This is a genomic window from Ruegeria sp. THAF57 (assembly GCF_903914075.1).
Lineage (GTDB): Bacteria > Pseudomonadota > Alphaproteobacteria > Rhodobacterales > Rhodobacteraceae > Ruegeria.
The window spans coordinates 279,347-335,313 of the sequence record NZ_CAIWNQ010000003.1; the positions used below are offsets into that span (position 1 = coordinate 279,347).

General features: G+C 57.6%; 52 protein-coding genes and 1 tRNA gene (2 of these 53 running past the window's edge). 26 read left to right on the top strand and 27 right to left on the bottom strand.

Annotation, left to right across the window (positions count from 1 at the left end; translation table 11 throughout):
* Nucleotides 1-61 carry the beginning of a 3-hydroxyanthranilate 3,4-dioxygenase gene (locus RUESEDTHA_RS09295; RefSeq protein WP_171125493.1) on the bottom strand. 482 nt of this gene lie to the left of the window's left edge, so the window shows 61 of its 543 coding nt (coding positions 1-61); its start codon is at nucleotides 59-61; its stop codon lies off the left edge, out of view.
* A gap of 97 nt (nucleotides 62-158) precedes the next feature.
* A complete protein-coding gene (locus tag RUESEDTHA_RS09300; protein ID WP_180886452.1) occupies nucleotides 159-1,112 on the bottom strand; it encodes a dihydrodipicolinate synthase family protein in 954 nt (317 codons plus the stop codon).
* A gap of 148 nt (nucleotides 1,113-1,260) precedes the next feature.
* Between RUESEDTHA_RS09300 and RUESEDTHA_RS09305 the strand changes: the two genes are divergently transcribed.
* The 3 genes from RUESEDTHA_RS09305 to RUESEDTHA_RS09315 all read left to right on the top strand — a co-directional run bounded on the left by RUESEDTHA_RS09305 (nucleotide 1,261) and on the right by RUESEDTHA_RS09315 (nucleotide 4,513).
* Nucleotides 1,261-2,037: an aspartate dehydrogenase gene (locus RUESEDTHA_RS09305; protein ID WP_180886454.1), complete on the top strand. Its 777-nt coding sequence runs from the start codon at nucleotides 1,261-1,263 to the stop codon at nucleotides 2,035-2,037.
* The gene (locus RUESEDTHA_RS09310) at nucleotides 2,034-2,999 is read left to right on the top strand and encodes a LysR substrate-binding domain-containing protein (RefSeq protein WP_180886456.1); all 966 of its coding nucleotides are present in this window, start codon (nucleotides 2,034-2,036) and stop codon (nucleotides 2,997-2,999) included. Before RUESEDTHA_RS09305 ends, RUESEDTHA_RS09310 begins: the two co-directional genes overlap by 4 nt.
* A gap of 83 nt (nucleotides 3,000-3,082) precedes the next feature.
* The gene (locus tag RUESEDTHA_RS09315; RefSeq protein ID WP_180886458.1) at nucleotides 3,083-4,513 is read left to right on the top strand and encodes an NAD-dependent succinate-semialdehyde dehydrogenase; all 1,431 of its coding nucleotides are present in this window, start codon (nucleotides 3,083-3,085) and stop codon (nucleotides 4,511-4,513) included.
* A gap of 115 nt (nucleotides 4,514-4,628) precedes the next feature.
* On the opposite strand, the gene RUESEDTHA_RS09320 is transcribed toward RUESEDTHA_RS09315, so the two are convergent.
* Both RUESEDTHA_RS09320 and RUESEDTHA_RS09325 read right to left on the bottom strand, forming a co-directional pair.
* Nucleotides 4,629-5,855 carry an HlyD family secretion protein gene (locus tag RUESEDTHA_RS09320; RefSeq protein ID WP_180886460.1) on the bottom strand — a complete coding sequence of 409 codons (1,227 nt, stop codon included), beginning with the start codon at nucleotides 5,853-5,855 and terminating at the stop codon, nucleotides 4,629-4,631.
* A complete protein-coding gene (locus tag RUESEDTHA_RS09325) occupies nucleotides 5,848-6,186 on the bottom strand; it encodes a hypothetical protein (protein ID WP_180886462.1) in 339 nt (112 codons plus the stop codon). The genes RUESEDTHA_RS09320 and RUESEDTHA_RS09325 overlap by 8 nt, the downstream gene beginning before the upstream one ends.
* 238 nt (nucleotides 6,187-6,424) lie before the next feature.
* Between RUESEDTHA_RS09325 and RUESEDTHA_RS09330 the strand changes: the two genes are divergently transcribed.
* Nucleotides 6,425-6,509: transfer RNA gene (locus tag RUESEDTHA_RS09330), tRNA-Leu, on the top strand.
* 9 nt (nucleotides 6,510-6,518) lie between these two features.
* Here the strand turns inward: RUESEDTHA_RS09330 and RUESEDTHA_RS09335 are convergent.
* Both RUESEDTHA_RS09335 and RUESEDTHA_RS20860 read right to left on the bottom strand, forming a co-directional pair.
* Entirely contained in the window at nucleotides 6,519-7,016 is a 498-nt protein-coding gene (locus tag RUESEDTHA_RS09335; RefSeq protein WP_255431667.1) for a hypothetical protein, read from the bottom strand.
* The gene (locus RUESEDTHA_RS20860; protein WP_255431668.1) at nucleotides 7,009-7,935 is read right to left on the bottom strand and encodes a response regulator transcription factor; all 927 of its coding nucleotides are present in this window, start codon (nucleotides 7,933-7,935) and stop codon (nucleotides 7,009-7,011) included. Before RUESEDTHA_RS20860 ends, RUESEDTHA_RS09335 begins: the two co-directional genes overlap by 8 nt.
* Nucleotides 7,936-8,359: 424 nt before the next feature.
* Here RUESEDTHA_RS20860 and RUESEDTHA_RS09345 point away from each other — a divergent pair, with 424 nt between their 5' ends.
* From RUESEDTHA_RS09345 to RUESEDTHA_RS09365, 5 genes are all read left to right on the top strand, one after another.
* A complete protein-coding gene (locus tag RUESEDTHA_RS09345; RefSeq protein WP_180886466.1) occupies nucleotides 8,360-10,801 on the top strand; it encodes a hypothetical protein in 2,442 nt (813 codons plus the stop codon).
* 141 nt (nucleotides 10,802-10,942) lie between these two features.
* Nucleotides 10,943-12,880 (top strand): type I secretion protein, encoded by a 1,938-nt coding sequence (locus tag RUESEDTHA_RS09350; protein ID WP_180886468.1) that lies wholly within the window; start codon nucleotides 10,943-10,945, stop codon nucleotides 12,878-12,880.
* Nucleotides 12,881-13,032: 152 nt separating this feature from the next.
* Entirely contained in the window at nucleotides 13,033-15,153 is a 2,121-nt protein-coding gene (locus RUESEDTHA_RS09355) for a type I secretion system permease/ATPase (RefSeq protein ID WP_370456779.1), read from the top strand.
* On the top strand, nucleotides 15,150-16,502 hold the full coding sequence (locus tag RUESEDTHA_RS09360) for an HlyD family type I secretion periplasmic adaptor subunit (protein ID WP_180886474.1): 1,353 nt from the start codon (nucleotides 15,150-15,152) through the stop codon (nucleotides 16,500-16,502). Before RUESEDTHA_RS09355 ends, RUESEDTHA_RS09360 begins: the two co-directional genes overlap by 4 nt.
* A gap of 80 nt (nucleotides 16,503-16,582) precedes the next feature.
* Nucleotides 16,583-16,960, top strand: a complete 378-nt coding sequence (locus RUESEDTHA_RS09365; protein ID WP_171121977.1) for a rhodanese-like domain-containing protein — start codon at nucleotides 16,583-16,585, stop codon at nucleotides 16,958-16,960.
* 27 nt (nucleotides 16,961-16,987) lie between these two features.
* On the opposite strand, the gene RUESEDTHA_RS09370 is transcribed toward RUESEDTHA_RS09365, so the two are convergent.
* Entirely contained in the window at nucleotides 16,988-17,788 is an 801-nt protein-coding gene (locus RUESEDTHA_RS09370; protein ID WP_370456786.1) for an alpha/beta fold hydrolase, read from the bottom strand.
* Between the two features lie 48 nt (nucleotides 17,789-17,836).
* Here RUESEDTHA_RS09370 and RUESEDTHA_RS09375 point away from each other — a divergent pair, with 48 nt between their 5' ends.
* Complete coding sequence (locus tag RUESEDTHA_RS09375) at nucleotides 17,837-18,211, top strand: hypothetical protein (RefSeq protein ID WP_180886476.1); 375 nt, start codon at nucleotides 17,837-17,839, stop codon at nucleotides 18,209-18,211.
* A 48-nt stretch (nucleotides 18,212-18,259) separates the two neighbouring features.
* On the opposite strand, the gene glyA is transcribed toward RUESEDTHA_RS09375, so the two are convergent.
* Entirely contained in the window at nucleotides 18,260-19,555 is a 1,296-nt protein-coding gene (gene glyA, locus RUESEDTHA_RS09380) for a serine hydroxymethyltransferase (RefSeq protein WP_180886478.1), read from the bottom strand.
* A gap of 167 nt (nucleotides 19,556-19,722) precedes the next feature.
* Between glyA and RUESEDTHA_RS09385 the strand changes: the two genes are divergently transcribed.
* Nucleotides 19,723-20,484 carry an NAD kinase gene (locus tag RUESEDTHA_RS09385; protein ID WP_180886480.1) on the top strand — a complete coding sequence of 254 codons (762 nt, stop codon included), beginning with the start codon at nucleotides 19,723-19,725 and terminating at the stop codon, nucleotides 20,482-20,484.
* Nucleotides 20,485-20,742: 258 nt separating this feature from the next.
* Here RUESEDTHA_RS09385 and RUESEDTHA_RS09390 read toward each other — a convergent pair whose 3' ends face one another.
* The 3 genes from RUESEDTHA_RS09390 to RUESEDTHA_RS09400 form a co-directional block, all read right to left on the bottom strand.
* On the bottom strand, nucleotides 20,743-22,182 hold the full coding sequence (locus RUESEDTHA_RS09390; protein ID WP_180886482.1) for an amidase family protein: 1,440 nt from the start codon (nucleotides 22,180-22,182) through the stop codon (nucleotides 20,743-20,745).
* Between the two features lie 94 nt (nucleotides 22,183-22,276).
* Entirely contained in the window at nucleotides 22,277-24,166 is a 1,890-nt protein-coding gene (prpE, locus tag RUESEDTHA_RS09395; protein WP_180886484.1) for a propionate-CoA ligase PrpE, read from the bottom strand.
* 255 nt (nucleotides 24,167-24,421) lie between these two features.
* A complete protein-coding gene (locus tag RUESEDTHA_RS09400) occupies nucleotides 24,422-26,695 on the bottom strand; it encodes an NADP-dependent malic enzyme (RefSeq protein WP_180886486.1) in 2,274 nt (757 codons plus the stop codon).
* Nucleotides 26,696-26,882: 187 nt separating this feature from the next.
* Between RUESEDTHA_RS09400 and RUESEDTHA_RS09405 the strand changes: the two genes are divergently transcribed.
* The 7 genes from RUESEDTHA_RS09405 (at nucleotide 26,883) to upp (ending at nucleotide 33,274) form a co-directional block, all read left to right on the top strand.
* Nucleotides 26,883-27,581 (top strand): hypothetical protein, encoded by a 699-nt coding sequence (locus RUESEDTHA_RS09405; protein WP_180886488.1) that lies wholly within the window; start codon nucleotides 26,883-26,885, stop codon nucleotides 27,579-27,581.
* The gene (locus RUESEDTHA_RS09410) at nucleotides 27,550-28,647 is read left to right on the top strand and encodes a cupin domain-containing protein (RefSeq protein ID WP_180886490.1); all 1,098 of its coding nucleotides are present in this window, start codon (nucleotides 27,550-27,552) and stop codon (nucleotides 28,645-28,647) included. Before RUESEDTHA_RS09405 ends, RUESEDTHA_RS09410 begins: the two co-directional genes overlap by 32 nt.
* A gap of 78 nt (nucleotides 28,648-28,725) precedes the next feature.
* Nucleotides 28,726-29,142, top strand: a complete 417-nt coding sequence (locus RUESEDTHA_RS09415; RefSeq protein ID WP_370456780.1) for a cytidine deaminase — start codon at nucleotides 28,726-28,728, stop codon at nucleotides 29,140-29,142.
* Between the two features lie 4 nt (nucleotides 29,143-29,146).
* Nucleotides 29,147-30,454, top strand: a complete 1,308-nt coding sequence (locus tag RUESEDTHA_RS09420) for a thymidine phosphorylase (RefSeq protein ID WP_180886494.1) — start codon at nucleotides 29,147-29,149, stop codon at nucleotides 30,452-30,454.
* Nucleotides 30,451-31,662 (top strand): phosphopentomutase, encoded by a 1,212-nt coding sequence (locus tag RUESEDTHA_RS09425; RefSeq protein ID WP_180886496.1) that lies wholly within the window; start codon nucleotides 30,451-30,453, stop codon nucleotides 31,660-31,662. The genes RUESEDTHA_RS09420 and RUESEDTHA_RS09425 overlap by 4 nt, the downstream gene beginning before the upstream one ends.
* The gene (locus tag RUESEDTHA_RS09430) at nucleotides 31,659-32,645 is read left to right on the top strand and encodes an adenosine deaminase (protein WP_180886498.1); all 987 of its coding nucleotides are present in this window, start codon (nucleotides 31,659-31,661) and stop codon (nucleotides 32,643-32,645) included. Before RUESEDTHA_RS09425 ends, RUESEDTHA_RS09430 begins: the two co-directional genes overlap by 4 nt.
* Nucleotides 32,642-33,274: a uracil phosphoribosyltransferase gene (gene upp / locus RUESEDTHA_RS09435; protein ID WP_170382313.1), complete on the top strand. Its 633-nt coding sequence runs from the start codon at nucleotides 32,642-32,644 to the stop codon at nucleotides 33,272-33,274. Before RUESEDTHA_RS09430 ends, upp begins: the two co-directional genes overlap by 4 nt.
* Before the next feature lie 5 nt (nucleotides 33,275-33,279).
* On the opposite strand, the gene RUESEDTHA_RS09440 is transcribed toward upp, so the two are convergent.
* Nucleotides 33,280-34,293 (bottom strand): hypothetical protein, encoded by a 1,014-nt coding sequence (locus tag RUESEDTHA_RS09440; RefSeq protein WP_180886500.1) that lies wholly within the window; start codon nucleotides 34,291-34,293, stop codon nucleotides 33,280-33,282.
* Between the two features lie 149 nt (nucleotides 34,294-34,442).
* Between RUESEDTHA_RS09440 and RUESEDTHA_RS09445 the strand changes: the two genes are divergently transcribed.
* Nucleotides 34,443-35,378 (top strand): DMT family transporter, encoded by a 936-nt coding sequence (locus RUESEDTHA_RS09445; protein WP_180886502.1) that lies wholly within the window; start codon nucleotides 34,443-34,445, stop codon nucleotides 35,376-35,378.
* Nucleotides 35,375-36,031 (top strand): sulfotransferase family 2 domain-containing protein, encoded by a 657-nt coding sequence (locus RUESEDTHA_RS09450; protein ID WP_180886504.1) that lies wholly within the window; start codon nucleotides 35,375-35,377, stop codon nucleotides 36,029-36,031. Before RUESEDTHA_RS09445 ends, RUESEDTHA_RS09450 begins: the two co-directional genes overlap by 4 nt.
* 114 nt (nucleotides 36,032-36,145) lie before the next feature.
* Here the strand turns inward: RUESEDTHA_RS09450 and RUESEDTHA_RS09455 are convergent, their stop codons facing one another.
* The 8 genes from RUESEDTHA_RS09455 to RUESEDTHA_RS09490 form a co-directional block, all read right to left on the bottom strand.
* Nucleotides 36,146-38,347, bottom strand: a complete 2,202-nt coding sequence (locus RUESEDTHA_RS09455) for a 3-hydroxyacyl-CoA dehydrogenase NAD-binding domain-containing protein (RefSeq protein ID WP_180886505.1) — start codon at nucleotides 38,345-38,347, stop codon at nucleotides 36,146-36,148.
* Nucleotides 38,344-38,829 (bottom strand): cupin domain-containing protein, encoded by a 486-nt coding sequence (locus RUESEDTHA_RS09460; RefSeq protein WP_180886507.1) that lies wholly within the window; start codon nucleotides 38,827-38,829, stop codon nucleotides 38,344-38,346. Before RUESEDTHA_RS09460 ends, RUESEDTHA_RS09455 begins: the two co-directional genes overlap by 4 nt.
* A complete protein-coding gene (locus RUESEDTHA_RS09465) occupies nucleotides 38,829-40,040 on the bottom strand; it encodes an acetyl-CoA C-acetyltransferase (protein ID WP_171121996.1) in 1,212 nt (403 codons plus the stop codon). Before RUESEDTHA_RS09465 ends, RUESEDTHA_RS09460 begins: the two co-directional genes overlap by 1 nt.
* Nucleotides 40,041-40,052: 12 nt before the next feature.
* A complete protein-coding gene (locus RUESEDTHA_RS09470; RefSeq protein ID WP_180886509.1) occupies nucleotides 40,053-40,691 on the bottom strand; it encodes a glutathione S-transferase family protein in 639 nt (212 codons plus the stop codon).
* A gap of 148 nt (nucleotides 40,692-40,839) precedes the next feature.
* Nucleotides 40,840-41,052: a hypothetical protein gene (locus tag RUESEDTHA_RS09475; RefSeq protein ID WP_171121998.1), complete on the bottom strand. Its 213-nt coding sequence runs from the start codon at nucleotides 41,050-41,052 to the stop codon at nucleotides 40,840-40,842.
* A gap of 54 nt (nucleotides 41,053-41,106) precedes the next feature.
* Nucleotides 41,107-42,888, bottom strand: coding sequence for an acyl-CoA dehydrogenase C-terminal domain-containing protein (locus RUESEDTHA_RS09480; protein ID WP_180886511.1), 1,782 nt, complete (start codon nucleotides 42,886-42,888; stop codon nucleotides 41,107-41,109).
* A 50-nt stretch (nucleotides 42,889-42,938) separates the two neighbouring features.
* Nucleotides 42,939-43,340, bottom strand: coding sequence for a MerR family DNA-binding transcriptional regulator (locus RUESEDTHA_RS09485; RefSeq protein WP_171125445.1), 402 nt, complete (start codon nucleotides 43,338-43,340; stop codon nucleotides 42,939-42,941).
* Between the two features lie 305 nt (nucleotides 43,341-43,645).
* Complete coding sequence (locus tag RUESEDTHA_RS09490; protein WP_180886513.1) at nucleotides 43,646-44,014, bottom strand: MerR family DNA-binding transcriptional regulator; 369 nt, start codon at nucleotides 44,012-44,014, stop codon at nucleotides 43,646-43,648.
* Nucleotides 44,015-44,127: 113 nt separating this feature from the next.
* Between RUESEDTHA_RS09490 and RUESEDTHA_RS09495 the strand changes: the two genes are divergently transcribed.
* Genes RUESEDTHA_RS09495 through RUESEDTHA_RS09505 form a run of 3 tightly spaced genes read left to right on the top strand, consistent with a single transcriptional unit; the run spans nucleotide 44,128 to nucleotide 46,387 of the window.
* Nucleotides 44,128-44,547 (top strand): PaaI family thioesterase, encoded by a 420-nt coding sequence (locus RUESEDTHA_RS09495; RefSeq protein ID WP_171122002.1) that lies wholly within the window; start codon nucleotides 44,128-44,130, stop codon nucleotides 44,545-44,547.
* On the top strand, nucleotides 44,547-45,065 hold the full coding sequence (locus RUESEDTHA_RS09500) for a PaaI family thioesterase (RefSeq protein ID WP_171125443.1): 519 nt from the start codon (nucleotides 44,547-44,549) through the stop codon (nucleotides 45,063-45,065). Before RUESEDTHA_RS09495 ends, RUESEDTHA_RS09500 begins: the two co-directional genes overlap by 1 nt.
* 5 nt (nucleotides 45,066-45,070) lie before the next feature.
* The gene (locus tag RUESEDTHA_RS09505; RefSeq protein ID WP_180886515.1) at nucleotides 45,071-46,387 is read left to right on the top strand and encodes an MATE family efflux transporter; all 1,317 of its coding nucleotides are present in this window, start codon (nucleotides 45,071-45,073) and stop codon (nucleotides 46,385-46,387) included.
* Here RUESEDTHA_RS09505 and arsC read toward each other — a convergent pair.
* Genes arsC through RUESEDTHA_RS09525 form a run of 4 tightly spaced genes read right to left on the bottom strand, consistent with a single transcriptional unit; the run spans nucleotide 46,384 to nucleotide 48,543 of the window.
* Nucleotides 46,384-46,725, bottom strand: a complete 342-nt coding sequence (arsC, locus tag RUESEDTHA_RS09510; protein WP_180886517.1) for an arsenate reductase (glutaredoxin) — start codon at nucleotides 46,723-46,725, stop codon at nucleotides 46,384-46,386. The two genes, RUESEDTHA_RS09505 and arsC, sit on opposite strands and share 4 nt — an antisense overlap.
* On the bottom strand, nucleotides 46,722-47,780 hold the full coding sequence (locus RUESEDTHA_RS09515; RefSeq protein ID WP_180886519.1) for a quinone-dependent dihydroorotate dehydrogenase: 1,059 nt from the start codon (nucleotides 47,778-47,780) through the stop codon (nucleotides 46,722-46,724). The genes arsC and RUESEDTHA_RS09515 overlap by 4 nt, the downstream gene beginning before the upstream one ends.
* Nucleotides 47,777-48,208 (bottom strand): DUF1330 domain-containing protein, encoded by a 432-nt coding sequence (locus tag RUESEDTHA_RS09520; protein ID WP_180886520.1) that lies wholly within the window; start codon nucleotides 48,206-48,208, stop codon nucleotides 47,777-47,779. Before RUESEDTHA_RS09520 ends, RUESEDTHA_RS09515 begins: the two co-directional genes overlap by 4 nt.
* Entirely contained in the window at nucleotides 48,205-48,543 is a 339-nt protein-coding gene (locus RUESEDTHA_RS09525) for a DUF952 domain-containing protein (protein WP_180886521.1), read from the bottom strand. The genes RUESEDTHA_RS09520 and RUESEDTHA_RS09525 overlap by 4 nt, the downstream gene beginning before the upstream one ends.
* Before the next feature lie 108 nt (nucleotides 48,544-48,651).
* Between RUESEDTHA_RS09525 and RUESEDTHA_RS09530 the strand changes: the two genes are divergently transcribed.
* Complete coding sequence (locus RUESEDTHA_RS09530; RefSeq protein ID WP_180886522.1) at nucleotides 48,652-50,235, top strand: bifunctional UDP-sugar hydrolase/5'-nucleotidase; 1,584 nt, start codon at nucleotides 48,652-48,654, stop codon at nucleotides 50,233-50,235.
* Between the two features lie 63 nt (nucleotides 50,236-50,298).
* On the opposite strand, the gene RUESEDTHA_RS09535 is transcribed toward RUESEDTHA_RS09530, so the two are convergent.
* Nucleotides 50,299-51,951, bottom strand: coding sequence for a sulfotransferase (locus RUESEDTHA_RS09535; protein WP_180886523.1), 1,653 nt, complete (start codon nucleotides 51,949-51,951; stop codon nucleotides 50,299-50,301).
* 54 nt (nucleotides 51,952-52,005) lie between these two features.
* On the opposite strand from RUESEDTHA_RS09535, the gene RUESEDTHA_RS09540 reads away from it, so the two are divergent.
* Both RUESEDTHA_RS09540 and mnmH read left to right on the top strand, forming a co-directional pair.
* On the top strand, nucleotides 52,006-52,671 hold the full coding sequence (locus tag RUESEDTHA_RS09540) for an SOS response-associated peptidase (RefSeq protein WP_180886876.1): 666 nt from the start codon (nucleotides 52,006-52,008) through the stop codon (nucleotides 52,669-52,671).
* A 44-nt stretch (nucleotides 52,672-52,715) separates the two neighbouring features.
* Nucleotides 52,716-53,768 (top strand): tRNA 2-selenouridine(34) synthase MnmH, encoded by a 1,053-nt coding sequence (mnmH, locus tag RUESEDTHA_RS09545; RefSeq protein WP_180886524.1) that lies wholly within the window; start codon nucleotides 52,716-52,718, stop codon nucleotides 53,766-53,768.
* Here the strand turns inward: mnmH and selD are convergent.
* Nucleotides 53,759-55,918 (bottom strand): selenide, water dikinase SelD, encoded by a 2,160-nt coding sequence (selD, locus tag RUESEDTHA_RS09550; RefSeq protein WP_180886525.1) that lies wholly within the window; start codon nucleotides 55,916-55,918, stop codon nucleotides 53,759-53,761. The genes mnmH and selD overlap by 10 nt on opposite strands.
* Nucleotides 55,919-55,922: 4 nt before the next feature.
* Nucleotides 55,923-55,967, bottom strand: the end of a protein-coding gene (locus RUESEDTHA_RS09555; protein WP_171122014.1) for a Na+/H+ antiporter subunit G. The gene runs 342 nt beyond the window's last position; 45 of the gene's 387 nt are visible here — the last part of the coding sequence; its start codon lies off the right edge, out of view; it ends in the stop codon at nucleotides 55,923-55,925.

Here is a 55,967-nt window from a genome sequence, read left to right on the forward strand (position 1 = left end):
TCAGAAGATGACGATGTTCGTCAATCCAAGCCTTGAAGTTGAACGCTCTTAGCTTTGACATTGTTTTCTCCCGTCTGGCAAAAAACTTCGGCGACATTCCTCATAACCACAAAGAAATTGTCTGCATGTAGGTATCGGATTAAGTTATACCGCTAGTTTCACAGTTTCAGTCCGCATTCGTCAAACCCCTTGCGAATAATATCTTTTTCCGCCTGGCTGAGCTCTAGCATCGGCGGGCGTACACGGCCCCCCGTTTGGCCCAGCAGGTGCTGCCAGTACTTGCCGAAAGCGGTTGGTTTATCTGCTGGTTTGGTCCGCTTGATCGCGTCCCGTACCGGGTTCAGGCTGTCGAACACGCGCCGTGCCTGATCCGCTTTCCCTGCGAAGGCCAGTCGGGTGTATTCATTCATCCGTTGGTCATTGGCGGTTTGCAACTGGTAGGGCGGTGATGAGCACAGGTACAGCTTCCAGTCCAGTTCAAGAATGTTGTCCAACCATTCATGTTCGGCAGAGGTCGAGACATGAATTTTGTCTCCGACCATATGGGTCAGCCTGACATACATGTCGCGCGGAACCGAGTATTTGATCGCAACTATATTGGGTAGATCGGCAATGCGCGCGCATTCTTCGGGTTGCATCAGATATCCGCTATCGGGGTGGCTCCACATGGCAATGCCAATATCAAGCTCATCGCAGAAGCGTTTATAGTATTGATACAGCAACTCGCCCCGGTCCTGACAGAAACTGAGCATTGGCGCATGTACGACGACATAATCGGCGCCGCAGTCCTGCGCGTGACGGCCAAGTTCAAGCGCGGTGTCCATGTTCTGATCCGAAATCGACATGATTGTTCCGGCCTTCCCTGCGCATTCTTCGACCGCGATCGACATGTTCCGTTTGCGCTCTTCCAACGTCATTGCCCAGAATTCGCCCTGCTTTCCGGCGATGAACAGCCCTTGAATCCCAAGGTCGTCGATCCAATGGCGGATATTCGACCGCAGCCCGGCCTCGTCAAGCGACAGATCCTCGTGGAACGGGTTGAGAGCGGCCGCCCAGATGCCCGTCATGTTTTCGCGCGCATAAGCTTTGGCGTCTTGTTTTGTGTATTTCATGGGGCAGGGCCTTTCACTCTGGTTCGGGTTAGAAAACCGTATTGAGTATTGGCATTCCAAGCCGAACTCGGGCAACTGGGTATCAAAATAACGAATACCTGTGGGTTTCTAATTCAGTTTTGGTCTGATCTGTCCTAGCGTTCGACACATGAAAATCGGAATGATCGGGAATGGCGCCATTGCGCAATACGTATCGTCGGGCCTTGGCGCGCGCGGGCACCACCTTGGCGCGGTTCTGATGCGACCCGATCGGGTTAGTCAGGGCGCCGGGTTGGAAATCGGCTCGGTCAACGACCTGCCATCCGGTATTGATTTGGTGATTGATTGCGCAGGTCATGAGGCGTTGGCACGTTTAGGGCCCCAAATATTGGCCCGTGGGGTCAACATGATCACGGTCTCTTTGGGCGCGCTTGCCGATCCGAAGGTATCTGAGGCTTTAGGCCTTTCCGCGAAAAAGGGGAACGCAAAGCTGCATCTGGCAAGTGGCGCAATCGGAGCGTTGGATTGTCTGGCAGCCGCGAGGGCCGGAAAATTGTCGAGGGTCACTTATGTCGGACGCAAGCCGCCGGGGGGATGGAAGGGGTCTGCCGCTGAAGAGAAGTTGGATCTGGACGGCATCGTCGATGGGGCCGTTACCCATTTCGAAGGGACCGCGCGCGCGGCGGCCTTGTCTTATCCGAAAAATGCCAATGTCGCTGCGGCTGTGGCTCTGGCTGGTCTTGGGTTTGATGACACCCGTGTTCAATTGATTGCTGACCCATCTATCACGCAAAACGTCCACGAGATCAGGGCCGAAGGTGACTTCGGCAATTTCCATTTCCAGATCAACGGCAATGCTTTGCCCGACAATCCGCGTTCGTCGGCGCTGGCGGCGATGAGCATTCTTGCCAAGCTGGATCAGATAACCCAACGGATCACGCTATGACGGGGCGGCATTCACGCATTGTCGATCGTGCGTTGACGCGCTTGAAGCTGCGTCAACTCCGTCTGCTGGTGGCGGTGGGCGCGCATGGTAATATTCAAAATGCAGCCCGCGAACTTGGGATTTCACAACCTGCTGCCACGAAAATGATTCAGGATCTCGAGCTGGATTTTGAGGTCAAGCTGTTCAACCGGACCAATCGCGGGGTAGTGCCGACCGTGTTCGGCGAAACCTTGATCCGCCACGGCAAGCTGATCTTCACGCAAGTTTCAAATGCCGCTCAGGAATTGGATGACCTGAACGAGGGCAATTCTGGACGTGTTGTCGTGGGTACCCTGCTGGCGGCGTCCACAAGCCTGTTGCCCGCCGCTATTGAAATTCTGCTGACCGACAGGCCAAACGTGGCCGTCAAGATCAGTGAAGGTACCAATGAAGTGCTGATGCCCGGGTTGTTGTCCGGTGAGATTGATATGGTGGTGGGGCGCCTGCCGTCGCATCGGCACCGTGACAAGATCCGTCAGGAAAAGCTGTTGCAGGATCATATTCTGGCAGTGGTTGGCCCTCAGCACCCATTGGCGGGCAAGCCAGATGTTTCCTTTGCACAAACTAAACCGTTTGGCTGGATTTTGCCGCCATTGGAGACCACCTTGCGCCGACAGGCTGATCATTTCTTTATCGGTCAGCAGCAATATGTCCCGCCTGTTACGGTCGAAAGCGTGTCTTACCTGGCCAATCGCGCACTGTTGCAATCGCGCAATCTGATCGGGCTTATGCCTGCTGCGGTGGTAACGCAGGATTTCTCGAACGGGCATTTGTCACAGTTGGACTGGACCGTCCCCTTTGGCCACGGGCCAATCGGAATATCCCTGCGGGCGGATGACGATCTGTCACCTGCCGGTCGTGCGTTCAAGGCAGCTTTGCATCAGGCAGCGCAGGACAATCCGGTCAGGTATTCGTCAAAATGATATCAGTATTCCCCCAATTCACTTGAAGCGATCACCCGGGATGCCTGATCTGAACGGGCAGAACAATCGGAGGCCTCTGCGTCATGTATCCAGACTTGAAGCTCTTTATCGGGGGGAAGTGGCGTAGCACCGAAGCCGATATGCCGGTCGTAAACCCCGCGACGGAAGAAGAGATCGCCCGCCTGCCACGCGCCTCTGTCAGCGATTTGGATGATGCACTGGATGCAGCGGTCAAAGGCTTTCGGGTTTGGAGCCGCACGTCACCACGAGCGCGCGCGGACACGATCCTGCGGGCTGCGGCGCTCATCCGGGACCGGCAGGAAGACATTGCGCAGTCGATAACACTGGAACATGGCAAACCGTTGGCTCAGGCTCGGTTGGAAGTCATACGCGGGGCGGAATTCTTCGAGTGGGATGCGGGCGAGGCGATGCGGACTTATGGCCGCATCATTCCAGCGGCCCCCGGCCACAAGTTCGCAGTTCATCATCAGCCGGTTGGTGTTGTCGCTGCGTTTTCACCGTGGAACTTCCCGATGAGCCAGCCTGCCCGAAAGATCGCAGGCGCGTTGGCTTCTGGGTGCTCGGTCATTCTAAAGGCTGCCGAAGAAACTCCGGCGGGGGCTTTGCATATCGTTCGTGCGTTCGAGGATGCGGGCCTTCCTGCCGGAGTGCTGAACCTTGTATTTGGAACGCCTGCCGAGATTTCAGGGCATCTTATTCCGCAGGACCCGGTGCGTCTGGTGGCTTTTACAGGATCAACAACGGTCGGACGGCATCTGACGACCTTGGCGGCACAGAACGACACGCGGGTTCTGATGGAGTTGGGTGGTCACGCCCCGGTTATTGTTTGCGAAGATACAGATGTTCACACCGCCGCCGTTTCCAGTGCCGTTCGGAAAATGCGCAACGCCGGGCAGGTCTGCACGTCGCCGACGCGCTTCTTTGCGCATGAAAGTATTTTTGAAGACTACGCCGCTGCTTTTGCAGCGCGAGCCGAGGCCACAGTTGTGGGTGATGGCCGCAAGGATGGGGTTGAAATGGGGCCGACCGCCAATGCCCGGCGTATCCCCGCACTTGCAGAATTGGTCGATGATGCGGTGGCCCAAGGTGGGACTTTGGTTACGGGGGGCGCCCGGCTTGGTAACACCGGGTATTTCTTTGAACCCACTGTTCTTATGAACGTACCCGACACCGCCCGGATCATGCAGGAGGAGCCGTTTGGTCCGGTCGCGGTGATAAACCCGGTCGCTTCGTTGGACGAAGCTATCGAGCAAGCGAACGCTGTGCCTTATGGGTTGGCCGGTTATGCATTTACAAATCGCGCTGACTATATTGATCGGCTGGTGGATGAGGTAGAGGTCGGCAACTTGTCCATCAATACGCTTGAGGCATCCATGCCCGAAACACCCTTTGGCGGCGTCAAGTCCAGCGGTTATGGCCGAGAAGGGGGTACAGAAGGATTGGAGAATTACATGACGGTCAAAAACGTCTGGCACTCGGCCCGAATTGTTTGAAGGACCGATTGATCAACACTTAGCATCCGATCGCAATGGCAGTTGCGTTGCCATCCGACCCGGCACCGGAGGTGGAACACTCTCGCCCGGGATCAGAACGGTTGCTACCTGCGCTTCAAGAAAAAACGAGTGTCTTGACGGGCAACAGTATCGCCTGTGCACGCAGGACAATGGCATTCGCTATGCCCATCCCGTCCACAATTCTGGCGAAAAAGGCGGACAGCCCCGTGATCTCCCCCTTGTCTATTTCTTTTGCGCGGCTTGTATAAGCGACGCCGATGCAGGCGCTTCCGGGGGGGATGCCTTCCAAATGCCTGGGAAAAACCGGAGCCAGAAAAGCGGTGACCGTTCCCGGACGCGCGCGATCCTGGGAATCAACCAGCGCGTCCCCCGGTCGAAACTGGCCTGCGGCTATGGTATTTTGCACCCCGTCCACAATCATGGGGACAATGGTCAGCGGTTTGGATGCGCAGGTGATTTCAACAAGCATACCGGGTTTCAGAACGCTTGCGGATATCTGTCCAAAAGCCGCGACAAAGCGGCCTTGCCCCGATATCTCGGGAACCAAAATGCCAGCGGGACGCAGGATCGGATTAACGATGTCGCCCGGTTTCAGCAAAAACTGGGTCACTGTGCCATCCACTTCGGCGAATACCGTGGACTTTGCGATTTCATTCTCGGCTTCTTGCAGGACCGCGCGCGCACTTTCCTTTTGCGCGGGTAAAACTGCGGTCTGACGCAACTTGGCGCCGTCGCGCGCAGAAATAGCGGCTACGCGTTGGCTAGTTGCGCCGGACACGGCGGTTTGCAGGCGTTCCAGCTCTTGTTCGCTGACAACGGTGTCGTTTCGTTCCGCCAGTGACAGACGCCGCTGAAGGTCGTTTTCAGCCTGACTAAGCTCAGCCTCTGCGGCTTTGACGCGGGCCTCGGCTGTGGCGACTTCTGTCGCGATCAATCCCAATGTGGCGTCAATCTCTTCAATCCGTCGCCGCGCGGTCTCTGCCGCCGCTTCCTGACGGGTGGTATCCAGCGTGAAAATCGCGTCGCCTGCCTTCACCCTTGCATTGTTGGTGACATAGACTTCGGCAACGCGGCCCCCGCGGTCAGAAAGGATGGTCACAGTACGAAAAACCGCGGTCACTTTGCGCGTTGAAGGATGGAAATAGAAAATGATGGTGATCAGCGTCACGGCCAAAATTGCACATGCAGTCAATCCCCAACGCAGTTCATACCAGACGTTGAACAGGGTGATTTCATGGCCCCACCGCTTGCCCTGCTTGTACCGGCGGTAAAGATAGTCGGGAACAATCGTGATCAGCGCTGAGAAAATTAGCTCAAGCATCAGTGTGCTCCCGCAAATCCGTCTTGGTTTCCAATGGAAGGATTTCGTGCAGGGGCACTGCTGCGATCAGGATGGCTGCAATCCAGAACGCATTGTTCAAGGTGAACAGCGAAATCAGGCCAAGCACGCCAACCAGTTGCATTTGCACCTTATGAGCACCGGCCGCCATTCGATCTGGAATAGCCTGCACCGTGAAATAGAGCGCACCAAAGCCCAGCAAGACGGCGATAAGCGAAATGCCCACAACGATCAGAAAGCCATCCGTTTCGCCTGGGGCGGTTACCCAAAACGGTAGCCGGGCCAAAGCCTCATCAGAAATAGAGCTGTTCACGGGAACCTCCGGTTTCATAATGATACTGCGCAAGGATAAACGATTGAATTCAAAAAGATCAAACCGGGGTGGTTTTCGGCTCCGATCTATGGCGCACTTCAGCGCGCGGTTGTCGCAAGTGGCGTCCTGTCCGGTTTTGGCCGCACCATTTTTGCGATCGTCAACTTAGCGACTTTTCAATCAGTTTGGTTCGCATTAAGAGTTCCGATAGTCACCGCGCCTGATGGATCGGTGACCTGCGGATGTGGCGAAACTGGTAAACGCAAGGGACTTAAAATCCCTCGCCCTAGGGCTTGCGGGTTCGATCCCCGCCATCCGCACCACTCAAACCTTCAAACTGGAAAGCCCAACTGGCTGATCAGCCGCCAGATATCGCGGTTCAACTCGGAAAGTTGATCGACAATGCCTTCGATCTCTTTCATGGCCGAGGCGTCGACTGTGTCTTCACGCCCTAGTTTGATGTCAGTCTTCCTGTCGGAAATCCTCATCAGTATGGTCTTTGGATTGCCGCTGTCCGGGTCAAAAGAATAAATGCAGTGGTTGTATTTATTCCGAATGCCCGACAGCTTGGCCAATCGCTGTGTGTGAACAAGGATTGGGTCGCGAATTTCCGCTGGACGGCCCTCCATCTTGGCAAGCCGTTCTACCAGATCAAGTCGCGCCCGTGTGGTGTTCAGCGTCAGAAAGATGATCACCGCAACATCTTTCTTGGTTTCGCTCAGGCCTGCGATCAAGTGGATCAACAGGCTTTCGGTGTTAGTCCACATATAATTCAGCCGACCCACGAGCAGGATCAGGCGATCAAATCGGGTTTCAAAGTCGTCAGTCAATGGCCATTTCATGCGCTTCGTTGGGCGCGACCTCAAAGAAGAATTGTGCAGCGGCAGTTCTGTTACTTACACCGATTTTGCCGACGACGTTGTGTATATGCAGCTTAACGGTGTGCTCGGTAATTCCCAGATTTGAGGCAATGATCTTGTTGCTTTGGCCTTTTGATACCAACTGCAGGACCTGTTTCTCCCGCGGGGTCAGCTTGGAATAGATCGGATGAGGATCTGCTGCCGCCGAAATTGCGGGATGGTCATGCTTGGGTTGGCCGTCATTGGCTGCAACGCTGTCAGCAAGAAAACAGGGCATATAAAATTCTTCATGCAACAACAGACGCAGGATAGACCTCCAAACATCTGGCGAGACGTTCATCGGCAAGTATCCAATGTCGCCATATGTATTGCGATCCCAATTTTCGAACAAAAACCGGGCCGCCTCATCTTTGCGATATGCAAATGCAACGCTGCCTGAGCCGACACAATCCTTATAGGCTTTGGGCCGCGCAACCAGATCATCAAGTGACATTTGGTCAACGATGACGACCCGACCGGAACCGGATGGCGGACAGACCGGAAGTGATTGGATGCTGTCAATCCGATGTGTGGCGACACCGAATTCATTTTGGACCTCGCGCAAGGTTTGGCGCGAATAAAACAGTTCCTTGCCAACAAAATTGATCGAGAATTCTTCGGCGATTAAATTGCCTTGGACAGCATTATCCTGAAACGGAATGCTCATTATTCCCCCCCTTATAACCCACACCGCAAAAAAGCGGCAAAACACTAAACAGAACTCGAAGAGCAGAATTAATAGAATATTAACTAGTATGATCCGCAGACTATAGCGAAAAGTACAAGTATCTTCAACAAAGCGTGATGCTTCACCGTTTGGTTCTAGTACTTTTGGGTAGGTGGCTATCACCTCTTCCCGTTTAAGTAGAGGAAAACGCTGAGTTTCCCAATCTAGGGGTTTCTTCTTGGCGTTTTGCGCCAGCAGTTTTGGCAGATCAGCCGAATCGAAATTTTAATCCAATGAAGTCAAGCAACTAAGCGTTCTAGTGCTTACGGCTAGCTATTCAGACTGCGATCCTGCTGCAACGATGTGAATGCTTCAATTGAAGAAGCTCTTGTTCCTAATGTGCCTGCGATTCGTGCATTTCAACGATTTCTTCCGCAGGGGCTCTTTCGGCTAAGCCGAGAAAGGAGGGTGGGAGACCAAGTCACTGAACGATACCGCACGAAAGCGCGTTTCGCGTTTTTCTTTGTGCGCAAGTCTTGTTTCAACCGCGCCCGTAACCGTTTTGCAGATGAATGACGGTCAGTGCGCTTAATAAGTGGAAATTGATATGCTTAAGAACCGTAATGGTAATCACGGCGCCGACGTCGAAGAAATTAATGTTGGTCCAGTTATTGCTCCGGTAGATGAAATTGATATCGACGACGTCGAAATCAGTGCTGACCAGACTGAGCAGAAAACCAAGGTTGATAGTGATCAGGATCAGGATCAACTGCAGGCCCAAGCACAGAAAACTGATGTAGAGACTGATGTAGATAACGAGAATGATCAGGATCAGGACCAACATCAGGGTCAGGGCCAAGCACAAGCTCAGAAGCAGAAGAACGGCGATAACGACAACGACAACTCGAACTCTGTCACCATCGACTTTGGCGAAGCCGAGCCGCTGGGCAGCGACGATGATCTGGTAGATGTAGACGTCTCTGGTGGGTCGAGCATTGATAAAGTCATTACTGTCGGAAATGACCTGGATTATGATCCCGGCGATGACCTGAACCTGAATATCAGTCTGGATGGCGCAGGCAATGACATGTCCGCCATCAACAAGCAGTACCTGAACCTGAGCGACGACGACACCTTGGGTGCGGCGGAAGTTAAGAATAACGGTAGCTTTGACCAAGAGGGCGACGCGCGTGGCGGTACTGCCAATGCTGACGAAGGCATCGGCTCGCAGTCAGACGGAGGAAACTCCGGAAGCGGTGGCACTGCGCACGGCGGTTATGCAGACGGGGACACCGATGGTGGCACTGCATTGGCGTTCGGTGGTCACACCGGTGACGCAGATGGCACCGGTACCGGCGGAGCCGGAGGTTCCTCGGGTGGTGCAACCAACTTCGGTCTGGGCGTTGGACATTCGAATGCAAACTCGAATGGCAGCAGCACCGCAGGTACTGGTGGCAACGCGAACAGCGACGCTGACGCAGATAACACCGGAAGCGCAGATTCTGATGGTGACAGCACTGCCGGCGAAGGCGGAAACGCTGGCTCGATCGGTCTGGGTCTGGGTCTGGGTCTGTCCAACGCTGACAATGATGGCGCGTCCCTCGGTGGAAGCAGCCTGACAGGTGCTACCGCTCTGGGTGCTGGTCTTGCCGGCAATGACTCGGACGCGAATGGCGGTAACGGCGGTGCCGGCGACGCGGATAATGACGGCGTTGCAGTAAACGCTGGCAGCAGCGACACCGACGCTAATGATGCGGCGGCTGGCAATGTCGGGCTTGGCCTGGCAGGTAGCCTTGCAGGTAGCGATGCTGATGCTGATGGTGGCAATGGTACTGGTTCCGGTGGTACCGGCGGTGTTGGTAACGGTGCAGCAGGCACCGGCGGCAACGGTAACGGTCAGAGCGGCACCGGTGGCAACGGTAACGGCGCGGCCGGCACTGGCGGTGTTGGCACCGGCGGTGTGGGCACTGGCGGAACATCCGGCCAGGTCGATGCGGCTCTTGCAGCGTTGAACCAGCAGAACGGCTTGCTTGGCCTGAACGCAGGTGAAGCAGAAGCTGACACCGGAAGCGGCGACAACAATGGCGGTAACCCCGGCACTGGTGGTGAAGGAGACGGCGGATTTGGTTCCGGCGGTGACGGCAACGGTGCACAGGGCATTGGCGGCGACGGAAGTGGCGCTCAAGGTCTTGGCGGCAACGGTGGCGGCGGCAATGGCGGCGGCGGAGACGGTACCGGTGGTACAGGTCTCGGCGGTACAGCTGGTGCTCAGTCTGGTGCTCAGGGTGTAGGCGATCAGGCCACAACCGGCCCGAACATCACGCAAACTCCGGGCGATCTGAACGGCACAGCAAGTATGCCGCAGAACACCAGCGGCGACGGTGGTGCAGGCGGTGCCAACAACACGAATGGTTCTGCCGCAGGTACCGGGACCGGTACTGCGACAGCCGACGGTGTTGGTGGCGGCGGCGGCGCGATCCAGCAGGACGCAATGTCCAGCGGGACCGGTGCCGGATCTGCGGATGCCGTGAATACCGCGGGTGCGGGTGGCGACTCTGGCCTGTGGTCGGTCGCAGATACCGACGGAAGCGCCGACAGTCTGGCAAGTGCCATCGCCGGGTATGGCGGAAACGCAATGTCCGACAATGACGCCACTTCGACCGGCGCAGGTAGCGCGACCGGTTCGGCGACCTCTGGTATTGGCGGCGGCGGTGGTGCCGGTGCCGGTAACGGCGGAACCAGCGGCGACGCGTTGGGTTCGGCAACCAATGGTGCGATCACCGGTGCAACGGTTAACGGTGGCGACGCATCGGGTGCCAACTCGGGCGCTGGTGGTAGTGGCGGTAACGCCGGGTCCTGGGGTTCCAACAATTCCGGTGACGGAATTGTCCACGGTGAATCCTACGCATCGGCGGCTGCTGTTGTAGATACGTCGGCCTTCAACCAATCGATCGTCATGGGTGCCAACGTTCTTGGCAACTCGGTCGATACGACAATGGTTGGTGGCTCGATGAACTCGACCTACACCAGCGACGACACCGACGTATAACCCGCCTCAGGGTTTGGGTCAGAGGGCGCGTTTCGTTCTCTTACCCGGTCAAGCTAACTGCCGAGGCCGCTTCTGCGGTGGCCTCGGCCCAACTTAACCCAGACCGGAATTATTGCGCCGGGACGGGGAAAGGACAATTTTATGTCGCTCGACAGTATCAGTGAAACGATTGCCCACTTTATTGGAACCTTTGAGCTTACGACTGAGCAGGCCAGACTGCGCGAACAGTACGAGGAATTTACTGCCCTCAGACGCAAGATTGAATTAGAGGATCTGGCAGAGGCCACAGCCATTAATGTACGGGCCGACCTGAAACTTGATCCGGGTAAATACGGTCCTCTTCCCTATAAATTCATGGCCCCGGATAATGATGGTCCGTTCCCCCCAGCATCTGGAGGCCCGATCCCTGAACCGGCTCTTTTCCTTGATCCGGTATCCGGTCCGGACGAGATTATCCCCGAAGGGCAACTATTTACGGCGGAATTTCAGCAGACCATCGTGGTTCCAGAACTGGTGCCTGAACTTATCGGGTCAGCCGTCACATACACATTCCAGACCCTTAACCTGAGCGACAACGACACAATCGGTCAGGGTGATTTCCGCGACGCCGAAGTTTTGATGCAAGAGGGTTACGAGGCGCTGGACGTTGCGCTTTCGCTGCATGTGATCTCATCTCCGTCTTTTGACATTGCGGATTACCAATCTGTCGAAAAACTGGAACAGTTGGCCGAACAGATGAAGGCGACCGTGACCGTTCAGGTCGACGGTGCCACAGTCCATCAATTCCACGGCGAAGAAGCGGTGGGTATCATCGTCAACGGCGAACGGGTGGAGGAACTGCCCGATTGGATGGAGCTTTTGCCACAGCATCATCAGTCCGAGGACGACGAAGAGAGCGGGCAGCCGGACCCCTATCCGAAAGAATGGGATCAGTCCGAAGATGACGTCTTTGGTGAAGGCCACACGGTGATAGCGGGCGGCAATCTGGCCATCAACGAAGTGTCCATCACGGTTGGTTGGGTCGACGCACCGATAATAGCTGTGGGCGGAGCGTCCTACGATCTGACCGTGGTCAGCCAGGTCGCCATTGTCTCAGACATCGACGAAGGAGAGCCGGGCGCGCAGAGCGAAACCAAGGTTATCCAGTCGTCCCAGATTGCAGTCGAAGCCAGCGAGGCGTCTTGGATTGAAGATAACGTAGCACCACCCGGACAGGATCCGCTTGTCGTTATCAGTTGGATAAGCGGAGACCTGTACGTCACCAATTTTGTCAAGCAAGTGATTGACGCCACCGACATTGATCACATCCAGACCGAAGTTTCGGCTTCGAACAGTATGTATGTTCTGGGTGACAACGACATGTTCAACGTCAACAACGTTGTTCAGTTGGGCAGCTTTTATGATGTGGTCATGGTTGGCGGGAATATGGTTTCCGTCGACATCGTTCAGCAAACGATCGTCTTAATTGACGACGATGTTGTAACGGGTCCCGTTCAGGATGAGGTCGAAGAGAACCTTGTCATGAACCAGGTGTCTCTGACCAGTACGGGTGAAGATACGCATGAAGACATCACTCCGAACTTGGCCAGTGTTTTGCCAATAGAGGAAGTGAACACAGACGCCCTTGAAGACGCGCTGTTGAACGATCCTGCCTTTGCCGGAATGGAGCAGCTGCGCGTTCTGAAGATTGAAGGGGACCTGATCCAGGCGAACGTAATCGAACAGATCACTTTGCTGCAGGATCAGGATGACGTTCATCTGAATGGGGGCAACGGTGCCGCAGCGTCGGTGCTGGGCGCAGGGAATGCTCTGTTGAACGCGGCCAGCGTTTCCAAGATTGGCGTCGACTCTGTCGTTATGGCGGCGGAAGGCGAGTACTCGGACGTGCTGCTACACCAGGCCAGCCTGATCGACTCACCTGATGAAGAGTTGGGCGAAGAAATCGCCAATGAAGCCATCGCGTTTTTGATGGAGGAAACAAACGGACCCGGAGAGTCAGATCTTGCACCGGGCCATAACAAACTAACACCCTCCGAGGCGGCCAGTCTGGATGACGGTATGCAGTCCATGCTAGCCTAACCCCCCTTATTAGTTACGAGTGACCCGAAAGTTTTAGTATGTCGATTTTGTTTTCGTCACGCCGAGCACCGTTTGCCAGTCCATTGGACAGTCGAAGCGGTTCGGGCCGAGTGAGACCCCTTGTTGATGAACCTGCACACAGGCCAGCAAAGATGGCCGGTTTGCGCCTGACCGAGGAGATGCGGTTAAAAACTCCTAAGACCAATCCGGCCAAGGCCGTTGAATCGCAGGCGACCCGCACCGCACGGGCATCCGCACAACCGAATAAGACCACGGAACCTCCAGAGCGCGCTGTACCTTCCCCCCGGCGCGCTCAGCCACAGCCCGATGAAGACAATCACCAAGAGGGCCGTGGTGCTGGGGTGGCCGATGCCAAAGGCCCCGATCCTGAGACCGCTAAGGATTCGACCGCACGAAAACCCCCCTCGTCGCGCTCGCACAGCGGTGAAGCCATAGGTACCACTATCGAGGCCAAGGCAAACGAGCCGCTGCCGCTGCGCAAAGAGGGCGGCGGCGACGGTAAAGGGCCACCCCAGACTTTTCACAAGCGCACCCCACCTGAAGATTTCCAGAACACCCTGCGCACGTCACTACGTGCGATATGGCGGAATCTGGCTTTTGTTCTGGTGCTGACTTGCGCAACGAATATCCTGATCCTGGCGATCCCGATCTATCTGTTCCAGATCAGTGACCGGGTGTTGACCAGCCGCTCTTTGGACACGTTGATCATGCTGACGGCGATTGTCGCCGGGGCGGTGATCTTTCAATCCGCTTTTGATGCTGTGCGTCGGTTCATGCTGATGCGCACGGCGGTCGAGGTTAACGCGCGTCTTGGGGCACCGATCCTTAGCGCGGCCGCCCATGCGTCGCTGCATGGAACCGGGCGCGAATATCAGACGTTGGGCGATTTGCAGCAGGTCAGAGGGTTTCTTGTGTCAGGAACGCTGATTTCGTTTTTGGATGTGCCGTTCGCCCCGCTTTTCATCCTGATGATTTTCCTTGTGCATCCCCAATTGGGCACAATCGTCATTGCGACGGCTTTGCTGTTGATGGTGATTGCCCTGATAAACCAGCGCATGACCGCCAAACCGTTTGCCGAGGCGAACAAGGCACAGTCGATGGCAAATCAACATCTGGATTCGATGGCGCGCAACAGTCAGATCATCAATGCGCTGGCCATGATCCCCGAGGCCGTTCGGATTTGGGGCCGCGACACGGCGCAGTCGCTGACGTGGCAAGTGCGTGCACAGGATCGCAATGTCATTTTCGCTGCAATCTCGCGCGCGGTGCGCTTGTTGACGCAGATCGCAATCCTTGGGTGGGGGGCGTTTCTTGCCCTTCAGGGTGAGATCACGGGCGGCATGGTTATCGCAGCGTCGATCATTGCCGGGCGTGCGTTCGCCCCGATTGAAGGCTCGATCGAAGGTTGGAATGCGTTTCTGTTAACCCGCGGCGCGTATGGCCGCATCAGCAATCTGCTGTCCAACTCGGCGTTGCAGTTCGAAAAACTGCGCCTGCCGCGCCCCGAAGGTCGTTTGGATGTTGAGCGTTTGCTTTACGTGCCCGGCGGGACTAAGCGGGTTGTTCTGAACGGGATCAGCTTCTCACTCAATCCGGGCGAGACCTTGGCGATCATCGGCAATTCCGGCGCTGGCAAGACGACCTTGGGCAAAACGCTGGTTGGATCCATCCTGCCAACGTCCGGGAGTGTGCGGTTGGACCTGATGGACATTCGCAATTGGGACCCGCGGCAATTTGGTGAAAGCATCGGTTACTTGCCGCAGGACGTGCAGTTGTTCCCCGGCACGATCAAGGACAATATCGGACGGATGCGCGAAGACGCGACGGACGAACAAATCCACGACGCAGCGGTTCTTGCGGATGTACACAACATGATCGCTACCCTTCCGCAAGGGTATGAGACCGTTGTCTCCGCAGATGGCTCGCCATTGTCAGGGGGCCAGAAACAACGCATCGCTTTGGCGCGGGCCTTTTTCGGCAACCCAAGGATGGTTGTTCTGGATGAGCCAAATTCAAATCTGGATGTCGCCGGAGATCAGGCGTTGGCACGGGCGATTGCCCAAGCCAAGGAAAGCAAAATTACCGTTGTGGTGATCACGCAAAAGCCAACGCTGCTGAACGCGGTCGACAAGATCATGCTGCTGACCGACGGTCGTGTGGCTCTGTTTGGGCAGCGTGAACAGGTTCTGCAGCAACTGAACGGACCACGCAATCAGCAAGGTATCGCTGGCCAGAAGGGGGATGGACAATGAACGATCTGGTCGCAATCAACAACGACCCCAAAGACCCGACCGTCTGGTATGCCGAGGTTCCGCGATCCATCAACCGATTGATTGTGGTTGGGTTCGTCATGCTGATCCTATGCTTTGGTGGATTTGGCGTCTGGTCTTTCCGCGCGCCTCTGGCCGCCGCAGTAATCGCGCAAGGCAGCTTTGTCGCGACGGGTCGCAACAAGATCGTGCAGCACCTTGAAGGCGGCATCATCGAGGACATCAAAGTTATTGAGGGTCAATCCGTGAAGGCGGGCCAAGTTCTGATGACGCTTGATCAGACCTCGGCCGAAGCCAATGAGCGCGAGTTGTTCATCCGAAAAATCCGCCTTCAGGCCATGACTGAGCGTTTGCAGGCCGAATACAATGAAAGCGACCGTCTGGAATTCTCGCAGGGGTTGCTGGCCGCCACGGATGATGTCGAGGTGATGACGATCCTCGATGGTCAACGCATCAGTTTTGACGTGTCCCGCAAGACTTTGCTGAACGATATCGCTCTTCTGGAGCGTAATATGGAAGCCCTGAAGATTCGATCCAGCGGCTTTGAGGCACAGCTTGCAAGCATGAAGCGACGCTCGGACATCCTTCAGGAAGAATATGAGACCAAGCAGTCGCTGTTCGAAAAGGGATTGGTGCGAAAGGGTGATCTGAACACGATCCGCAGGGTCCAAGCCGAGGCAGATGGCCAGCAGGCGCGTTTGGCCGCAGAAACGGCTGAAATCAATCAGATGCTGCTCAAGTATGAAGAGCAGATTACGCGCACGCGGTCTGCCTATCGCGAAGCCGCATTGGACGAGCTTGGCGTGATTGAAGGGGATCTGGAAAGCGTTCGTGAAAAGGCGCGTCAGGCGCGCAGCGTTCTGGACCGTGCGGTTGTCCGCGCCCCGGTGACGGGAACGGTTGTTCGTCTGCATTACCACACGCCCGGCGGTGTTATCGAAACGGGTGAGCCCATCGCAGAAATCCTGCCCGCAGATGCCCCGCTGATCATCGAGGCGCAAATCCCCCGGACAGAGATTGACAGCGTTATCACCGGTCAGGATGCAACGGTGCGCCTTGTTGCGCTGAACCAGCGCACGACCCCGGTGCTGAGTGGTGAGGTTTTTTATGTTTCGGCAGATGCGCTTGTCGAAGATTCCTCGGGCGCCCCGCAAGAGGTTTATCTTGCGCGGATATCACTTGAGCCGGATGAGATCGAAAGGGTGCGCGGCTTTATTCCGACGCCGGGAATGCCGGCTGAGATCATGATCCAGACCGAAGAACGCACCTTTGCGGCCTATATAGCAAAGCCTGTGACAGACAGCATGTCACGCGCTTTCCGGGAACATTGATCGCCTGCCTTGGGCGATCAACCTACACCTTCCAGTTTTTGCATGTTAGCATCCCGTGACAACCAACAGGAGGGTGCGACATGCCCGTGACCGTCAAGGAAATGATGGAGGCCGCAAACGCTGCCGTCGAGCGTATCGACATGGAAAAGGCGAAAGATGTGTTGGGCAAAGGTGGCCTTTTGCTGGATATCCGTGATGCGGCCGAGGTTCACAAAACGGGCCGGGCCAAGGGCGCACACCACATCCCTCGGGGGATGCTCGAATTTCGTGCCGATGACGCGCTTCAGTCGCACGACCCCGAGCTGAAAAAGGATCGCCCGATCGTGCTGTATTGCGCATCAGGCGGACGCGCCGCCCTTGCCGGGAAGCTGCTGAAGGATATGGGGTATGATCAGGTTTATAACCTTGGCGGGTTGAATGATTGGGTGAACGCCGGTGGCGAAACCTCTGAAAGTTAAGCGCAAAGCCGCAATTCCCGCAGCGACTTAAGCGTTGAGAAAAGCCCTGACTGCGGCTTCGAATTCGCGGGGTTTTTCAGCGTGTAGCCAATGCCCCGCACCGGGAATCTTGGCGAACCGCGCAGCGGGAAACAACGCGCGAATTCTGCCGCGATGTTCAGGAAGCACATAATCCGAACTGCCGCCGGACAGAAACAAGGCTGGTCCTGCCCAATGTGCGTTCAGGTCAGGAAAGCTCATGATCTTTGGCATCTCAGACGCCAATACATCCAGATTAAGAAGCCAGCGTTGCCCCTTGATATCCAAAGATTGTGTGAAAAAGCTCTGCAGGGCTTTTTCAACGCCTTGTTGCGCCAACTGTTGTTCCGCGTCCGAGCGTCGTTCAACCTTGGACAAGTCGACTGCGCGCATTGCTTCGATGAATTGGATTTGACTGTGCGTGTAGGTGACAGGCGCAATGTCTGCGACCACCAGTTTGCGCACACTTTCACCGTGTAAAAGGGCCAGAGTCATGGCCGCCTTGCCCCCCATGGAATGCCCGACAACATCGGCGGTGCCGCCAAAATTCGCGATCACCTCAGCAAGGTCGCGGGCCAAATCTGGATAATCATGATGGTCTGTCCACATGCTGTTCGCATGGTTGCGCATGTCTACGGCAACCACCTGCCGTTGATCGGACAGGCGCCGGGCGATGACGCCCCAGTTTCGGGCCGAGCCATATAACCCATGCGCGATAATAAGCGGTGGGTTTTCTGCGGGTTCGCCATGTACAATCGTGTTCAGCATCACCGTGTGATACCCGGCGCGAATTGAAACGACCAGCCCCATTGTCGCAGGGAAGCGGCCCAGATAAAGTGCCGCATCAGGAGAAACCGTATGCAAAAGACCGTCGATATCCAAACCCAGATCGCGCAGACCGTGCAACTGTTGCGCGACAAGTTGGGTGTCCATGGCAAGACGCTGACAGAGTCTGTCAAAAAAGCAAAGCGGCAGCTTCCCCGCCGGATTTACAAGCAGGCCATGTTGCTGGCCCAGTCTGAACAAATGGCCGCTCATCCCAAGTTGAGGCTGGTGTTGGACACGCCAAAACTGGCCAGGGCATCGGAAGAGGTGCAGAAACATTTGGGGGGCATAAATCTTGCCGACCGGCGCATGGGGTGGTTTCTGGGGATGCTGAGCAGTTTGGCCTTTAACCTGCTTGTCCTGTCTGCCCTGCTCTTGGTGTTCCTGCGGTGGCAGGGGTTTATATAAAAAACGGCGCCCTGTGGACGCCGTTTAACTGTTTGTAATCGAACAGATTTAGAGATTCGGGTAGATCGGAAAACGAGCGCAAAGCTCGGCCACTTCAGCCTTGACCTTGGCTTCGACCTCACCGTTGCCGTCTTCGCCGTTGGCGGCCAGGCCGTCGACCACTTCGATGATCCAATCCGCGATCTGACGGAACTCGCCCTCGCCAAAGCCACGGGTGGTTCCGGCAGGCGAGCCAAGGCGAATGCCCGACGTAATGGTTGGCTTTTCGGGGTCGAACGGCACGCCGTTTTTGTTGCAGGTGATGTGCGCCCGGCCCAGAGCTTTCTCAGTCGCGTTGCCCTTCACACCTTTTGGCCGCAGGTCGACCAGTACCACGTGGGTATCGGTGCCGTGGGTTACGGTATCCAGACCGCCTTTGATCAGTTGATCCGAAAGCGCCTGCGCGTTGTTGACCACGTTCTGGATGTAGGTCTTAAACTCGGGGCGCAGGGCCTCTCCGAACGCGACGGCTTTGCCTGCGATGACATGCATCAGCGGTCCGCCCTGAATGCCGGGGAAGATGGCCGAGTTCACTTTCTTGGCGATCGCCTCGTCATTGGTCAAGATCATGCCGCCGCGCGGGCCGCGCAGGGTCTTGTGGGTGGTGGTGGTCGCCACATGCGCGTGCGGGAAGGGGCTGGGATGCTCACCTGCCGCAACCAAACCGGCAAAGTGGGCCATGTCCACGTGCAGGTAAGCGCCGACCATATCGGCAATCTCACGCATACGGGCAAAGTCGATCTGACGTGGGATTGCGGAACCCCCCGCGATGATCAGCTTGGGCTGATGCTCTTTCGCTAGTGCCTCGACCTGATCGTAGTCCAGCATGTTGTCTTGCTGGCGCACACCGTACTGAACGGCGTTGAACCACTTGCCCGACTGGTTCGGGCGTGCGCCGTGGGTCAGGTGACCGCCTGCGTCCAGGCTCATACCCAGAATGGTGTCGCCGGGCTGGATCAGCGCCTGGAAAACACCTTGATTGGCTTGACTGCCCGAATTGGGTTGGACGTTGGCGAATTCACAGCCAAAAAGCTGCTTTGCGCGGTCAATGGCCAGATTTTCGGCGATGTCGACGAATTGGCAGCCGCCATAGTAACGACGCCCGGGATAGCCCTCGGCGTATTTGTTGGTCATGACCGAGCCCTGCGCTTCCATTACGGCGGCAGAGACAATGTTCTCGGATGCGATCAGTTCGATCTCGTCGCGCTGACGGCCCAGTTCGGACGTGATCGAGCCGAACAACTCGGGGTCACGGTCCGCAAGCGACTGGGTGAAAAATCCGGTATCACGAAGATTGGCGTTCATGGGGGCTCCACATTCTGGGGGTAATTCTTGCGGATTTCCTATCGGAAACCGATCTGGCGCAAAAGGCTTAAAGCGACGAATTGGCCTGCTGCGGCGTCAAGTCTGGCCTATCGGGGAAAGGTATGCTTGTTTCGGAACCAAATGTGCAAGACCGGAAACCACGACAGATGATTCAGAGAATCGCTTTTCTCGCCAGCGACGTTAAGGTGGCGCAATCCGCCCGTGACAAACTGGTCAAGCGGTATGGAAACGCCGCGCCGCGCGATGCCGACGTCGTTGTTGCGCTGGGCGGGGACGGCTTCATGCTGCACACGCTGCACAATATGCAGCATCTCGACACGCCGGTTTACGGCATGAACCGCGGAACAATCGGTTTCTTGATGAACGAGTTTCACGAAACCGATCTGCTGGATCGCCTTGCCGCCGCCGAAGAAGAGGTCATCAACCCGTTGGCCATGCGCGCAATGGACCAATCCGGCAAACTGCACGAGGCGTTGGCGATCAACGAGGTCTCGTTGTTGCGGGCCGGTCCTCAGGCCGCGCGACTGAAGATCAGCGTGGATAACCGCGTTCGCATGGATGAGTTGGTCTGCGACGGGGCGTTGCTGTCAACGCCTGCCGGGTCAACGGCGTATAATTATTCTGCTCACGGTCCGATCTTGCCCATCGGCTCGGATGTTTTGGCTTTGACGGCGATTGCGGCTTTCAGGCCCCGTCGCTGGCGTGGGGCGTTGCTGCCCAAGATTGCCAAGGTGCGATTCGATGTGCTGGATGCGGACAAGCGACCCGTTATGGCGGACGCGGATTCTGTATCTTTCCCCGATATAGACTGGGTCGAAATACGGTCCGAGCCGTCCATACAGCACCGTATTCTGTTCGACCCCGGTCACGGCCTTGAAGAGCGCCTGATCTCAGAGCAATTCACATAATCTTCCGGTCAGCCGTTTTTTTTGGCTTGTGTGAACCAGTTCACAGGAGTTGGATTAATGTTGGATTAACCTGAACTTGCCCGAAGAACACACCAAGGTGGGAGTGAGTGGCCGCCAACGGTGTTTTCGAAATGAATGCGCATTTTTCGCGCTGGCGGGGGTAGGTGGTGCTACGCTCGTTATCGGATCTCCGGGCATATTTTAGCAAGCGGACCCCGGGCACAAAAACCCGGGGTCTATTTTGTTCTGAACGCTTGTCTACGCGGATGCGCTCATCTTGTCCCAAAGTGGCAGGCACATTTGGCCGACACGCGATTCGATCGCGGCGGCCGCATCCACCGCCATGTCTTCGCGCCAGCGACGGGCCGCGATCTGTACGTTTATGGGCTGCGGCCCTTGGGGAAGATTTGCCAAAAGCGCAGGAACGCTGGCGGCAGGCAGACCGAGGAAGTTCATTGCATAGGAATAGACGGCGCAACCCAGAACCTCATGCACGCCTTCCGCACCTTCCGTGTCGCGATCAGGTTTGAAGAACGGCTGGGGCAAAAAAGGAGAAAGCACCAGCGGGTAGTTCTGCATGAAAAGCGACCATTCACGGGCATAGTGGCTGCGTTTGGCCAGCATCCCGATCAGGTCTGTTCCAGTGATCGGTGGAAATTCCTGAAAATAGACCTCAAAGATATCGCGAATGGTCTGCGACCCGGCCGCCTCGATATCGCTTTTCAAAAGGGTCAGAACTTCGCCCATCAGGGCGCGATACCCGCCGCGGCCACATTCGAATACATCTGGGGGTGCGACTTCTTCGACGTGATAACCTGCGTCAACCAGCGAGTCTCGGGCAATGTCCAGGGCCCGGTCGACTTCGGGGTGCAGCGCGTATCCGAATGTGTCCTTCGTAAACGCGACTTTGATCGGTCCTTCACCGGCAGTGCCGCGCCATGGCATCGGTACATGGAAGGGGTCATGCGGGTCAGGCGCGATCAGGCTGGGCATCGAAAGGTGCAGATCCGCCGCCGAGCGCGTGATCAGCCCCTGCACCGACATCGACTGCGCCAGCAATCCCCGTTCGGTCTTTTGGCTGGGATTCCATGCAGGAACACGCTCGAGCCCCGGTTTCACCGTCACTGCGCCATTTGCGGCAGCCGGAAAGCGCAAGCTGCCGCCGATGTCATTGCCATGAGCCAGTGCGCCAATCCCTGCCACTACAGCAGCCCCTGCGCCACCGGACGACCCACCGGGCGAAATGTGGCGGCCCCACGGATTGTTCGTCCGACCGTGGAGTTCGTTATCCGTATCCGCCCGGAATGAGAATTCGGGCGTGTTCGTGCGCCCAATGACGATGGCCCCTGCATCTTGAAGGTTGCGAACAACAGGCGCATCAGCGGGGGCGATCACATCCTTCAGCGCGACAACCCCGTTCGAGGTCGCGTGGCCTTTTTGATCTACGTTGATCTTGATCGTCACCGGGACACCATGCAGCGGCCCGGGTTCTGCGCCATTGGCCACCGCCTTGTCCAGATTACGGGCACGGGTCAGCGCCTCGTCGCTCAGGTCCTCGACCACGGCGTTCAGGTCGGGGTTCACCTGTTGCATCCGGTCAAGGGATGATTTCACGGCGTCTTCCGCGCTGATGTCCTTGTTGCGGGTCAGGGCGGTCAGATCTGTGGCGTTCAGACGCCAGATGTCGCTTGATGTCATAGGGCCTCACTGTCTTGATCAGACAGTAGAGGCCCGGTCATGGGTTGCAAGGAAAAGCCGGGGCAGGGGTGATGTGCCGTGCCCCTCAGCCCGATTACTGGGCGTAGCCGATTGATTTCAGCGCGTCCGTGATCTCATCCAGAATGGCGGGGTCGTCGATCGTTGCGGGCATCTTGTAATCCTTGCTGTCCGCGATCGACACCATCGTCCCGCGCAGGATCTTGCCCGAACGGGTCTTGGGCAGACGATCCACCACCACGGCTTGTTTGAACGCCGCGACGGGGCCGATCTTTTCGCGGACCAGTTTGACCACGTCCTGCACAACCTGACTGTGATCCCGGTCGCAACCGGCATTCAGGCACAGGAAGCCCACAGGCATCTGCCCTTTCAACTGATCGGTCACACCAATGACCGCACATTCAGCTACATCGGGGTGGGCGGCCAGAACCTCTTCCATCCCGCCGGTGGACAGGCGGTGACCAGCGACGTTGATCACGTCATCCGTGCGGGCCATGATGTAAAGGTATCCGTCCTCATCAATCATGCCCGCATCACCGGTTTCATAGTACCCGGGGAACTGGTTGAGGTATGAGCTTTTGAACCGTTCCTCTGCATTCCAAAGCGTTGGCAGAGTGCCAGGGGGCAGGGGCAACTTGACCGCGATTGCGCCAAGCTCACCGGGTTTCATCGGGTGGCCGCCTTCATCCAGAATCTGAACGTCGTAGCCCGGCATGGGCTTTGCTGGAGATCCCAGCTTGATCGCCAGTTCCTCGATGCCCAGAGGGTTGCCAGCGATGGTCCACCCCGTTTCGGTTTGCCACCAGTGGTCGATGACCGAGACTTTCAAAGCCTCCTGAGCCCATTCGATTGTGTCAGGGTCCGCACGTTCACCTGCAAGGAACAAAGCGCGCAGGCTGGAGAGGTCGTATTTCGAAATCTGCTCTCCCTTTGGGTCCTCGCGCTTGACTGCTCGGATGGCGGTCGGGGCGGTGAAGAAGCTTTTGACCTTGTGTTCAGCTATCACGCGCCAGAATGTGCCTGCATCCGGGGTGCCAACCGGCTTGCCTTCGAAGACGATGGTGGTGTTCCCGTGGATCAGCGGCGCGTAGCAGATATAGGAATGCCCCACGACCCAACCGACGTCAGAAGCTGCCCAGAACACATCGCCGGGATCGACGTCATAAATGTTCTTCATCGTCCAGTTCAGCGCGACCAGATGGCCGGCCGTCGGGCGTACGACGCCTTTGGGGGATCCGGTGGTGCCTGACGTGTACAGAATATATGCGGGATCATTGCCGTCTACTGGAACGCATTCCGCGGGTTCAACGCCGTATTGAAATCCGTGCCAGTTGAAATCGCGCCCTTCAATCAGTTGCGCGACTTCCTGTTCGCGTTGAAAAATAACGCAAAAGTCAGGTTTGTGGCTGGCCAGATCAATGGCGCCGTCCAGAAGGGGTTTGTAATGCACGACGCGCCCTGGCTCCATCCCGCATGAGGCTGCGATGATGGCCTTGGGCTTGGCGTCGTCGATCCGTACTGCCAGTTCGTTACTTGCAAACCCGCCGAAAACCACGGAATGCACGGCACCCAGACGGGCGCAGGCCAGCATTGCCTCAAGCGCCTCGGGAATCATCGGCATATAGATGATAACCCGGTCGCCCTTTTCGATTCCCTTGGCGCGCAAAGCCCCCGCAAGGTTTGCCACGCGATTGCGGAGTTCGACATAGGAAATCTCACGCTTGGTGTGGGTGATTGGGCTGTCGTAGATGATCGCGGTCTGCTCGCCCCGGCCATTTTCGACATGCCGGTCCACCGCATTCCAGCAGGTATTTACTTTGGCATCGGAAAACCACTCATAAAGAGGCGCCTTGTCGTCAAACAGAGCTTTGGTCGGTGGCTGGACCCAGTCTATCCCTTTGGCGGCTTCCATCCAGAATGCCTCTGGGTCGGATTTCCAGCTATCGTAAACGTCCTGATATGCCACGGTGGTTTCCTCCGAAAATTCCCTGTGCTGTTGTTAGGGGCGCAGCGGGCGACACACAAGCAACCGCTGTGACGGGGCGTCACTTTACCGCAAAACATTTGCAGATGAGCGCCATTTAAGTTGCAAATTTTTGCAAATTGGCCGTATTCAGCGGGCTTGCGGGCGGATACATGTCGCATTTGCAAATCTGCAAACTATTGCGTGCAAATAGCGGCAGAATCAGGCCGGGCATCTGAAAGGATGCCCGGCGCTATCCTATCCGTAATGCGCGACCGGAGTGCCCGCGATGGCCGCCATGTTCAGCAACCCGCGCGCCGTGATCGAGGGCGTCACGATATGCGCCTTGTTGCCCATCCCCATCAGGATCGGGCCAACCTCAAGCCCATCGGCCTTCATCTTAAGGATATTGCGGACCCCGCTGGCCGCGTCAGCATGGGCAAAAATCAGAACGTTAGCTGCCCCCTGAAGGCGCGAGTTCGGGAAAATCCGCGAACGCAGTTCAGGGTCCAGTGCCAAGTCCAGGTTCATCTCGCCTTCGTAGGTGAAGTCACGCGGTTTCGAGTCAAGCATCTCCAGCGCGGCGCGCAGGCGTTTGCCGGACCCTTCCGCCTGATTACCGAACTGTGACTGCGAACAGAACGCGATCTTGGGTTCCAGACCGAACCGACGCACATGGCGGGCTGCGCCAATTGTCGTTTCGGCCAGCTCTTCGGGTGTTGGCAACTGTCGTACATGCGTATCGGCGATGAACAGGGGGCCGTCCTCGAGGATCATCAGCGAAAGCGCCCCATGAGGCCGCAGGTCGCCGTCATCCAGAACCTGCTGCACATAATTCAGGTGCCAGCGATATTCGCCGAACGTACCACAGATCATGCTGTCAGCCTCGCCGCGTTGTACCATGATGGCGGCAATCGCGGTGTTGTTCGTCCGCATGATCGCCTTGGCAAGGTCTGGCGTTACGCCCCGGCGCTGCATGATGTTATGGTACGAGTTCCAGTAGTCATAGTAACGAGGATCGTTTTCCGGGTTCACAATCTGGAAGTCCTCGCCGGGACGCACGGTCAGGCCCAGACGCTCACATCGTGCGTCGATCACATCGGGACGTCCGATCAGGATCGGGGTCTCTGTGGTTTCCTCAAGGATAGCTTGGGCTGCGCGCAGGACGCGCTCATCCTCGCCCTCGGCAAACACGATGCGGCGGGACGCAGCGGCAGCGGCCTCGAAGACGGGGCGCATGATGAGGGCGGATTTGAAGACGGTCTGGTTCAGCCGCTCTTTATATGCCTCGATGTCTGTGATGGGGCGTTTGGCGACCCCGCTTTCCATTGCAGCCTTGGCCACTGACGAGGACACAACACCCACCAACCGGGGGTCAAACGGCTTGGGAATCAGATAATCGGAGCCAAAGGTTAGCTGTTCCCCCTTATATGCAGCGGCTGCTTCGGCGCTGGTTGTGGCGCGGGCCATATCTGCAATCCCGTCTACACAAGCGATCTGCATTTCATCGTTGATCTCGGTCGCCCCTACGTCCAGAGCGCCGCGGAAGATGAACGGAAAGCACAGGACGTTATTGACCTGATTGGGGAAATCGCTGCGACCGGTGGCAATGATTGCGTCGGGGACAACCTCGCGCGCTACATCAGGCAGAATCTCGGGCGTTGGGTTGGCCAGTGCGAAAATGATTGGACGGCTGGCCATTCTTGCCACCATTTCAGGTTTCAGCACGTTTGGTCCGCTGAGACCCAGAAACAGGTCCGCCTCGCCGATTACGTCATCCAACGTCCGCAGGTCGGATTTCTGCGCGAACTGGTCCTTGTGTGGGTTCATATCTTCGGCGCGGCCTTCGTAGACCAGACCGTGAATGTCGCACAGCCAGATATTCTCGCGCTTGACGCCCAGCTTGACCAGCATACTAAGGCAGGCAATCCCGGCGGCACCGCCACCGGTTGAGACCACCTTAATATCTTCGAATTTCTTGCCAGCCACGTGCAGGGCGTTTTTGGCGGCGGCCCCAACAACGATGGCGGTGCCGTGCTGGTCGTCGTGGAACACGGGGATATTCATACGTTCGCGGCACAGCTTTTCGACGATGAAACAGTCTGGTGCCTTGATATCTTCCAGGTTGATCGCGCCAAAGGTCGGCTCTAGCGCGCAAACGATATCGGCCAGCTTTTCAGGATCGGCTTGATCCACCTCGATGTCGAAACAGTCAATCCCGGCAAATTTCTTGAACAGGACGGCCTTACCTTCCATTACGGGTTTCGAGGCAAGCGCGCCGATATTACCCAGCCCCAATACCGCAGTGCCGTTGGATACGACGGCCACCAGATTGCCGCGCGCTGTGTAAAGTTCTGCATTGGCGGCATCCGCTTTGATTTCAAGGCTGGCTTCGGCCACGCCGGGTGAGTAGGCGCGGGCCAGGTCGCGGCCGTTCGCCATCGGCTTGGTGGCCTTGATCTCAAGTTTTCCGGGCTTTGGATGGGTGTGATAGTCAAGCGCGGCCTGCCGCAGGCTAGGTGAGTCAGACATCGGCGATTCATCTCCCTTCCGAAATTTAGTTGAGGGTTAAACTATTTTTTTCGGAATGGCTACGCTACGTCAATCTGCAACAATGATGTAACCATGTTGAGAGCGCTTGGTTGAAATCTGTCATAAAGTGTTTAATTTCCCGCCACTGCGAAATCATCGCGAACCTATGGGGCACTGAAGGTCATTCATGAGCTATAAAGACGAATTTCAGGCGGAAAGTGTTTTTCCGTCAGAAAAGATGCTCTTCGGTGCCAAGCGAATTGCGTTTTGGGGTGCGATCGCTTTGGGCGCAGTTATTTTGCTCGTTGGTATTATATGGCCCGTGCAGACATCTACCCTGAATCAGGAAGGCGGTTTGATCGAGACCGTTTCCGCGATGGGGCTTTTTGCTGCTGGATTGGCCGCGTTTTACCGTTTCCCGGGCCTAAATCGCATGTATATCGGTCTTGTCTGCCTACTTTTGGCGGAACGAGAGCTTGAGTCCGACATCTACCCCGTTGGCAGTTTGCCGTTCGAGATTTTGAACGGGCTGGATGCCGTTCTTGATATCACGGCCGTTCGCGTGGTTTTGGGGCTGATTGTTCTATTCGGTTTGATCTGGCACGGCATTCCGAACGGGTGGCGCGCGCTGCGCGGTCGGGCATCGTTTATGGTGATGTTTGTTGTGGCGGGGCTCTTTGCGGTTTTGGCGCAAGGGCTGGAAGAAGTGTCGTACATGTTCCGGCACGATTTTTCTGGTGTCATGATGGTGCGATTCTTTGTGTTGGAAGAAACGCTTGAGATGTTCTTTTCGATTGGCATTCTGGCCGCTGTTCTGATCGGATGGCCCAAAGCCGAAATCGAAGAGACCTTAAATGACCGAGAACCCCAACCAGATCCACGCTGAGATTCGCCTGCCGACGCAGGAATTGCGCGACGACATCCCCTTTTTTACCAAGGTTCTAGGGATGCGGATGGACATGATTTATCCTGCTGACGATCCACGTGCCGCAGTTTTCTCGGGTCATGGGTTGCGACTTCGGATTGAAAAAGATGCACCGGAAAGTCCCGGCACTCTGCGTATTCTGACGGATGATCCTGACGGATTTGCGGATGGTCAGCGCGCTTTGATCGCCCCGAACGGTACGCGGATTGAGATTGATGAACTCAACCCTCCGATGGTGATGCCGGATACGGTTCATTCGTTTGTGGTGCGGCGGCTCAAGGATCAGGCGCCGTGGATTATCGGACGTGCCGGGATGCATTACCGCGATCTGGTACCCGACCGTTTGGGCGGGTCGATCATCGCCAGCCATATCCGGATACCGGATGGTGGGCCGGTGCCGGACATGGTGCATTTCCACAAGGTAGGGTTTCAGTTGATCTTCTGCATCCACGGCTGGGTGGACGTGGTTTACGAGGATCAGGGCGACAAGATGCGTCTGACGGCGGGCGATTGCTTTATCCAGCCGCCTGAAATTCGTCATCGCGTGCTCGAAGCGTCGGACAATGTACAGGTCATCGAGATTGGTGTGCCAGCCGAGCATGTCACCGAGATTGATCATCACATGACCCTTCCCACCCCGCACCTCCGTCCGGATCGGGAATGGCAGGGCCAGAAGTTCGTCTTTAACCAGGCCGAGGGTGCGGAGTGGGGGGCATTCCGGCTGCCGGGCTATGTTTGCCGGGACACAACGATTGCCGAAAACACCAAGGGTGTGGCCGGGGTGCAGGTGGTGCGCAAGGGCCAGGGCGAACCGGTTTGGGCAACGCACGATACAGATATCCACTTTACATTTGTCATGAACGGCCAAGTGACCCTTGAGGGCGAAGGACGCGATCCATACCGGCTGGAGCAGGGGGATGCTTTTGTCATCCCGCCCGGAATGCGTACCCGATTGGCGGATCCGTCAGAGGACGTCGAACTGTTGGAGGTCACGCTGCCGGGTGTCTTCAACACGACACTGGACTAAGCGATTTGGTTCAGGAAATCTGCGCTTAGGGCTTCAATTCCCTGGGGGCTTTCCAGTAGTGTATTAGTTTCTGACCAGATGATCAAAAATTGGGGAATCGCCATGATGTTGAAAGACACAGCACTTTCGGTTCGGGAAAACGCATACGCGCCCTATTCCAAATTCAAGGTCGGTGCGGCGATCCGGTCGGCCTCGGGTCAGGTATATGCCGGATGCAATGTCGAAAACGTGGCCTACCCCGAAGGCACCTGTGCCGAAGCCGGAGCGATCGCTGCCATGGTCGCCGCGGGCGAGAAGGACTTGACCGAAGTGTATGTTGTGGCCTCGTCCCCTCAGCCTGTGCCACCTTGCGGGGGGTGCAGGCAAAAGCTGGCGGAATTCGGCAAGCGCGACGTCAAGGTGACATTGGCCAGCGTGGACGGCGCGGAGTTGGTGACAACGATCGGTGACCTGTTGCCCGGCGCGTTCGACGCATCGCACATGGAGGATGTCTGACCGCATGGATGCCCGCTCGATTATCGCAAAATTGCGCCGGTCCGAGGTTCCAACGGCCGCCGAACTGAACTGGTTTGCACAGGGTCTAGCGGATGGCGGGGTTAGTGACGCGCAGGCCGGGGCCTTCGCCATGGCCGTCTGCATGGGCGGTCTGGGTGCGCAGGGGCGGGCTGATCTGACGGTCGCAATGCGCGACAGCGGCGAGGTTCTGACATGGGATGTCGACGGCCCGGTGATTGACAAACACTCGACCGGGGGGGTGGGCGACAGCGTTAGTCTGGTGCTGGCCCCGGCGCTGGCCGAGTTGGGCGCTTATGTTCCGATGATTTCGGGACGTGGGTTGGGCCATACCGGGGGAACGCTGGATAAGCTTGAAGCCATCCCAGGTGTTTCCACGCAGATCGGGCAGGACCGACTGGCCCAGATCTTGCGTGATGAGGGGGCAGCCATTGTGGGTGCGACAGGCCAGATCGCCCCGGCAGACAAACGGCTTTATGCGATCCGTGATGTTACCGCGACGGTGGAAAGCCTTGATCTGATCACAGCGTCGATCCTGTCCAAGAAATTGGCGGCCAGCCCGGATGCTCTGGTTTTGGACGTCAAGGTTGGCAGTGGAGCGTTCATGAAAACGCATGAAGACGCGCGCAATCTGGCCACAGCATTGACCGAGACAGCCAATGCCGCCGGGTGCCGGACGTCGGCCGTGATTACAGATATGAACCAGCCCTTGGCCCCGGCATTGGGCAATGCGCTGGAAATCTGTGAGGTCATGAAGGTTCTGGCCAGTGGGCAAAATGCACCTCTGGCCGAGATTTCGGCAGAGCTGGGCGGTGTCTTGCTGGTTGATGCCGGGATGGTTGCAACACTGGATGAAGGGCGCGACAAGGTCTCTGAGGTTATCCGCAATGGCCGCGCTGCTGAACGGTTCGGGAGCATGATGGCTGCCGTTGGTGGCCCCTTGCACTTTGTCGAAAACTGGTCGCGCTACTTGCCCGAAGCCAGCGTTATTCTTGAGGTTCCGGCACCCTCCAGCGGATATGTCACCGCAATGGATGGTGAGGCGCTGGGCCTCGCCGTTGTTGCGCTGGGCGGTGGTCGACAGGTCGAGGATGACGTTATCGACCCTGCTGTCGGTATTTCCGATATCGTGCGGCTTGGCGACAAGATTGACAAGGGCGCGCCACTGGCCGTGATCCACGCCGCACGTGAGGATGCAGCGCGTCAAGCCGCGCAATCGGTCTTGCACGCAATTAGCCTTGGCCCTGAAAGCCCGACGCTTCAGGGTATCGTGCACGAAAGGATCACAGCATGAGCCGTGCATTTCTGGTCGTCATGGATTCGGTTGGCATTGGCGGGGCACCGGACGCGGATCGGTTCTTTAACGGTGACGTGCCGGATACAGGGGCAAACACGCTGACCCATATCGCGCAGGCTTGCGCCGAGGGCCGGGCAGAGGAGGGGCGGTCTGGGCCGCTGCGCATGCCGAATTTAGACGCTTTGGGGTTGGGGGCGGCCACCCGGCTGGCCTCAGGCGATGAAACGCCGGGATTGCATGCCGAACCAATCGGTCTTTGGGGCTGCGCGCGTGAACATTCGCGGGGCAAGGACACACCGTCAGGGCATTGGGAATTGGCAGGTCTGCCCGTGCCGTGGGACTGGCACTATTTTCCTGACACGACCCCCAGCTTTCCCAGTGACCTAAGCCGTGCTGCCGCGCAAGTCGCTGGAACAGAAGAAATTTTGGGCGATTGCCATGCCTCTGGCACGGCGATTATCGCGGAATTGGGGGCCGAGCATATGCGAACCGGTTGGCCGATCTGCTATACGTCGGCAGACAGCGTTTTTCAGATCGCCGCCCATGAAGAGAGTTTTGGCCTTGAGCGTCTGTTGGACATGTGCCGGGCACTTGCCCCTCGGTTGCACGAAATGAAGGTTGGGCGTGTGATCGCCCGTCCTTTCGTCGGCTCACCGGACACGGGCTTTACGCGGACAACCAATCGTAAGGACTTTGCCATCCTGCCACCTGCACCGGTTCTGACGAATTGGGTGCAGGACGCCGGGCGGCGGGTTCATGCGGTGGGTAAGATCGGCGACATCTTCTCGATGCAGGGGATTGATACGCTGCGCAAAGGCTCGGATGTAGAACTGATGGGGCACCTGTCCGATCTGGTGGACGAGGCCGAAGAGGGCAGCCTGACCTTCGCCAATTTCGTTGAGTTCGACAGCCTTTATGGTCACCGCCGGGATATCAGCGGCTATGCCCGTGCGTTGGAATGGTTTGACCAAGAAATCGGCGTCGTACTTTCGCGCCTGCGCCCCGGAGATATGATGCTGTTGACCGCGGATCACGGAAATGATCCAAGCTGGATCGGAACGGACCACACACGTGAACAAGTGCCGGTGCTGATCGCCGGACTAGGCGCGGGTGAAATCGGAGCCGTCAATTTCGCTGATATCGCCGCAAGCATTGCGGCCCATTTGAACATTCCGGCCCAAGGGCCGGGACGGAGTTTTCTATGACCGTAGCAGACCTGCCAAAGATCGAACTGCATCTGCATCACGAAGGCGCGGCCCCGCCTGCCTTTATCCGCCAGTTGGCGCATGAAAAGCGTATCGACCTGAGTGGAATTTTCAAGCCGGACGGCAGCTATGATTTCCGGGACTTCGCGCATTTCCTCAGCGTGTATGAGGCTGCCTGCGAAGTGCTGAAATCGCCCGAGGATTTTCGGCGACTGACGCTTGCGATCTTGGAAGAAAGCGCGGCGAACGGGGTCGTCTATTCGGAAACATTTTTGAGCCCCGATTTCTGTGGTGGCGGTGACCTGCACGCCTGGCGCGACTATCTGAATGCCATTCAGGACGCGGCCGATGAAGCCGAACGGAAATACGATATCACCCTGCGCGGTGTCGTCACCTGTGTGCGTCATTTCGGGGCGGAGCAGGCCAAAGTCAGCGCCCTTTGTGCTGCGGAAACTGCGGGGCACTGGATCACCGGGTTTGGAATGGGCGGCAACGAATCCGTCGGCACCCAGGGAGATTACAAATGGGCCTTTGACTGCGCGCGCGAGGCCGGGCTGCGCCTGACCACACATGCGGGGGAATTTGGCGGCCCCGAAAGCGTCAGGGACGCCATCCGGGAGCTGGGCGTTGAGCGTGTCGGCCATGGGGTTCGCGCCTCCGAAGACCCGGATCTTGTACATGAACTGGTGGACCGAGAGGTGACGCTTGAGGTCTGTCCCGGCTCGAACGTGGTTCTGGGGCTTTTCCCAGAGTTTGCGGCCCACCCGATAGCAAATCTGCGCGACGCTGGTGTCAAAGTCACGGTTTCAACCGACGATCCCCCGTTTTTCCATACCACAATGCGACGCGAATATGAGATGCTGGCCGAAGCTTTCGGCTGGACAGCCGACGATTTTGCAGCCCTGAATGAAACGGCCCTGACTGCGGCTTTTTGCGATGAAGAGACCCGAGCGCGGGTCAAGAAAAGACTGGAGAGATCATGAGCGAACACCTGACCGTCGTCGACCACCCGCTGGTTCAGCACAAACTGACGCTCATGCGGGACAAGGGCACATCGACCGCCGTTTTCCGCCAACTGCTGCGCGAGATCACGCTGCTGTTGGCCTATGAGATCACGCGCGAGATGCCTCTGACCACCCGGCACATAGAAACCCCGATGGAGGAGATGGACGCCCCGATTCTGGCAGGCAAGAAATTGGCGCTGGTGTCCATTCTGCGGGCTGGCAACGGGATGCTGGATGGTGTGTTGGAACTGGTCCCCTCGGCCCGTGTGGGGTTTGTGGGGCTGTACCGGGATGAAGAAACGCTGAAACCTGTTCAGTACTATTTCAAAGCGCCCGAAGGTTTGAAAGACCGCCTTGTCATCGCTGTCGACCCGATGCTGGCCACGGGCAACAGCTCGGCTGCTGCGATCGACCTGCTGAAAGAGGCTGGTGCCACCGATATTCGGTTCTTGTGCCTGTTGGCGGCACCCGAGGGTGTTGCGCGTATGAAAGAGGCGCACCCCGATGTGCACATCGTGACTGCCTCGCTGGACCGCGAACTGAACTCCAAAGGCTATATCATGCCCGGCCTCGGCGACGCCGGGGATCGGATGTTCGGCACCAAGTAAGTGATCTACTCTCCGCAGATGTTCTGAAGCCGGACCCAATCGCGGTCCGGCAACACCTGTTGCAAAGGTCGTCCTGCCATCGGGTCGGCCTCGATCAAGCCCAGAACGGTTTCACCCGTCACGTCCATCGCATAGGCATATGGTGTCGAGGGAAGGGCGACTTGCGCGAAAAGCTCAAGTAGGTCGTCATCCGGCAGTCGAGGGCGCGGCTCTGACAAGACCTGCTCGGTATAGCTATCTACGATCTCGGGTGTCAGCTCACCGGTTGTGAGCAGACGGAAGGCAGAGCGCACTCCGGTCCGGTCCAGAAGGTCATCCAAAGGATCCTGAGCGGCTGCCCGCGCGCGTTCGGCGATGATATAGCCAGCCGCGACCGAGGGGTCTTCGTGGTCTTCAACCAATGAGCGGTTCAAAAGGATGATCCCTCCGGGTAGGCTGAGGCTACTTTGTACGCCCGCAGGCAGGATAACGACGCTGCGCACCCCCGTCCGCGTCGCCAGATGGTCCAGCGCCTCCTGCGCGTCCGCAGAGGTGCACGCGCGGCCTGACACCCTTTCAATCCGGCTCAGGATGGCGTCGCCTATGTCCTGCCTCTTGATCTCGGGCACGACAGACACAACGTGATTTTGCAAAGCAGCCGGCACCCATAGCAGCAAAAGCGCAAGAACGGCCCCGACAACGCCCGCAACGCTCAGCCAACGCAGCCGCCCCGGATGTGGTCTCGCACGGTCGATTGCGCGTTGCAGGCGGTCGATGGCCTCGATCATGGTCGTTTCAGATTCCGCCAGTTCCAGCGTTTCTTCCGGGTCGCCATCGGGGTTGAAAATCGCTGGATAACTGCCGGGGTTCTGACGCTCGAGCGCTGCCAGTGACCAATGTGTCAGGGCGCGGTCATTGAAATCCGAAATTGTCAGAGTCGCTTCGCCAATTGAAACCACGACCTCGCGCCGTTGCACATCGGGCGAGGGGCGCCACAGACCGGTGGCTTCGATCCGCTGGTACTGTTTCAGGGCCGTCATCAAGGTGAGGTCTGCTCGTTATTATTTGAACTTAGTTTAGCACGCTAAAATCCAATGGCGCAAACCTGTTGCACGTCAATCGGGAATTGTGCTGGATATCACGACGCGCGGGAGAAATTTCGCGTCCGGGATCAGTGTCAGGGCGGCAGATGCAGTCAGAAACGCAGACATCACCAATACTCGCGTCGGTGCTGATGATCAGCGCCATGGCTATTATCGGAGTGATCGACAATGTGGTGGTGCTGTTGGCTGAAACAATTGGATTGTGGCAGTTCCACCTGAACCGTTCTTTGCTGATGCTACCGTTGATTGTCGGGCTGTCGCTGCTGGGCCTGGGCAGCCTGCGTCCGAAACGGCTGGGGCCGGTTGTTTTGCGCAGTGTTCTGATCACCCTGGCCATGTTGTTTTACTTTTCTTCCCTTGCGCTGATGCCGATCGCACAAGCGCTGGCAGGATTGTTCACTTCGCCGATCTTCGTGCTTTTGATTTCCGCCCTGTGGCTGAAACAGCCCATCGGGCCATGGCGCATCTTTGCTGTCATCCTTGGGTTTTGCGGTATCTTGTGCGTCTTGCAGCCGAATCCGTATGAGTTTGACACGCTGAGCTTGCTGCCTGTCGCAGGAGGGTTGTTCTACGCCCTGAGCGCAATAATCACCCGCAGCCACTGTTCCGAGGAGAGCACCGTCTCGCTTTTGGCGGCCATGGTCATCACATTGGGTGTGGCCGGGGCAATCGGGCTTGTGGCCCTGTCAGTGTTTCCACTGGAGTCTGTGGCCGGGCCGCAGGGCTTCGCGACCCGAGGCTGGGAGCCTAATATGACGCCCGCCGTGCCTTGGATTCTGTTGCAGGCCGGAGGGTCCACGATTGCCGTCTTTATGTTGATCAAGTCATACCAGATCGGGGAACCCTCGTATGTCGCGGTCTTTGAATACTCGGTTATGGTTTTTGGACCGCTTTTTGCATGGGTCGCCTTCGGTCAAACAATCGGAATGTTGCAGACGGTGGGAATTGGTCTGATCGCCACGGCTGGGGCATTGTTGGGGTGGCGCGCCTCGCGGGAAGTGGCGCGAAAGGTGGCGGCGTGATTATCTCGCGCGGGCGGCGCTATGTCTTTGTCCACATTCCCAAAACGGGGGGGACATCGCTTGCGCTGGCGCTGGAACAGCGTGCGATGAAAGACGACATTCTGTTGGGGGACACTCCTAAAGCCAAAAGGCGTCGCAAACGGGCCAAGTCGCTTAACGCACGCGGGCGCCTGTGGAAACACTCGACGCTTGCGGATATTGACGGAGTTCTGACCGCCGACGACCTGAAGGACATGTTTACCTTCACGCTGGTGCGCAATCCGTGGGACCGAATGGTCAGCTATTTTCACTGGTTGCAGGGCCAGGATTTTGATCATCCCGCAGTCTCGCTGGCCAAGACGCTGTCTTTTGAAGACTTCGTGTTGCACCCGGCAACTCTACGATCCTTTCAAAACCACCCTGCGCGCCAATATATGACCACGGCAGAAGGGCACGAATGTTGCCGGGCATACATCCGGTTGGAGCAATTCGAACAGGATGCAGCGCCATTATTTGCGCATCTTGGGTTTCAGTTCGACCTGCCGCGCGTGAATCCGTCAGTTCGTTCCAAGGGCTACAGGCAATACTACTCAGCCCGAACAGCCTCCGTTATTGCCAGTGCCTGCGCAGAAGATATCGACAGGTTCGGATATCAATTCGACCCGTCGATCTGATCGCAAATTCAAACAAAATTGAGGGCGTAACCTGAAGCTATGCAGGGTGGTCTGCGCGGGCTTTTGAGAAAATGGAAAAGCTGGCGCATAGGGACATGCGCCAGCTTTATTAATTTAAGCGGCTTTTGCTTCGGGGTCGAAGCGGCCATAGAAGGTCTGACCCTTCTCAGCCATTTCACGCAGCAGCGGCGGGCAGGCGAAGCGATCACCGTATTTTGCCGATAGCTGGTCACAACGCTCGGCGGCGTAGGGTGCGCCAATGATATCTACCCAGCTTAGTGGGCCACCGGACCAAGGTGCAAAGCCCCAAGCCAGGATCGCACCCACATCGGCCTCGCGGATATCTTCCACCACACCTTCTTCCAGCGCGCGGACGGCTTCCAGAACCTGTGCGAACATCAGACGTTCCTGAACTTCGATCAGGTCGGGCTGATCTTCGGCCAGCGGATATTTGTCTTGCATCCCTTTCCAGTGACCCAGTCGCTTACCTTTTTCGTCATAGTCGAAAAAGCCGGATTTCGACTTACGCCCCAGACGGCCCTGTTCTTCCATCCAGAACATCAGATCGTCCGCCGGGCTTTCGGGATAGGCATTGCCCATCGCTGCCTTGGTCGCGCGGGCAATCTTGGCCCCCAGATCAATCGAGGTTTCATCGGTGAGCGTGATCGGCCCCACGGGAAAGCCCAATTGGCGCGCGGCGTTGTCGATCAGCACGGGGCTGACGCCCTCTGTCACCATGCGCGCACCTTCGTTCAGGTAGGGGATAATACAGCGGTTACAGTAGAAGAACCGCGCGTCATTAACCACGATCGGCGTCTTGCGGATTTGGCGCACATAGTCCAGCGCCTTGGCGACTGCGCGGTCCCCGGTTTCCTTGCCTTTGATGATCTCGACGAGGAACATCTTCTCGACCGGCGAGAAGAAGTGGATGCCGATGAACTGCTCGGGCCGCACGCTTGCCTTGGCCAGATCGGTGATCGGCAGGGTCGAGGTGTTCGACGCAAAGATGCAATCCTCGGGAATGATCGCCTCGACCTTTTTGGTCATGTCGGCCTTGACCGCGGGGTCTTCAAACACGGCCTCGATGATCAGGTCACAGCCTTTCAGCTGATCCAGATCCGGGGTCGCGGTGATCTGACCCAGCATGGCGACTTTTTTGTCTTCGGTGACTTTGCCGCGCTTCATGCCTTTGTCCAGATAGGCTTCCGTATAGGCTTTGCCCTTGTCCGCGGCGGCCTGATCACGGTCGATCAGAACAACCTCCATCCCGGCTTGCGCGGATACCAAGGCGATACCGGCCCCCATCATGCCTGCACCCAGAACGCCGATCTTCTTGACCGACTGATCGGGGATACCGGCGGGGCGCACGGCGCCTTTGTCCAGCGCCTCTTTGTTCAGGAACAAAGAGCGGATCATCGCGCCCGACGAGGGGTTCATCAGAACGGTAGTGAACCAGCGGGCCTCGATCTTCAGCGCGGTGTCGAAATCAACTAACGCACCTTCGTAGACCGCGCTCAGCAAGGCTTTGGCAGCAGGGAACGCGCCTTGGGTCTTGCCATGCACCATCGCGGCGGCACCGACGAAGTTCGGGAAACCAGCCGGGCTAAACGGAGCGCCGCCGGGCATCTTATAGCCTTTGGCATCCCACGGCTTGACCAGATCGGCGGCTTGGGCGTTCAGAACCCATTCTTTCGCGGCGGCCATCGGGTCTGCTGCAATCTCGTCGATATAGCCTGCGCTTTTGGCCTTCTTGGCGTCCAACATCTTGCCTTCCAGCAGCAGCGGAGCCGCGGCCATGGCGCCGACCTTGCGGACCATCCGTGTGGTTCCGCCCGCGCCGGGGAAGATGCCGATCATAATTTCCGGTAGGCCGTATTTGGCCTTGGGACTTTCACCGGCAAAGATGCGATGGGTCGACAGGGGCAGTTCCATGCCAATACCGGCGGCGGTGCCCGGCAGAACGGCCGCAATCGGCTTGCCGCCCTTTTTGGTCTTGGGGTCCATGCCAGCCAGCTCGATTTTGCGCAGCAGCTTGTGCATGTTCATCGTGCCTTCGAACAGGCCCTTGGCCGGGTCATCACCCGCCTGTTCCTTCATCACGGCCAGCAGGTTCAGGTCCATGCCACCGGCAAAGGATCCCTCTTTGCCCGAAGTGATGATTATGCCTTTGACCTCATCGTCAGCCAGCGCCTGATCAATGCAGGCATCCAGTTGTGTCAGCCCGTCAAAGGACATCACGTTCATTGATTTGCCGGGAACATCCCAGGTGATTGTACCAACGCCATCGGCGTCTTTGGTCAGGGTAAACTCGGTCATCCGTCGTCTCCTATCTGGTCAGCCGTCAGGGGGCTGCCGTCTTTCCGGGTGAAGGATTCGCCATCTGCGTCGTCCTTCACCATCATGTCCAGGTCGCTGTAGTAAGCGGTCTCGGTCGGGGTCCGCGTGCCCACCACCAGAAAGGTCGCAGGCGCGTCGGTTTTGTTCACAAGGTGGTGGCCGTTGGGCTCACCCGCGGGCCAGGCCGCACAGTCACCGGGCTGCATCTCATGTTCACCGTCATCGTCGATCAGGGTGCAGGTGCCGGAAAGCACAATGGCAAACTCGTCCTGCTCCATGTGGTAGTGCCGCAACGAGGACATCCCCGCCGGTTCCAACCGCACGATGTTGACCCCGTATTGGGTCAGACCGTCCGCATCCCCCAGCCTCTGAACGAAACGACCTGCGGTCGCCTCGGCCAGTTTGCCGGGATAGGACGATCCCCCTACAAACGGGATCTGTGAGAGATCCAGCTTGGGCATTACACCCGCTCGATGATGGTGGCTGCACCCATGCCCGAGGCCACACACAGGGTCGCCAGTCCAGTCTCTTTGTCCTGACGCTCCAGCTCGTCCAGCAGGGTGCCGATGATGATCGCACCGGTGGCGCCAAGCGGGTGGCCCATAGCGATCGAGCCGCCGTTGACGTTGACCAGTTCGGGGTCGACATCGAACGCCTGCTGGAAGCGCAGCACGACCGAGGCAAAGGCTTCGTTCACCTCGAACAGGTCGAGGTCCGAGATCGCCATGCCGCTGTCGGCCAGAATTTTCTGCGTCACCGGCACGGGGCCGGTCAGCATGATGGTTGGGTCCAGACCGATCTTGGCGGTGGCCTTGATGCGCGCGCGGGGTTTCAGGCCGTGCTTTTCACCGAATTCCTTGTTGCCGATCAGAACAGCCGCAGCCCCGTCCACAATGCCCGAGCTGTTGCCCGCATGGTGGATGTGGTTGATCTTTTCCAGATGCGGGTATTTCAGCAGCGCCACCTTGTCGAAGCCGGGCATCTGCTCACCCATCATCTGAAAGGCGGGGTTCAGGCTGCCCAGGCTCTGCATGTCGGTGCCGGGGCGCATGTATTCGTCGCGGTCCAGAATGGTCAGGCCGTTGCGGTCCTTGACCGAGATCACCGATTTCTCGAACCGGTTCTCTTCCCAGGCTTGTGCCGCACGGCGCTGCGATTCCATCGCCAACTGGTCGGCCTGTTCACGGCTGAACCCGTATTCAGTTGCAATGATGTCCGAGGAAATCCCCTGCGGCACGAAATAGGTGTCCATCGCCACGGTCGGATCAATGGCAATCGCTGCCCCGTCCGAACCCATGGGCACGCGGCCCATCATTTCCACGCCACCGGCGATGTAGCCGTCACCAGCACCGCCTTTGACCTGGTTGGCGGCCAAGTTCACGGCCTCCATGCCCGATGCGCAGAAACGGTTGATCGACAGGCCGGGGATGCTTTCATCCAAGTCCGAGGCCAGAACCGCAGTCCGGGCCAGACAGCCGCCTTGTTCCATTGCCTGAGTGGCGTTGCCCCAGATCACGTCCTCGACGGCGTGGCCTTCAAGGTTGTTACGCTCCTTCAGCGCGTTCAGGGTCACGGCGGACAGTCGCACCGAGGTCACCTCGTGCAGACTGCCGTCCTTACGGCCCTTGCCACGCGGGGTGCGCAGGGCGTCATAGATATATGCTTCGGTCATCATTAGCTCTCCTTAAGCTCGATCCGGTGCTTGGCCGGGCATCAGGTCATAGGGTGATTGCCAACCGGGCTGTTCAGACAGCCGCGTCAGCCATTTGTCGATATTGGGCCATTCGGCGCGGTCAAAGCCGAAAGGTTCGGGGTAATACAGATATCCGCAGCAACTGAGATCGGCGTTTGTCACGCCGTTGCCAACGATCCAGTCGCGGCCATCCAGATGAGCGTCAAGAACTTGATAAGCCGCTTTCAGGCGCCCTTGATTGAATGCAATAACGTCCGCGTTGCGGTGTTCGGGGGGCAGGAAGTTCATCAGGAAGCGTGTCAAACCCGCCATCGAACTGAACTTATGGTTATCCCAGAGAACCCAACGCAGAACCTCGTATTTCTCTTCATGCGTTGTGCCGCCGAACTTGCCGGTTTTTTCAGTGATATATGCCTGAATCGCACCGGACTGGCTGGTGCGAAAATCGCCATCGACCAACACCGGGGCTTCACCCATCGCATTGACGTTATCGCGGTATTCAGGGGTCCGTGTCTCGCCCTTGAAAAATTCGACCTCGATCGGCGCCCAATCCAGACCGGACAATTCAAGCGCCAGAGCCGCCTTGTATGAATTTCCGCTCGCGCCGAAGCAGTATAGTTTCATGGTCATGGTCGCGCCCCTCCCGTGGCGTTGGTCGACTGTTTCACGCGTATCTTTAGCAGCAAGAACCTGTCATGCATGAATGACGTTGCGGTCTATTGCGCAAGTTTCTTCTTGTTGAAAATACGCGGCTTTCCGGGTTCAGTTTGCCTTTGGTTTAACGCTTGCGTGCCTCTAGCTCGGAATTGAAAACCCGGAGTCGGTGGGTCAGGTTGTCCTGATCAATGACGCTGTTGAAGTTTTCAAAAAGGAAAGACAGCGCTTCGCCTTCGTCCAAGCCAGCTTCGCGGGCGAACCCCCTAAGCTTGCGGTATCCGTCTTCGGTCATTGCGACCGGAAATCGGCGGGTTAAACGAAATCGTTTCGGCATGTCTTTCCCTCCCGAGGAACTGGCTCCGGGGTTGCCCCCGGAACCAGGTAAGGATCAGAAGTTTGCCGCCTCCAGTGCCATGACTGTGTCGGCGCCGGTCTGGATACGTGCCAGATGCAGGCCGGTGGCCGGCAGGCGACGCGCCATGTAGAACTGGCCGGTGGCAATCTTAGTCTCGTAGAACTCGGTATCCGAGGCTGCGCCGTCAAGGGCTGCATAAGACGCTTTTGCCATTTGCGCCCACATCAGGCCCAGGCAGACATGGCCGAACATGTGCATGAAGTCGTTCGACCCGGCCAGCGCGTGGTTGGGGTTCTTGGCACCGTTCTGCATGAAGTACATCCCAGCGGCCTGCAAGTCCTTCGAAGCCGCCTTGAGCGGTTCAATGAACGCCTTGTCGAAGGCTTCGTTCTGACCGCCGTTTTCCTTGCAGAAATTCTTGACGATCTCGAAGAAGGCCATGACGTGCTTGCCGCCATCGGTGGCCAGCTTACGGCCCACAAGGTCCAGCGCCTGAACACCGTTTGCACCTTCGTAGATCATGGCGATCCGCGCGTCGCGGGTATATTGCGACATGCCCCATTCTTCGATGTAGCCGTGGCCGCCGTAAATCTGCTGGGCCTGAACGGTCATGTCATAGCCCTGATCGGTCAGGAAGCCCTTGATGACCGGTGTCAGCAGCGAGATCAGGCCGTCCGCGTCCTTGTCTTCCGAGCGGTGCGCCTGGTCGATCAGCGTGGCACCCCACAGGATGAATGCCCGTGCGCCTTCGGTAAAGCTTTTCTGATCCATCAGGTTGCGGCGGACGTCCGGGTGGACGATCAGCGGGTCTGCGGGACCATCTGGGTTTTTCACGCCGGTTACGTCACGGCCCTGCAGGCGGTCCTTGGCGTATTCCAAAGCGTTCTGATATGCGGCCTCGGCCTGCGACAGGCCCTGCATACCCACACCCAGACGCGCTTCGTTCATCATGGTGAACATGGCGCGCATACCTTTGTTCAGGTCGCCCAGCAAAAAGCCCTTGGCTTCGTCATAGTTCATCACACAGGTCGAGTTGCCGTGGATGCCCATTTTCTCTTCGATCTTGCCGACCGAAACGCCGTTGCGTTCACCCAGCGAGCCATCTTCGTTCACCATGAACTTGGGCACGATGAACAGCGAGACACCCTTGATGCCCTCGGGGCCGCCGGGGACCTTGGCCAGCACCAGATGGATGATATTGTCGGCCATGTCGTGATCGCCGGACGAGATAAAGATCTTTTGACCCGAAATCTTGTACGAGCCGTCATCTTGCGGCTCGGCCTTAGTGCGCATCAGGCCCAGGTCGGTGCCGCAATGCGGTTCCGTCAGGTTCATGGTGCCGGTCCATTCACAGCTTACCATGTTGGGCAGATAGGTGGCTTTCTGTTCGTCGGTGCCGTGCGCCAGAATGGCCGAAGCCGCACCGTGGGTCAGGCCTTGATACATGGTGAACGCCTGGTTCGAGGCCGAGAACATCTCACCCACGGCAGTACCCATCACATAAGGCATGTTCTGACCGCCGAATTCCTCGGGCATATCCAGGCCGGTCCAACCACCTTCTTTCATCTGCTCGAACGCGTCCTTGAAGCCGGTCGGTGTGTAAACGATGCCGTTTTCAAGGCGGCAGCCTTCGGTGTCGCCAACGGTGTTCAGCGGATGCAGGACGTTCGAAGCAATCTTTCCTGCTTCTTCCAGCACGGCACCGGTGAATTCGGCGTCCAGTTCGTTGTATCCGGGGATGTCCGACCCCGAAATGTTAAGCACTTCGTGCAGGATGAACTGCATGTCTTTGGTGGGCGCGTTATAGACGGGCATTTGAAGCTCCCTTTAATATTCAGATGTCCGGGTGATAGGGACCGCCAGGGTTACTCGGCGGCGTTTTTCTCGTTTTTCATCGAGGCGATGACTTTTTCGCCCCAGCGCAACTGCTCTTTCATTTCGCTGATCGCCTGGTCCAGTTCGTCCCGGCGGGATTCCAAGTCCACCAGACGTTCTCGCGCGATCTCAAGCGTGCGGGTCATCTGGGTCATCTGCTGATCGCCGACATGGTAGAGATCCAGCAGTTGCCGAATTTCTTCCAGGCTGAACCCAAAGCGTTTCCCGCGAAGGATAAGCTTCAGGCGTGCCCGGTCGCGTTTGGTGAACAGGCGTTTTTGCCCTTCACGGATCGGAAACAAAAGTTCTTTTGCCTCGTAAAAGCGCAATGTGCGTGGAGTGACGTCATACGTCTCGCACATTTCACGAATGGTCATCAGATCTTCGGTCATGGGTTCAGCACTCTTGATCACTGGCGTTTTCAATAGTTAGTTGCGCAGTCGATGCGCGTCTTACAACACGGAGGTGTAGTTTACGTAATGCAAACGCTACGTCACTTATAAGTTGACGTAACATCCGTTTACGTCAAGCGCCTTGGACGCCAAGATCAAACGAACGTGACGTCACAATTCCTGACAGATGAGGTTGTGCTGATTTGCGGCGGCAGGACACGGCGATCCGGCGAATTTGAAAATGGCCGGTCCCTTAGGGTGACACCGTGAAGAGGGGAATCGGCGCAGCGCCTGCCGCCCCTTGATTATTCTAGCGAACTGGCGGTTTGATCACGCATGCTCTGCAACGCGTCGACCGCTTCATCCAGTTGCTGTCGTTGCTTTTCCAGTTCGATTAGCTGCTGGTCGGCCAACTCAACGAAGGCCTTCATTTGGGCCTGATTCCCCTGATCTTCGTAGATCAACAGCCACTGGCGAATGTCTTCCAACGGAAAGCCGTATTTCCGTCCCCGCATGATCAGCGTCATCCGGGCACATTCCCGAGGGCCATAGAACCGCGACCTGCCTTCCCGTTCGGGTTGCAGCAGCTCGATATATTCATAGTAGCGCAGGGTACGCGGGGTTACATCGAACTCGGCGCACATCTCTTTGAATGACAAACGATCGTCGGACATTCCTGATCTCCTCTGGGACAACCTATGGCCTGCCGCATGCAAGCGCAACAGGCAGGCTTGCTCTTTTGCCTGCCCCTCGCTCATAAAGGGAGAAACCAAGAGGACACAAGTACATGGTCGACAATGCGACGATTGCGCGCCAGTTCATCGAGGCGATTCCGCATGCCAAGGCTCTGGGAATGCACCTGACCAAAATCGACAGCGGCGAGGCTGAAATCACTATGCCTTACAGCGAACAACTGGTTGGCGATCCGCGGACAGGTGTGATCCACGGGGGGGCAGTCTTTGCCGTTTTGGACACCTGTTGCGGGGCCGCTGTCATGAGCCACCCCGCCGCCCCCGGTGGAACGGCCACGATCGACCTGCGGATTGACTACATGCGCGCCGCGACACCGGGGCAGAGCATCACGACCCGCGCGACATGCTATCATATCACCCGTAACGTCGCCTTTGTTCGAGCAACTGCAATGGACGACGATCAGGATCTGCCAGTGGCGACGGCATCCGGGTCTTTCACCGTGGAGGGGCTGTAATGGCGCGTACCCGTCCCGAGCCCATGCAAGTCGTAAAGCAACGACGCGATGCGGCTTTGAACGCTATCGTTGATGGTGTGCCCTATATCCGGTTTCTCAATATCGGATTTGATCGGCGCGGGGATGAACTGACCGGCGTGTTGAACTTCGACGAAAAGCTGATCGGAAACCCTTTTCTGCCAGCTTTGCATGGTGGGGTCACCGCGGCCTTTCTGGAAGTGACGGCAGTAATCACCCTGAGTTGGGAGTTTTTCTTTCCCCGGATCGAAAGCGGTGAACTGGATGCAGAAGACATCTTCAAGGATGACACGGTGCGGTTCCCCAAGACGGTGGATTTCACTGTTGACTATTTGCGGTCCGGCTTGCCACGTGATGCATATGCGCGGGCCTTCGTCAGCCGTTCGGGGCGGCGATATGCTTCGGTGCGGGTTGAGGCGTGGCAGGACAATCACGCGCGCCCCTATGCGCAGGCCACCGGGCATTTCCTGATGCCACAACCACCGACCGCCAAAGAGTGACGGCTGTGCAGGATGCTTCGGCACCCATAACGCATAAGCGGGTGCTGAAGATTGCGGTACCCATTGTGCTGTCGAATGCCACAGTTCCCATTTTGGGGGCCGTGGATACCGGTGTTGTCGGGCAAATGGGTTTGGCCGCGCCAATCGGGGCCGTCGGTATGGGCGCCGTCATCCTGTCCGCGATTTATTGGATTTTCGGGTTCCTGCGTATGGGAACCACAGGTTTGGCAGCACAGGCTCGCGGGGCAGGGGACACAGCCGAGACCGGCGCTCTTTTGATGCGGGGGCTGCTTCTGGGCGGTGCGGCAGGGCTGTTTTTCATTCTGACACAAATCTGGGTGTTCTGGGGCGCGTTCGCCCTTTCACCAGCCAGCCCCGAAGTTGAGGTATTAACGCGCGACTATCTGGAAATTCGAATCTGGGGGGCTCCGGCGACAATTGCGCTTTACGCTGTGACCGGTTGGCTGATCGCGATCGAACGGACAAAAGGGGTGTTCATCCTGCAGATCTGGATGAACGGCTTGAATATCGTGTTAGACCTTTGGTTTGTGCTGGGCCTTGGCTGGGGCGTCGAAGGTGTTGCGATTGCGACATTGATCGCGGAATGGACGGGTCTGGCTTTGGGCCTCTGGCTTTGCCGCAGCGCGTTTGGCGGCAATCAATGGCGCGACTGGCCGCGAATATTCGATCCCGCTCGTCTGCGCCGCATGATGCAGGTGAACAGGGATATCATGATCCGTTCGGTCCTTTTGACCGGCTCGTTCACGACCTTTCTGTTTGTCGGATCAGATCTGGGCGACGTCAACCTGGCCGCCAATCAGGTCTTGTTGCAGTTCCTTGAAATCACAGCGTTTGCCCTGGACGGGTTCGCGTTTTCAGCCGAGGCGCTTGTCGGGGCTGCCGTCGGTGCCAAAGATCGTTATCAGGTGCGGCGGGCCTCGGTTATGGCATCGCTTTGGGGCGTGGGCGGAGCCTTTTTGTTGGGGGCTGTGTTTTTCCTGGCAGGACCCAGCCTGATTGACGTGATGTCCACCTCGACTGAAGTGCGGTTTGCCGCGCGGGAGTATCTGGCCTGGGCAGCATTGGCCCCAGTGATCGGCGTGGCAAGCTGGATGTTCGACGGTATCTATATCGGCGCTACGTGGACCCGTGCAATGCGGCAGGCGATGATCCAATCGGTCGCGATCTATGTCGTGGCGCTGTTTGTGCTTGTCCCGTGGCTGGGCAATCACGGGCTATGGGCGGCCCTGATGGTGCTGAACATTGCCCGGGGCGTCACCTTGGGATGGCGATACCCCAGACTGGAAGCCCAGATCGTCTAGAGTAGGCCCAACAGATTTTCAGGAGGCCGACCAATAAACGCCTTGCCGCCTGATATCGCCAGTGGGCGCTCGATCAGGATCGGATTGGCAGCCATCGCTGCAATCAAGTCATCGTCGGGCGTTGTCTTGGACAGGCCCAATTCCTTGAAACGCTTTTCGCCGGTCCGCATCATTTCGATGGCAGGAATACCTAAGCGCTGTTGGGCGGCGCGGATGTCTTCTGCCGAAGGCGCATCATCCAAATACTTGCGGATTTCAATCTTTGCGCCGTTTTCCTCCAGCAGAGCAAGCCCGGCCCGGGACTTGGAACAACGCGGGTTGTGCCAATATTCGATCACAGCCAATCCTCTCGTTTGCTGCCAACGGCCTGCGCGACAGTTTCGAAACCGTCACGGGCCAATAACTTGTCCAACCCTTGCGCTATGTCGGAGGCAAGGGAAATGCCGCCGAATACCATGGCCGTATAGAACTGAATGGCAGACGCCCCGGCGCAAATCTTGGCATAGGCCTGTTCTGCCGAACTGATGCCGCCGACGCCGATCAACGGAACCTGCCCGCCCGTCAGCTTGCTCAACTGCGCTAAAATGCGGGTGGATTTTTCAAACAGTGGCGCGCCGGAAAGACCACCAGCCTCGGACTTATGGGGGCTGCTCAGGCCGTCGCGCGACAGTGTCGTATTGGTGGCGATTACGGCGTCTACACCTGTTTCGCGGGCCACGTCGGCAATATCCTGAAGCTCGTTTTCGGTCAGGTCAGGGGCAATCTTCAGGAAAATCGGCAAAGGGCGCGCCAGAGCGTCACGAGTTTCAATCACGCCGCTCAACAAGGCAGTCAGAGCCGCTTTTCCCTGCAAATCCCTAAGCTTTTCAGTGTTAGGGGAGGATACGTTCACCGTGGCAAAATCCAGATGCGGGGCGCAATGGGCCAGCACCTTGGCAAAATCGCCGGGTCGATCGTCGCTGTCTTTGTTCGCCCCAAGGTTCAGGCCGATTACAGCATCATTGGGGCGCTGCGCCAGACGGCTTGCCATAACCTCCATGCCTTCGTTGTTAAAGCCAAACCGGTTAATGGCCGCCCTGTCTTCGGTAAGGCGAAACAGGCGCGGCTTCGGGTTGCCGGGCTGGGGGCGCGGCGTGACTGCACCGACTTCGATAAATCCGAAACCTGCACGGGACAGCGGGGCCAGAACCTCTCCGTTCTTGTCGAAACCGGCGGCCAATCCAACCGGGTTCGGCAGGTCAAGCCCTGCAACTGTTGTGCGCAGTCTTGGCGACGTTATTGGTCCCGGTGCCGGGGCTAGCCCAGCCTTCAGAGCTTTGATCGACACCCCATGGGCGGCTTCCGGGTCCAACCGGTGCAGGGCGGCAAGGCCAATTTTCTCGGTCAGTTTCATCCAAACGATTCTCCGCCCTGAACCGGAGCGCAGCGGATCAGGCGCGAGGTTTCAACCGCTGCCTGACGGTGCACAACGGCCTTTTGATAGGTTGGGTCCGTAACCATCTCAAGGAATGCATGTGCAGAAGGGTACCGGGCAATGAAAACGGCATCCCAGCTTTCGTCGCCGGGGCCGATCAGGGTTGTCTGGAACGCACCGCGCCACAGTATTGATGCACCCAAACGGGCGATGATCGGCGCGGTTTCGGTTCCGTAGTTCCGATAGGCCTGCGCGCCGGTCAAGTCAGCCTTCGCCAGATCATGCCCGTCAGGGTATTGGGCCTTGGCCCGGAACTTCACCAGATTCAGCATCTCGATCGGATGGTCGCGGTCGAGGGTCTTGAACGCTTCGAATTGCGCGCGCTCGGGGTCGATATAGGTTGTCATTCCATCTCCTCGGGGAATTGGTGCGCATGTCCGTCAAACGGCAGGGGGCGTGACCAGACAACGTCCGTCATGCGGATTTTGCGGTAGAGGTGGGGGAACAAGGCGCCGCCCCGTGACACCTCCCAATTCAAGCTGTCGCCCATCGCGTCCGCATCGCAGGCCAGCAAGGTCAGCCCGGTGACGCCCGCAAAGTGCTTGGCCGCGGTTTCAGCAGCCTGCGTCGCGGTCGAGAAATGAACATACCCGTCCGAAACGTCAATCGGAGCACCATCGGATTCGCCGTTGGACTGCAACGCGGCCCATTCATCGGCCCGAAAAATCTTGTAAATCAGCATAGGCTCGTGATGCCCCGCGCGACGGGTAGAATCAAGATGGATTTCCCCCTTTGACTCTTTGAACGGCAGAGCGCACCATCACGCCCAATAACAATAGGGAGTTTCAATATGTTGACCCGTTTCCTGGCTTCGGCCGCTGTTTTGGGCCTGACCGCAGGCATGGCGTTGGCCGAATACAAGCTGACGATCCTGCACACCAACGACATCCACAGCCGTATCGAGTCCATCAACAAATATGATTCAACTTGCGATGCCGAGGATGAAGCTGAAGGCAAATGCTTTGGCGGCGTTGCACGGTTGAAAACGATCGTGGACGCCCGTCGCGATGCGCTGAGCGGCGAAAACTATCTGTTGCTGGATGCTGGTGACCCCTTCCAGGGTTCGCTGTTCTATACGACCTACAAAGGTGCTGCCGAAGCCGAGTTCATGGAGGCAATCGGCTATGATGTCATGGCGGTCGGAAACCACGAATTCGACGACGGCCCCGAAGGTCTGGCCGCGTTTATTGACGTTGTCAGCTTTCCCGTGATCTCGGGGAACCTGGACCTGTCGTCTTCGTCGGAACTGAAAGATCGCGTTGATGGGCACGTTGTCCTCGAACTGGGCGGTCAGAAAATCGGGATCGTCTCAGCTCTGGCGACGGACACGGTAGAAACCTCAAGTCCCGGCAAGGACGTTGTGTTTCAGGACGAAATCGAAAGCCTGACTGCCGATGTCGAGGCGCTGAAGGCCGAGGGTGTGAATATCGTCATCGCCCTGACCCATGTGGGGTTGGCCAAGGATATCGAGATTGCCGAAAAAGTCCCCGGACTGGATCTTGTTGTTGGCGGGCATTCCCATACGCTTTTGTCCAATACGCAAGAGGGCGCGGCTGGGTCTTATCCCGTGATGGTCGGCGACGTTCCGGTCGTTCAGGCCTATGCCTATTCTAAGTATCTGGGCGAGATCACGCTGACCTTTGACGACGACGGAAACCTTGTATCGGCAGAAGGTGAGCCAATCCTGCTGGATGCCTCGGTAACTCCGGACCCCGATATCGCCGCGCGCGTTGCCGAGATGGGTGCCCCGATTGAGGAAATGAAACAGCGTGTGGTCGCCAATTCCGCTGAAGCGATTGAAGGAAACCGCGATGTTTGCCGCGTTCAGGAATGCCAGATGGGCAACCTTGTCGCCGACGCGATGTTGGCGCGGGTCGCGGATCAGGGCGCTCAAATCGCGATTGCCAATTCGGGTGGTCTACGGGCCTCAATCGACTCGGGTGATGTGACCATGGGCGAAGTGCTGACGGTTCTGCCGTTCCAGAACACGCTTTCAACCTTTGAGATCAGTGGTCAGGGCGTGATTGACGCGTTGGAAAACGGCGTCAGCCAAGTCGAAGAGGTCAAGGGCCGCTTCCCACAGGTGGCGGGCATGACCTTCACATGGGACCCGTCAGTGGCACCGAATGAAGGCCGCATCACCGAAGTCATGGTGGTCGATGGAGACGGATTTAAGCCGATTGATCCCTCCGCGACCTATTTGGTTGTCACGAACAACTATGTCCGCAATGGCGGAGACGGGTACAGCATGTTCGAAGGTGACGACAAGAACGCTTACGACTTTGGCCCGGATCTGGCTGATGTGACGGCGGAATACCTTGCAGAAAACGCGCCTTACACGCCGTACCTGGATGGTCGCATCAAGCAGAAGTAACGCGACTTAGATAACAAAAATTAGGCCGCATCAGTCGATGCGGCCTATTTTATTTCAGACCGGTTAGCTGAAATCGTATTCTGGCCAAAGCTCTGGATCGAACCCTTGCAGCATCGGTTGAAGATGCTCTGAAACGTCGCGCCAACCGCCAATGGACTTGGTCGAAATTTTCTTACGCACTTGGTCGATACTGGCCGTTCTGACCTGTTTGGTGTTCTTTTCAGGGTGCATCATGGTTTCGGACCACTTGATGTCACAGAATTCGGCAACCTGCTGGCTGTACGTCTTGGGGTCGGCGACCAGCTTTTCGTAAGGGACTGTCAAAATTCTGTCGCCAAACACAGCGGTCCAATGTGTCATATAACGACGGTACAGGTTCGCTGTGTGGGCAATTGCCTCAAGGTTCGAGGCATAGCGCATCCCGCCAGCAGGGAACCTTCTGATCCATTTGGACAGACCAACGTCGCGCGGATCGCGCAGCATGTTGATGACTTTGGCATTGGGGAAGGCCGACAGAAGGAAACCCGCGCGCTGAAAGTTATGCGGCATCTTATCGACAAACGCGACTGAGTCGTCAGGGATTGGCGGCATCAACTTGCGGAATTCCCGCGCAAATTCCGCCGCCTCTTTTTCGCCGAACCGTTTACCGGTTTTCAAATGGGCCTGAGACAGGTCGCCGGTAATTGTAAGCTCTCCGCACCCCGCGATTTCGGGGTCAGAACTCAGCATCATTTCCATCAACGTGGTGCCGGAACGGGGTTGGCCCAGAACGAAAATGGGTTTGGGGGATTCCGAAAGGTCAGCCAGGATCGGATCGACCCCAATGGGGAACAGGTCCGTGATCTGCGTCAGCTTTTCTTCTTCTGCCTGGAAATCATACGGGTTTGCTTCGTGCTGCACCGCATTGGCCCGCGCAAATTGAGGAAGCGCGGCGCCCAACCCTTCGGTCTTTGAGATCAGCTCGGCCTTAGCGAATTCCAACTCTGAAAGTTCATGCTCATTTGTTTTGCGGGCGGCTTCAACTGCTGGCATCAGGTCTGGCGCGGTTTCCGCGTTCGCCATAGTTGAAAGTTGGAACAGCGTCGCCACATGCCCGGGCTCTTCGGTCAGAATCCGCTGCATAATTTCTTTCGACCCCGCCTTGTCGCCGCTTTGATGCAGGTTAACGGCCATCTGAAACGCAACATTGTGATTTTCAGGATCCAGCGCATAAGCCCGGGTAATGTCGCGCGCGCTGTCTTCGACAAACGATATGCGCCCATAGGCCCGTGCACGCGCCGACAAAAGACCGGGGTTATCCGGGTCCGAGGCCAGCTTTCTGGAAGTATAGTCGATGATCAGACGCCAGTTGCTGCCCTTTTGCTGGATTTCGTCGATGACGCGGGTCAGTTCCTTGTTGTTGGGGAACTTCTCAAGCTTTTGTTCAGCAAATTCCAGCGCCTTGGGAATTTGACCGGTTTGCATCAGCGCGTTGGCAAGGTTTTCGACAAATTGCGGATCGTCCGGTTTCATCCGCGAGGCTTCGATGAAATGTGGTATCGACTTCCGATACTGCTTCATCTCGGTCAGGACAAAGCCGGAAATGGCGTGAAAATCCGTGTCTTTTGGGAACTTCTTGAGGCCCAACTGCGCTTTTTTCAATGCTTGCTGCAGCTTGCCTGCGTCTAGGGCCGACAGCGCCTTACTTTTCAGGGAACTTGCTGTTTGATTTTGCATATGACCCCGTGAGAACCTGTGCCTGTAGGAAATACTGTTGATGGTTCATTACCCATGTGCGGACGGTTTGCAATAACTCTTCCCAACGACGCAATGGCGCAGCTTTTTGCGGCCCGGCCTGCCAATACGTTGCCTGCCGTGCCCAACTTTAATGTTTGCCCGACAAATCAGGTGCATGTGGTGCGGGCCAGTGACACAGGCCGCACGCTGGACCCGCTGCGATGGGGGTTTCTGCCGCATTGGTACAAGACGGCAACCGCTGGTCCTTTGCTGATCAACGCGCGGGCGGAAACACTGGCCGAGAAGCCCGCTTTTCGTGCAGCCTGCCGCGAGCGGCGATGCCTGATCGTGGCCACCGGGTTTTACGAATGGACCAAGACGGATCAGGGTGATCGGCTGCCTTGGTACATTCAACGCAATGATGGCGCGCCCATTGCCTTTGCCGGTGTCTGGCAAGACTGGGGGGCAGAGGGCGCGCGGCAGGGGACCTGCGCAATCGTCACAACTCCTGCCAACAAACACCTGAGCGCGATCCATCACCGAATGCCCCTGATCCTTGAGCAGGACGACTGGCCTTTGTGGTTGGGCGAAGCTGGAAAGGGGGCCGCGCGATTGATGCAACCGGGGGCCGAAGATGTTCTGAGCTTTCACCGGGTGGACCCGGTGGTGAATTCCAACCGGGCATCTGGCCCCGATCTGATTGAGCCTGTCGATGCGTGATCGCTGTTCTTTCCAAACTGGGCGGGGCGGGTTAGACCGCTGACATGGTTCTGAAATTTTCCAAACTTCCCGAACTTTATGGGCATGGATTCGATACGGTGATCGACGTGCGCAGCCCGGCGGAATTTGCCGAAGATCATTTGCCCGGTGCAATAAACCTGCCGGTGCTGGACAATGAAGAACGCGCAAGGGTCGGCACGATATACGTTCAGCAAAGCCCCTTTCTGGCGCGAAAGCTGGGCGCGGCATTGGTGTTTCGGAATGCGGCGAACCACATCGAACGCAGCCTGTCCCACCACGAAGGAGGGTGGAAGCCCTTGGTCTATTGCTGGCGCGGCGGGCAGAGGTCAGGGTCGTTCACCTGGATGTTGCAGCAAATCGGCTGGCGCGCCGAAGTTGTCGAGGGCGGCTATCGCACCTATCGCAGGTTGGTGAACCGTTACCTGTACGATGACCCGTTGCCCCATCGGTTGATTGCGCTGGACGGGTATACGGGCACCGCAAAGACAGAATTGTTGGCCAAGCTCGGAGCGTGTGGCGTTCAGGTGCTCGATCTTGAAGGGCTGGCAAATCACCGGGGGTCATTGTTGGGTGAAATGCCCGGAGGACAGCCCAGCCAGAAGGCCTTCGAATCCGCGTTGGCAGCCCGTTTGTGCCTGCTGGACCCAGCCCGTCCGGTCGTGGTGGAAGCTGAGTCTTCGAAAATCGGGTCGTTGATCCTGCCTCCAACCATCTGGTCTGCGCTTCGAAACGCGCCGCGTATTCAGGTTGCTGCCCCGATTGAGGCACGCTCGGCCTATCTGGTGTCGGCCTATGACGACGTATTGTCAGACAGTGACAGGTTGCGGGATCGGCTATCTCCGCTCCGGTTTCACCGGGGGCACGAAACTGTGGATGGTTGGCTGTCGTTGATCGAAGCAGGCGACAAGAAAGCTCTGACCCGCGCCTTGATGGAGCAGCACTATGACCCGGCTTATGCCAAGTCCAGCCGGGCGCGCAAAGCGCCGGTCATCGCCAATGTCGATGTTCTCAGGTTGGACGACGCGGGGTTGGACAGCGCGGCGGTACAGATTCGGCGCGTTTTGGATCAGCTTTGAAGGCGCAGGCCCGGTGTATCCGTCATTTGACCAATAACAACTGCGGGGTATCCCGCCTTGTGCAGGGCTGTACAGGTTTGATGAGCGTGATCCGGGGAAACGACAGCCAATAAACCCCCGGCGGTTTGTGGGTCAAACAACAGGTCGATCCTGCCGCCGGAGGGCAATTCGGGCGCCAGCGCGCGATTGTCATTGAACAGCGTGGATCTGACGCCGCCTTCGCTCAGTTCAAGTGCGCCGGTCATGATCGGGATTGCATCGGGGTCAAGGGTTGCCCCGCAGCCTGATGCTTCGCAGATACCCAATAGGTGCCCTGCGAGGCCAAACCCGGTTACGTCCGTCATGGCATGGGCGTCGGCTAGAATGCGCGAAGCTGCATCCTGCGGCTGGACCATCTGTTGAAATGCCTTGGTGATCCACGCTCCGTCCGCCGCGCCAGCCATTTCAGCGGCCATCAGGACGCCGCTGCCCAATGGTTTAGTCAGGATTAGGGCGTCACCGGGCCGCGCACCGGCAAGCGTGATCGGGTCGCGCTCACACAGGCCGGTCAGGGTGAAACCAATAGTCAATTCGTCCCCCATGGAACTGTGACCACCGACAATTTCAGCTCCGGCTGAACGGATAACGTCGTTGGCTGTCGTCATGACTTCGATCATCGTGCGGTGCTGCAAGTCAGGCGACATCCGTGGCAAGATGATCGTTGCAGTCGCTGCCTGCGGTGCGGCCCCCATCGCCCAGATATCACCAAGGGCGTGCACGGCGGCGATCCGTGTCATCAGGACCGGGTCGAGTGTGAAACCGCGCAGGTGATCCGATGTCATGACCTGTCGCGCGTTTCCGGTTAGCAGAAGGGCGGCGTCGTCATTGGGCAACGGCGTCACATCTGCGCGGTCGGGTTTGGGCAGGTTGCGCAGGGCGTCCTGCAACGCGCCCCGCCCGATCTTTGCGCCACACCCCCCGCACATAGGTTTGTCACCGATCGCGCTGTCCAACCCAGCGGCGTGGTCGCGGGGCAGCGCTGGTTGCGCCATCTGAGGCAGGTTGCGGAATTTGTTCATGAATGTCTGGTCAATGTGGTCCTTCCATTTCCACATCAACGCACCACTGAACGAGGTGCCCAGACGTTCGGCCAGCGCGGACTTTCCGCCCAAAGACACGAGTTTCAGGTAGTCCTTTTGCGGGACATACCGGCGCAGTTTTCCCGCGCCAAGGGCTGCGCGCAAGTTGTTGAAAAGAATGGGGGCTTCTCTTACCGCATAAACGCCTGCCTTGGGTCTTGGGCTTTCGGTCAGATGCGCGCAATCCCCGGCCGCAAAGACAGCCGGGTCACTGGATTGAAGGTGCCCGTCGACCTGAATAAAGCCGTCCTGCAAATCCAGCCCTGTTCGGGCGATCCACTCATGGGCGCGGGCGCCGGCGGCACCGGTTACAAAGTCCGCCGGAATCTGACGCCCGTCCTCCAGCAGCACATGATCGTTTGTAATTCGGGTGATGGTCGCGCCTTCGATGACTTCAACGCCAAGGCCGGACATCGAGCGCCTTATCGTTGATGCGGCTTTGTCCTGCGTAGCGGTCAGGGCTTGGGCATTGTCGATCAACGTGACCTGCGCGGGTCGGTTTCGGGACTTCAGGGCATGGGCCATTGCCATGACCAGTTCGACGCCCGCAATACCGCCGCCAATAACGACCACCTCAGCAGGGCCGCTTTGGTCGACAAAATCGCCCCATTTTGCGGCAAACGGCCCCAGCGGTTTGGCTGGGGTCGCATGTTCGGCAAAGCCCGCAAGCCGCGGCATGTCCGAGGTGATGCCCACGTTGACCGAAGCCACGTCAAACGCGATCGGAGGGCGTCCGGGCACATGCACATGTCGGTCATACAGGTCGATACCGTCCACACCCCCCAGAACGATGCGCGCACCTGCGAACCGGGCCAGCTTGACCAGATCGATATTCAACTCGTGCCTGTCATAATGCCCGGCGACAAACCCTGGCAACATGCCCGAATACGGTGCGGTCGGGCCGGGGTTGATCACTGTGACCCGAGCGCCCGGCAGCGGGTTCATCCCCCATTTACGCAGCAGCAGCGCGTGGGTGTGACCGCCGCCAATAAGAACCAGATCGCGGGTCAGGGGCAGCGGAGGTGTATTCATTTCGCTAGTTCGCCGTATGGTCCGGTACGTCTTCGACCTGTTCGACGGC

Coding starts and splice junctions, on each gene's coding strand:
- RUESEDTHA_RS09305 (WP_180886454.1), top strand. CDS start 1,261: ATGAAAATCGGAATGATCGGGAATGGCGCCATTGCGCAATACGTATCG.
- RUESEDTHA_RS09365 (WP_171121977.1), top strand. CDS start 16,583: ATGCCCGTGACCGTCAAGGAAATGATGGAGGCCGCAAACGCTGCCGTC.
- RUESEDTHA_RS09320 (WP_180886460.1), bottom strand. CDS start 5,855: ATGCTTGAGCTAATTTTCTCAGCGCTGATCACGATTGTTCCCGACTAT.
- RUESEDTHA_RS09480 (WP_180886511.1), bottom strand. CDS start 42,888: ATGCCCGTCTATAACGCGCCCACCAAAGACATGCAGTTCATCCTGCAC.
- RUESEDTHA_RS09355 (WP_370456779.1), top strand. CDS start 13,033: ATGGCCGGTTTGCGCCTGACCGAGGAGATGCGGTTAAAAACTCCTAAG.
- RUESEDTHA_RS09445 (WP_180886502.1), top strand. CDS start 34,443: ATGCAGTCAGAAACGCAGACATCACCAATACTCGCGTCGGTGCTGATG.
- RUESEDTHA_RS09530 (WP_180886522.1), top strand. CDS start 48,652: ATGTTGACCCGTTTCCTGGCTTCGGCCGCTGTTTTGGGCCTGACCGCA.
- RUESEDTHA_RS09495 (WP_171122002.1), top strand. CDS start 44,128: ATGGTCGACAATGCGACGATTGCGCGCCAGTTCATCGAGGCGATTCCG.
- RUESEDTHA_RS09315 (WP_180886458.1), top strand. CDS start 3,083: ATGTATCCAGACTTGAAGCTCTTTATCGGGGGGAAGTGGCGTAGCACC.
- upp (WP_170382313.1), top strand. CDS start 32,642: ATGAGCGAACACCTGACCGTCGTCGACCACCCGCTGGTTCAGCACAAA.
- RUESEDTHA_RS09490 (WP_180886513.1), bottom strand. CDS start 44,014: ATGTCCGACGATCGTTTGTCATTCAAAGAGATGTGCGCCGAGTTCGAT.
- RUESEDTHA_RS09415 (WP_370456780.1), top strand. CDS start 28,726: ATGATCAAAAATTGGGGAATCGCCATGATGTTGAAAGACACAGCACTT.
- RUESEDTHA_RS09485 (WP_171125445.1), bottom strand. CDS start 43,340: ATGACCGAAGATCTGATGACCATTCGTGAAATGTGCGAGACGTATGAC.
- RUESEDTHA_RS09470 (WP_180886509.1), bottom strand. CDS start 40,691: ATGACCATGAAACTATACTGCTTCGGCGCGAGCGGAAATTCATACAAG.
- RUESEDTHA_RS09430 (WP_180886498.1), top strand. CDS start 31,659: ATGACCGTAGCAGACCTGCCAAAGATCGAACTGCATCTGCATCACGAA.
- RUESEDTHA_RS09515 (WP_180886519.1), bottom strand. CDS start 47,780: ATGAAACTGACCGAGAAAATTGGCCTTGCCGCCCTGCACCGGTTGGAC.
- RUESEDTHA_RS09440 (WP_180886500.1), bottom strand. CDS start 34,293: ATGACGGCCCTGAAACAGTACCAGCGGATCGAAGCCACCGGTCTGTGG.
- RUESEDTHA_RS09420 (WP_180886494.1), top strand. CDS start 29,147: ATGGATGCCCGCTCGATTATCGCAAAATTGCGCCGGTCCGAGGTTCCA.
- RUESEDTHA_RS09405 (WP_180886488.1), top strand. CDS start 26,883: ATGAGCTATAAAGACGAATTTCAGGCGGAAAGTGTTTTTCCGTCAGAA.
- RUESEDTHA_RS09465 (WP_171121996.1), bottom strand. CDS start 40,040: ATGACCGAAGCATATATCTATGACGCCCTGCGCACCCCGCGTGGCAAG.
- RUESEDTHA_RS09360 (WP_180886474.1), top strand. CDS start 15,150: ATGAACGATCTGGTCGCAATCAACAACGACCCCAAAGACCCGACCGTC.
- RUESEDTHA_RS09455 (WP_180886505.1), bottom strand. CDS start 38,347: ATGACCGAGTTTACCCTGACCAAAGACGCCGATGGCGTTGGTACAATC.
- RUESEDTHA_RS09520 (WP_180886520.1), bottom strand. CDS start 48,208: ATGACAACCTATATCGACCCCGAGCGCGCGCAATTCGAAGCGTTCAAG.
- RUESEDTHA_RS09375 (WP_180886476.1), top strand. CDS start 17,837: ATGCAAAAGACCGTCGATATCCAAACCCAGATCGCGCAGACCGTGCAA.
- RUESEDTHA_RS09410 (WP_180886490.1), top strand. CDS start 27,550: ATGACCGAGAACCCCAACCAGATCCACGCTGAGATTCGCCTGCCGACG.
- RUESEDTHA_RS09370 (WP_370456786.1), bottom strand. CDS start 17,788: ATGGGGCTGGTCGTTTCAATTCGCGCCGGGTATCACACGGTGATGCTG.
- RUESEDTHA_RS09310 (WP_180886456.1), top strand. CDS start 2,034: ATGACGGGGCGGCATTCACGCATTGTCGATCGTGCGTTGACGCGCTTG.
- RUESEDTHA_RS09535 (WP_180886523.1), bottom strand. CDS start 51,951: ATGCAAAATCAAACAGCAAGTTCCCTGAAAAGTAAGGCGCTGTCGGCC.
- RUESEDTHA_RS09500 (WP_171125443.1), top strand. CDS start 44,547: ATGGCGCGTACCCGTCCCGAGCCCATGCAAGTCGTAAAGCAACGACGC.
- mnmH (WP_180886524.1), top strand. CDS start 52,716: ATGGTTCTGAAATTTTCCAAACTTCCCGAACTTTATGGGCATGGATTC.
- RUESEDTHA_RS09540 (WP_180886876.1), top strand. CDS start 52,006: ATGTGCGGACGGTTTGCAATAACTCTTCCCAACGACGCAATGGCGCAG.
- glyA (WP_180886478.1), bottom strand. CDS start 19,555: ATGAACGCCAATCTTCGTGATACCGGATTTTTCACCCAGTCGCTTGCG.
- RUESEDTHA_RS09385 (WP_180886480.1), top strand. CDS start 19,723: ATGATTCAGAGAATCGCTTTTCTCGCCAGCGACGTTAAGGTGGCGCAA.
- RUESEDTHA_RS09525 (WP_180886521.1), bottom strand. CDS start 48,543: ATGCTGATTTACAAGATTTTTCGGGCCGATGAATGGGCCGCGTTGCAG.
- RUESEDTHA_RS09300 (WP_180886452.1), bottom strand. CDS start 1,112: ATGAAATACACAAAACAAGACGCCAAAGCTTATGCGCGCGAAAACATG.
- selD (WP_180886525.1), bottom strand. CDS start 55,918: ATGAATACACCTCCGCTGCCCCTGACCCGCGATCTGGTTCTTATTGGC.
- RUESEDTHA_RS09400 (WP_180886486.1), bottom strand. CDS start 26,695: ATGTCTGACTCACCTAGCCTGCGGCAGGCCGCGCTTGACTATCACACC.
- RUESEDTHA_RS09425 (WP_180886496.1), top strand. CDS start 30,451: ATGAGCCGTGCATTTCTGGTCGTCATGGATTCGGTTGGCATTGGCGGG.
- RUESEDTHA_RS09460 (WP_180886507.1), bottom strand. CDS start 38,829: ATGCCCAAGCTGGATCTCTCACAGATCCCGTTTGTAGGGGGATCGTCC.
- RUESEDTHA_RS09475 (WP_171121998.1), bottom strand. CDS start 41,052: ATGCCGAAACGATTTCGTTTAACCCGCCGATTTCCGGTCGCAATGACC.
- RUESEDTHA_RS09350 (WP_180886468.1), top strand. CDS start 10,943: ATGTCGCTCGACAGTATCAGTGAAACGATTGCCCACTTTATTGGAACC.
- RUESEDTHA_RS09390 (WP_180886482.1), bottom strand. CDS start 22,182: ATGACATCAAGCGACATCTGGCGTCTGAACGCCACAGATCTGACCGCC.
- RUESEDTHA_RS09345 (WP_180886466.1), top strand. CDS start 8,360: ATGCTTAAGAACCGTAATGGTAATCACGGCGCCGACGTCGAAGAAATT.